Origin of the sequence: Parahaliea maris (genome assembly GCF_008064665.1) — a bacterium.
Taxonomy (GTDB): Bacteria; Pseudomonadota; Gammaproteobacteria; order Pseudomonadales; family Halieaceae; genus Parahaliea; species Parahaliea maris.
In genome coordinates this window covers 972,015-1,014,169 of the sequence record NZ_VRZA01000001.1, presented here as the reverse complement: position 1 = coordinate 1,014,169, position 42,155 = coordinate 972,015, and the positions used below count along the sequence as shown (strand labels likewise).

Annotated in this window: 29 protein-coding genes and 1 tRNA gene (1 of these 30 only partly in view); 22 read left to right on the top strand and 8 right to left on the bottom strand. The window is 64.1% G+C overall.

Features of this window, described 5'->3' with window-relative positions:
• Positions 1-248: 248 nt before the first annotated feature.
• A tRNA-Leu gene (locus tag FV139_RS04550) sits at positions 249-335 on the bottom strand.
• Between the two features lie 135 nt (positions 336-470).
• Here FV139_RS04550 and rnr point away from each other — a divergent pair.
• The 7 genes from rnr (at position 471) to dnaB (ending at position 7,841) form a co-directional block, all read left to right on the top strand.
• A complete protein-coding gene (gene rnr, locus FV139_RS04545; RefSeq protein WP_148067004.1) occupies positions 471-2,861 on the top strand; it encodes a ribonuclease R in 2,391 nt (796 codons plus the stop codon).
• A 19-nt stretch (positions 2,862-2,880) separates the two neighbouring features.
• The gene (gene rlmB / locus FV139_RS04540) at positions 2,881-3,627 is read left to right on the top strand and encodes a 23S rRNA (guanosine(2251)-2'-O)-methyltransferase RlmB (RefSeq protein ID WP_148067003.1); all 747 of its coding nucleotides are present in this window, start codon (positions 2,881-2,883) and stop codon (positions 3,625-3,627) included.
• Positions 3,628-4,031: 404 nt separating this feature from the next.
• Positions 4,032-4,457: a 30S ribosomal protein S6 gene (gene rpsF, locus FV139_RS04535; protein WP_148067002.1), complete on the top strand. Its 426-nt coding sequence runs from the start codon at positions 4,032-4,034 to the stop codon at positions 4,455-4,457.
• A 54-nt stretch (positions 4,458-4,511) separates the two neighbouring features.
• Complete coding sequence (rpsR, locus tag FV139_RS04530; protein WP_148067001.1) at positions 4,512-4,739, top strand: 30S ribosomal protein S18; 228 nt, start codon at positions 4,512-4,514, stop codon at positions 4,737-4,739.
• A gap of 60 nt (positions 4,740-4,799) precedes the next feature.
• Positions 4,800-5,681: a hypothetical protein gene (locus FV139_RS04525; RefSeq protein ID WP_148067000.1), complete on the top strand. Its 882-nt coding sequence runs from the start codon at positions 4,800-4,802 to the stop codon at positions 5,679-5,681.
• Positions 5,682-5,776: 95 nt separating this feature from the next.
• Positions 5,777-6,226, top strand: coding sequence for a 50S ribosomal protein L9 (gene rplI / locus FV139_RS04520; RefSeq protein WP_148066999.1), 450 nt, complete (start codon positions 5,777-5,779; stop codon positions 6,224-6,226).
• Between the two features lie 178 nt (positions 6,227-6,404).
• Positions 6,405-7,841, top strand: a complete 1,437-nt coding sequence (dnaB, locus tag FV139_RS04515; protein ID WP_456238452.1) for a replicative DNA helicase — start codon at positions 6,405-6,407, stop codon at positions 7,839-7,841.
• 488 nt (positions 7,842-8,329) lie between these two features.
• On the opposite strand, the gene FV139_RS21020 is transcribed toward dnaB, so the two are convergent.
• Together FV139_RS21020 and FV139_RS04505 are read right to left on the bottom strand one after the other, a co-directional pair.
• On the bottom strand, positions 8,330-8,881 hold the full coding sequence (locus tag FV139_RS21020) for a replication protein P (protein ID WP_235898522.1): 552 nt from the start codon (positions 8,879-8,881) through the stop codon (positions 8,330-8,332).
• A gap of 31 nt (positions 8,882-8,912) precedes the next feature.
• On the bottom strand, positions 8,913-10,088 hold the full coding sequence (locus tag FV139_RS04505) for a DnaT-like ssDNA-binding domain-containing protein (RefSeq protein ID WP_148066998.1): 1,176 nt from the start codon (positions 10,086-10,088) through the stop codon (positions 8,913-8,915).
• 229 nt (positions 10,089-10,317) lie between these two features.
• Between FV139_RS04505 and radA the strand changes: the two genes are divergently transcribed.
• Positions 10,318-11,697, top strand: coding sequence for a DNA repair protein RadA (radA, locus tag FV139_RS04500; RefSeq protein ID WP_148066997.1), 1,380 nt, complete (start codon positions 10,318-10,320; stop codon positions 11,695-11,697).
• A 97-nt stretch (positions 11,698-11,794) separates the two neighbouring features.
• Positions 11,795-13,333, top strand: a complete 1,539-nt coding sequence (locus tag FV139_RS04495) for a serine/threonine-protein kinase (RefSeq protein ID WP_148066996.1) — start codon at positions 11,795-11,797, stop codon at positions 13,331-13,333.
• A 2-nt stretch (positions 13,334-13,335) separates the two neighbouring features.
• On the opposite strand, the gene FV139_RS21015 is transcribed toward FV139_RS04495, so the two are convergent.
• Positions 13,336-14,154, bottom strand: coding sequence for an alpha/beta fold hydrolase (locus FV139_RS21015; protein WP_187276390.1), 819 nt, complete (start codon positions 14,152-14,154; stop codon positions 13,336-13,338).
• 151 nt (positions 14,155-14,305) lie between these two features.
• Here FV139_RS21015 and FV139_RS04485 point away from each other — a divergent pair, with 151 nt between their 5' ends.
• From FV139_RS04485 to FV139_RS04440, 10 genes are all read left to right on the top strand, one after another.
• Positions 14,306-15,853, top strand: a complete 1,548-nt coding sequence (locus FV139_RS04485) for a caspase family protein (protein ID WP_213004016.1) — start codon at positions 14,306-14,308, stop codon at positions 15,851-15,853.
• Positions 15,854-16,167: 314 nt separating this feature from the next.
• Positions 16,168-18,654 carry a cyclic nucleotide-binding domain-containing protein gene (locus FV139_RS04480; RefSeq protein ID WP_148066993.1) on the top strand — a complete coding sequence of 829 codons (2,487 nt, stop codon included), beginning with the start codon at positions 16,168-16,170 and terminating at the stop codon, positions 18,652-18,654.
• Positions 18,654-19,532 carry a hypothetical protein gene (locus FV139_RS04475; protein ID WP_148066992.1) on the top strand — a complete coding sequence of 293 codons (879 nt, stop codon included), beginning with the start codon at positions 18,654-18,656 and terminating at the stop codon, positions 19,530-19,532. Before FV139_RS04480 ends, FV139_RS04475 begins: the two co-directional genes overlap by 1 nt.
• Positions 19,533-19,537: 5 nt before the next feature.
• Complete coding sequence (locus FV139_RS04470; RefSeq protein ID WP_148066991.1) at positions 19,538-21,235, top strand: cytochrome c3 family protein; 1,698 nt, start codon at positions 19,538-19,540, stop codon at positions 21,233-21,235.
• 4 nt (positions 21,236-21,239) lie between these two features.
• Positions 21,240-23,252 carry a heme-binding protein gene (locus FV139_RS04465; protein WP_148066990.1) on the top strand — a complete coding sequence of 671 codons (2,013 nt, stop codon included), beginning with the start codon at positions 21,240-21,242 and terminating at the stop codon, positions 23,250-23,252.
• 4 nt (positions 23,253-23,256) lie between these two features.
• The gene (locus tag FV139_RS04460) at positions 23,257-25,161 is read left to right on the top strand and encodes a hypothetical protein (RefSeq protein ID WP_148066989.1); all 1,905 of its coding nucleotides are present in this window, start codon (positions 23,257-23,259) and stop codon (positions 25,159-25,161) included.
• Positions 25,162-25,170: 9 nt separating this feature from the next.
• A complete protein-coding gene (locus tag FV139_RS04455; RefSeq protein ID WP_148066988.1) occupies positions 25,171-28,947 on the top strand; it encodes an LVIVD repeat-containing protein in 3,777 nt (1,258 codons plus the stop codon).
• Positions 28,944-30,245 (top strand): multiheme c-type cytochrome, encoded by a 1,302-nt coding sequence (locus tag FV139_RS04450; RefSeq protein ID WP_148066987.1) that lies wholly within the window; start codon positions 28,944-28,946, stop codon positions 30,243-30,245. The genes FV139_RS04455 and FV139_RS04450 overlap by 4 nt, the downstream gene beginning before the upstream one ends.
• Positions 30,242-31,297 (top strand): protein phosphatase 2C domain-containing protein, encoded by a 1,056-nt coding sequence (locus tag FV139_RS04445; protein WP_187276389.1) that lies wholly within the window; start codon positions 30,242-30,244, stop codon positions 31,295-31,297. Before FV139_RS04450 ends, FV139_RS04445 begins: the two co-directional genes overlap by 4 nt.
• 17 nt (positions 31,298-31,314) lie before the next feature.
• Complete coding sequence (locus FV139_RS04440) at positions 31,315-32,376, top strand: FHA domain-containing protein (protein ID WP_148066985.1); 1,062 nt, start codon at positions 31,315-31,317, stop codon at positions 32,374-32,376.
• 98 nt (positions 32,377-32,474) lie between these two features.
• On the opposite strand, the gene FV139_RS04435 is transcribed toward FV139_RS04440, so the two are convergent.
• Both FV139_RS04435 and FV139_RS04430 read right to left on the bottom strand, forming a co-directional pair.
• Entirely contained in the window at positions 32,475-32,837 is a 363-nt protein-coding gene (locus FV139_RS04435) for a PilZ domain-containing protein (RefSeq protein ID WP_148066984.1), read from the bottom strand.
• A 31-nt stretch (positions 32,838-32,868) separates the two neighbouring features.
• Positions 32,869-33,777: an alpha/beta hydrolase gene (locus FV139_RS04430; RefSeq protein ID WP_148066983.1), complete on the bottom strand. Its 909-nt coding sequence runs from the start codon at positions 33,775-33,777 to the stop codon at positions 32,869-32,871.
• 90 nt (positions 33,778-33,867) lie between these two features.
• Between FV139_RS04430 and FV139_RS04425 the strand changes: the two genes are divergently transcribed.
• From FV139_RS04425 to FV139_RS04415, 3 genes are all read left to right on the top strand, one after another.
• On the top strand, positions 33,868-35,328 hold the full coding sequence (locus FV139_RS04425) for an autotransporter outer membrane beta-barrel domain-containing protein (RefSeq protein WP_187276388.1): 1,461 nt from the start codon (positions 33,868-33,870) through the stop codon (positions 35,326-35,328).
• Positions 35,329-35,407: 79 nt separating this feature from the next.
• Positions 35,408-36,946: a serine/threonine-protein kinase gene (locus tag FV139_RS04420; protein ID WP_148066981.1), complete on the top strand. Its 1,539-nt coding sequence runs from the start codon at positions 35,408-35,410 to the stop codon at positions 36,944-36,946.
• A 66-nt stretch (positions 36,947-37,012) separates the two neighbouring features.
• Positions 37,013-39,388, top strand: coding sequence for a caspase family protein (locus FV139_RS04415; protein WP_148066980.1), 2,376 nt, complete (start codon positions 37,013-37,015; stop codon positions 39,386-39,388).
• Between the two features lie 2 nt (positions 39,389-39,390).
• On the opposite strand, the gene ettA is transcribed toward FV139_RS04415, so the two are convergent.
• Positions 39,391-41,055, bottom strand: a complete 1,665-nt coding sequence (gene ettA, locus FV139_RS04410; RefSeq protein WP_148066979.1) for an energy-dependent translational throttle protein EttA — start codon at positions 41,053-41,055, stop codon at positions 39,391-39,393.
• Positions 41,056-41,212: 157 nt separating this feature from the next.
• Positions 41,213-42,155: the 3' portion of a succinylglutamate desuccinylase/aspartoacylase family protein gene (locus tag FV139_RS04405; RefSeq protein WP_235898520.1), read on the bottom strand. The gene runs 116 nt beyond the window's last position; only the last 943 of its 1,059 coding nucleotides appear in the window; the start codon falls outside the window, past its right edge; its stop codon occupies positions 41,213-41,215.

Sequence of the window (42,155 nt, the reverse complement as noted above, 5' to 3'; positions counted from 1 at the left end):
ATCGTTATTACAGCCCCATTAAACAAAAGCCCCGGTCTTACGACCAGGGCTTTTGAAGGTACTTTGTCAGCAGTCTGGCCAGTCGAATGACTGGCCTTCATTGAATTGGTGCCCAGGAGAGGGCGGTTCCACACGCCTTCAAAGCGCAGCTTTGAGTGTGGGTTCGTGCCGTGCAGCTGTGCTGCGCGGCCGGGAGTCCGACCTGGCGAAACAAAAAAGGCCAGTCAATCGACTGGCCTTCATTGAATTGGTGCCCAGGAGAGGACTTGAACCTCCACGCCCTTGCGAGCACTAGCACCTGAAGCTAGCGTGTCTACCAATTTCACCACCTGGGCAAAAGGTGATGTACACTGCTCATCACCTGAGGGCGCGCACTTTACTTTTCCCGCGCGCGGCTGTCAATACTCGCGTATACTGTTCGCAGCAAAAAATTCACGAAACGGAAATTCAACAAGGAAGGCCCCTTTTCTATGGCCAAAAAAGGCAAGATTGCCGACCCCCATGCCGAGCGCGAGGCCCGGCAATACGAAAACCCCATTCCCAGCCGCGAAGTCATCCTCCAGCTTCTCTCCGACGTAGACCAGCCACTGAACCGCGAACAGCTCGGCGACCGCCTGGGTCTGCACGATGAACGCGACCTGGACGCCCTGCGCAAGCGCCTGCGCGCCATGGAGCGCGACGGCCAGTTGATGATCAACCGCCGCGGCGCCTACGCCCCGATCGACAAGCTGCACCTGATTCACTGCCGGGTGCAGGGGCACCGGGACGGCTACGGCTTCGCCATGCCCCTCGGTGACGAAGACGACATCTACCTCAGCGCCCGCCAGATGCAGTTTGTGTTTGATGGCGACGAGGTGCTGGTGCTCATTACCGGTACCGACAACCGCGGCCGCGCTGAGGGCAAGGTGGTGGAAGTGCTGGACCGGGGCAACCGGACCATCGTCGGCCGCTACCAGGAGGAGAGCGGCATCGGCAGCGTGATTCCCGACAACGCCCGTATCCAGAACCACATCCTGATTCCGCCGGCGGAGAAGGGCGGTGCGAAGTCCGGGCAGATCGTCACCGCCCGCATCACCGACTACCCGACCCGCAAGCTCAATGCCAAGGGCACCATTGTCGAGGTGCTGGGGGACCACATGGACCCCGGCCTGGAAATCGATATCGCCATCCGCTCCCACGGCATTCCCTATGAATGGCCTGACGCCGTGTTGCGGGAGGCCGGTTCGCTGGAGGCGGAGCCCCTGGAGGCCGACAAGCAGCTCCGTGTCGACCTGCGCAAAAAAGCCTTTGTCACTATCGATGGCGAGGACGCCAAAGATTTCGACGACGCGGTCTACTGCGAGAAGCGGATCGGCGGCTGGCGCCTGTGGGTGGCCATTGCCGATGTGTCCCACTACGTGCGCCCGGGGATGGCCCTGGACGAGGAGGCCGCCAATCGCGGCAACTCCGTCTACTTCCCCGAGAGGGTCGTGCCCATGTTGCCCGAGGCCCTGTCCAACGGCCTGTGCTCCCTGAAACCCCGGGTGGACCGGCTGGCCATGGTCTGCGAGATGGAGCTCAGCCGCTCCGGCAACCTCAAGCGCTTCCGCTTCTTTGAGGCGGTGATCCACTCCCATGCCCGCCTCACCTATAACCAGGTGGGCGAAGTACTGGAGGAGGGCTGGCACCCGGATGTGGACGGCAAGGTGGTGCCCGACCTGCTGCGTCTGCACAGCCTGTATAAGGTGCTGCGGGCGGCCCGCGACGAGCGCGGCGCCATCGACTTTGAAACGGTTGAGACCCGGATCATCTTCGACGAGCAGCGCAAGATCGACGCCATCGTGCCGGTTCAGCGCAACGACGCTCACAAGTTGATCGAGGAGTGCATGCTGTGCGCCAACGTCGCGGCCGCGCGCTTTTTCGAGGAGTCCGACCTGCCCATGCTGTACCGGGTGCACCAGGGGCCGACGGCGGAAAAGCTGGAGAACCTGCGTGCTTTCCTGGGCGAGTTGGGCCTGGAACTGCGCGGGGGCGACAAGCCCACCCCGGAGCACTACCAGGACTTGCTGAGTCAGGTGGCAGAACGGGACGACGCCAACGTCATCCAGACCATGATGCTGCGCTCCCTGAGCCAGGCGGTTTACCAGCCGGAGAACGAGGGTCACTTCGGCCTGCACTACCCGGCTTACACCCACTTTACCTCGCCCATTCGCCGCTACGCTGACCTGCTGGTGCACCGGGGCATCCGTCACATCGTGCGCTCCAAGGTCAAAACCAAGTTGGTAGAACGGGTGAAAGGGGCCGAGCCCATCCCCGCGAAAAAGATCTTCCCCTACGACGAGCACATCATGGCAGTGCATGGCGAGCACATCTCCATGACCGAGCGCCGCGCCGATGACGCCACCCGTGACGTCCAGGCCTGGCTCAAGTGCGAGTACCTGCAGGAGCACGTGGGCGATACCTTCGAGGGCGCAGTGGCCGCCGTCACCAGTTTCGGCCTGTTCGTCGAGCTGGATGACCTCTACATCGAGGGCCTGGTCCACGTGACCGCCCTGCCCGGGGACTACTACCAGTACGACAACGCCAAGCAGCGCCTGGTGGGTGAGCGCAGTGGCCGGGTGTACAAACTCGGCAGCCGGGTGGAGGTGCGGGTGGCCCGGGTCGACCTCGACGACAAGAAAATCGACCTCGAACTCATCGACAACAAGCCGCCGAAGAACAAGGCGCCCAAACCCAAGCCGGTGCGCAAGGCCTCGGGCAAACGCAAGGGTGGCGATGGTGCGAATGGCGGCCGGCAGGGTAAGGCCCCCGGCAAGCGCCAGAACAAGAGTAAAAACCAGGGCGGCCGCAAGAGCAAAACCGGCCTGCGCCGGCACCACTAGTTAGAGCCAGAACAACATCATGCAACATATATATGGCATTCACGCCGTCGACGCCCTCCTGCGCCGCCGCGCCGGCAGCGTCCAGCGCCTGCTGGTGCAGCAGGGCCGGGAAGACAAGCGCGTCAAAGCGCTCCTCGAGCTGGCCCGCAACCAGGGCGTCAACATCCAGCGCGTCCCGCGCAAAGCCCTCGACGAGCTCGTCTCCGGCCGCCACCAGGGCGTCGTCGCCGAGGCCCTGCCCGCTGCGGGAGAGGACGCCAACCTGTGGCAGGAGGCCGACCTCCTGCGCCACGTCGACGAAGCCGACACCCCGGCCTTCATCCTCGTCCTCGACGGCGTCACCGACCCCCACAACCTCGGCGCCTGCCTGCGCAGCGCCGACGCCGCCGGCGTCGACGCCGTCGTCGTGCCCAAGGACAAATCCGCCGACCTCAGCCCCACCGCCCGCAAAGTCGCCTGCGGCGCCGCGGAAGTCGTGCCCTTCGTGCGGGTCACCAATATCGCCCGCACCCTCGAAGCCCTGAAAGAACGCGGCGTCTGGCTCTACGGCGCTGCCGGCGAGGCAGACCAGTCCCTCTATGAAGCCGACCTCAAGGGGCCCATCGCCCTGATCATGGGCGCCGAAGGGGAGGGTATGCGCCGCCTGACCCGTGAAGCCTGCGATCACCTGGTGCACCTGCCCATGGCAGGCTCCGTGAGCAGCCTGAATGTGTCGGTGGCGACCGGTATCTGTCTGTTTGAGGCGAGAAGGCAGCGGCTGGGCTGAAAGTTGAGTCGCTACTCGCCCCGTCGCGCCCGGTATCGGATAGGGGCAATATCCAGCTGAAAGGTATGAGGGTTCGCTCCAGGAAGCTCGCCCCGTATCAGGTGCGGTGACGGGAGGCGGCCAGAGAGACCGTCAACGGCATGGATGCCGTTGTCGAGCCCCCACGGACGGGTTCACGGCGTGTCTCGGAGGCCGCCTGCCGTCGCCGGACCGTCCTACGGAGTGCTCATCCAGGACCGATCGGCATCCCCGGACACTGATGGCCTGAAAGGTGTTGCACCCACCAAATAAAGCCAGTAGAATCCGCGCCTCGAATTTTACCCGGTGGGTCTGACCCGCCGATCTCCTTGCCACACCGCTTCCTTCGGGATTGACGGGTGGCATTAACCCGTAAGGAGCAAATAATGCGTCATTACGAAATCGTGTTTATGGTCCACCCGGACCAGTCCGAACAAGTGCCCGGCATGATCGAGCGCTACTCCAACACCATCCAGAAAGACGGTGGCAGCGTACACCGCCTGGAAGACTGGGGCCGCCGCCAGCTGGCTTACCCCATCAACAAAATCCACAAAGCACACTACGTGCTGATGAACGTGGAAGCGTCCAATGACGCCATGGAAGAGCTCACCACCACCTTCCGTTACAACGACGCCGTGATCCGTAACCTGGTCATTCGTCGCGACGAAGCCGTGACTGACGAGTCCTTCATCATGAAGGCCGAGAAAGAAAGTCGCGAGCGCAAGACCCGCTACGAAGAACGCCAGGCGGCCGACAAGGCCCGCGAGGAATCATCCGCCGAGGAGAAGACCGAGGAAGCCGCAGCCGAGTAAGGCAGTGCCCTCATCTTCTTCTGTAACGACCGAGCTTAGAAAGGAGTATTTACCATGGCACGTTTTTTCCGTCGCCGTAAGTTTTGCCGCTTCACCGCCGAAGGCGTTAAAGAGATCGATTACAAGGATCTCGACACCCTGAAGGCCTACATTTCCGAAACCGGCAAGATCGTACCGAGCCGCATCACTGGCACCAAGGCCAAGTACCAGCGTCAGCTGGCTACCGCTGTGAAGCGTGCGCGCTTCCTGGCCCTGCTGCCCTACACGGACTCACACCAGTAAGCAGTAGCTTATCTTCCGCGCCGTACTGAGCCCCTCAATGGGCCTTCGGACGGGCTTGCAGTGAAAGCCCTCGCCGAATTCGTCATGCGCGGACGCTTCCAGGCGCTGCTGGTAGCAGTGGCCAGCGCCGGAAGCCTGATGCTTTGCTGGATCAGCGCCGCGGTTGTCGCGCTGGTCACCCTGCGCAAGGGCGCAGGACAGGGTGCCTGGCTGTTGCTGTGGGCCCTGCTGCCGGCGGGTACGTTGATGTTCGTCTTTGGCGACAGCGGCCCACTGGCCCTGCTGGTATCCACCGCGGTACTGGCACTGGTGCTGCGCACCACGGTGAGTCTGCCGGTGACGGTACTCGCCGCTGTCCCCCTGGGGGCGGTGACCGGCCTCGGCCTGATCGCTTTCGGTCAGGACCTGCTGGCCCAGATGGTGGGGTTCTTTGACCAGTTCCTCACCACCCTGGAGCAGCAGTTGGCCACGCAGGACCAGCAGGCGGCGGTTGAACTGGTAAGGCCGACCGCCGCGCAGATCGCCGGCATGATGGGCGCGGCGACCAGCCTGCTGTCCATTGCCTGTTTGCTGCTGGCGCGCTGGTGGCAGGCAGTGCTGTACAACCCGGGTGGTTTCGCTACCGAGTTCCGGGCCCTGTACTACCCGCCCGCGGTAACGCTGGCACTGACCCTCGCGGCCCTGGCCCTGGCCAGCCTCGGGGTGGAATACAGAACCTGGGCGGTGATCTGCTTGATCCCGCTCAACTTCGCCGGCCTCGCGCTGGTTCACGCCCGGGTGGCGTGGCGCGGGCAGGGCAGTGGATGGCTCATAGTGTTTTACCTGCTGTGGCTGTTCCTGGACCCGGTGAAGCTGGCCGTTGTGGCCGCGGCAATTGCCGACAGCTGGCTGCGCTTTCGCCAGCGCTGGGTGGCGAAGTCCAATGGCGATAGCCAGGACTGAGCAACACGACGGCCGGCACTCTTAATGAGTGCAGAACGAAACAGACGAATTTGATAACCGCGGGAGCTCGCTCCCCGTAGACAGAGGAAAGTAAGATGGAAGTCATTTTGCTGGAAAACATCGTTAACCTGGGTGGCCTGGGCGACAAGGTTGACGTCAAAGCAGGCTACGGCCGCAACTTCCTGGTACCCCAGGGCAAAGCGGTTCCGGCCACCGAAGCCAACATTGCCGAGTTCGAAGCGCGTCGCGCTGATCTCGAAGCCGCTGCCGCAGAAGCCCTAGCTGCTGCCGAGAAACGCGCCGAGGCCCTGAGTGCACTGGAAGGCGTGTCCATTGGCGCCAACGCCGGTGAAGAAGGCAAACTGTTCGGTTCCATCGGTACCCGCGACATCGCCGAGGCCCTGACTGCTGCTGGCGCTGAGGTCGACAAATCTGAAGTTCGCCTGCCCGAAGGCGCCCTGCGTGAGCTGGGCGAGTTCGAAGTGGACATCCAGGTTCACGGCGACGTTACCGCGACCGTCACCATCGCGGTTGTAGCCGAGTAAGCTACGCCCCTGATTTGCCGGACTGCCCCGTGATATCCGCGGGCGGGCCGGTGGCTCCCTCTACACCGGCTTCGAGCCGGTGTAGTCGTTTTTGTAAGGTGCACAGGTTCGCTTGTCGCTTCATTCAGCGGGCTGAATTGTTTACTCTGTGCAGCCGGCCACCCGAACCGTCGCGACCATGAACGAACCCGACTATCCCGTCGACCTGCCCACTGACCTCGTCGAAGCGCCCCCGCCGATGGATTACGACCGCGGTGACCGCGAGGTCGCCCGGATCAAGATGCAGCCCCACTCCATTGAGGCAGAGCAGTCGGTACTGGGCGGGCTTCTGCTGGCGGGCGATGTCTGGGATTCCGTGGCCGAGGCGGTTACCGCCTCCGATTTCTACCGCCCCGATCACCGGCTGATTTTCCGCCATATCGCCTCCCTCGCCGAAGCGGTGGAGCCGGTGGATGTGATCACCGTGGCCGACAAGCTCACCGCCGCCGGCGAGCTGGAAGCGGCGGGTGGCGTGGCCTACCTGGCCGAATTGGCCAGCAGCACTCCCAGTGCCTCCAATATCCGGGCCTACGCCAAGGTGGTGCGCGAACGGGCCGCCCTGCGCAAGCTGATCGACGCCGCCCAGGAAATCGCCGAGAGCGGTTTCAATCCCGAGGGGCGCAGTTCCGACGAACTCCTCGATGAGGCCGAACGCCTCATCATGCAGATTTCCGAGCACGGCCCCAAGGCCGGTGGTCCGCGGGACGTCAACCCGCTGTTGCAGGCAGCCATCGAGCGCATCGAGGAGCTGTTTACCTCCGGCGGTGACATCACCGGCCTGTCCAGCGGCTTCACCGACCTCGACGGCATGACCTCCGGTCTGCAGCCCTCCGACCTGGTCATCGTCGCCGGCCGCCCCTCCATGGGTAAAACCAGTTTTGCCATGAACCTGGTAGAGAACGCCGTGCTGGGCCAGAAAAAGCCCATCCTGGTGTTCTCCATGGAGATGCCCGCGGAGCAGCTGGTGATTCGTATGCTGTCGTCCATCGGCAAGATCGACCAGACCCGCATCCGTAACGGCAAGCTGGAACAGGAAGACTGGCCCAAGCTCAGCGCCGCCGTGGCCAAGCTCAAGGACGCCCCCCTGTTCATCGACGATACCCCGGCCCTGACTCCCACGGAAATGCGCAGCCGGGTGCGCCGTATCGCCCGCGAACACGGTGAGATCGGCATGGTGATGGTGGACTACCTGCAGCTGATGCAGGTGGCAGGCTCTTCTGAGGGGCGGACGGCGGAGATCTCGGAGATCTCCCGTAACCTGAAGGCCATCGCCAAGGAGTTCACCTGCCCGATGGTGGCCCTGTCACAGCTCAACCGCTCACTGGAGCAGCGCCCCAACAAGCGCCCGGTGAACTCAGATCTGCGGGAATCGGGCGCGATCGAGCAGGATGCGGACGTGATCATGTTCATCTACCGGGACGAGGTCTACAACGAGGACTCGCCGGACAAGGGCGTCGCCGAAATTATCATCGGCAAGCAGCGGAACGGGCCCATCGGGACGTGCCGGCTGGCGTTTGTGGGGCAGTTTACGCGCTTTGAGAATCTGGCGCGGGGGTCTTACGACGGGTACGAGTAGGGCGGCTTGTTCCAGATTCGCTTCGTTCTCGGGTGGTGCCACCCTTTTCGCAGTGGCTGTCTGGGTGAGCCTTCCCGGACACGCTGCAAGTACATCCATGTACGCTTCTGCTCGACATCCATGTCTCACAGAGTCCGTCCAGGCTCACCCAGACAGCCACTGCTTGATTGCGCACTTTGATACTCGTCATGTCGAACGCATTCCTTTGCGGAATCCCGAATTGCACAATTCGTAATAAAAGCCAGGGCGGTTTCCGTGCAAGGGCTTTATTCGTGCGGGCGTGTGACGCAGTGATGCAGACGTGACCGAATTAACTTACGTAGTACCGAAAGAGCGGTGAGCGTCCGGTAGCGTTTTTCCGGACTCTATGAGGCATGGATGCCGATTAGAAGCGTACATGGATGTACTTGCAGCGTGTCCGGAAAAACGCTACCGGATGATCTCCGCGGCGGAACTCGCGATTCAGGCCATCTAGAGCCAGAAAACAGCTAAATCCCCGTCTCCTCCCGCAACTTCTTCAACTGCGCCAACTGCTCCTCCACAGGAAGGGGAGCCGCCTCATGATGCTCCAGCGCCTGCTCCGGCGGAATCGTCAGCTGCTCCCCCCGCATCACCCGCGCACAGTACTCCCGGTAATGCCGCTCAAATACCGGCAGTGCTTTCTGCTCCGTATTGTTGGCCAGGAAAAACCACTCACTGTCCCGCCCCGCCAGGTAGACCGCCGGATGTGACCAGCGCTGGGCCGCCTTCGGGGAGGGCGCATTGCAGGCCTCCCGGTAAGCGTCGCGGGTCGAGGGCAGGCCGAATTCGGCGAGACCCGCCTGACAGCACTCGTGCATCCTGTTGAGAGTGGGTAAGTATTCACTGTGCTCGATCGCGTGGCGGGCGCCGCGCAGGATCTGTTCCACCGGGTAGTCGCGCAGGGAGTCCAGCCATAGCTTCTTGATCTGCTTCAGCTGTTCCGCGTCCGGGAAGGCCGCGTAGTACTGGTTGTGGTAGTTCAGGCGGAACAGCGCGAAGACCTGGTTAATGGCCTCCACCTGCTCCGCCGCGGCCGGCGGGCGCTCGGCCTCAGTTGGCCCAGGAGGTGTCGCTGAGGTCGTCCGCGAGGCTGCGATCCCTTGTGCGACCTGTTGAATGAGGTCCCGGCTGTTGTCGGTCATGGCTGTGTCCCGCCTGTTGCATCTGGTGCTGTCTGGCCCAGTGGTATTTTACATGTTGCAGGAACTTGCTGTTCCAGGAGGTGTGGGCCTGGCCGCTGTCGCGCCAGTAGACGATGAATTCCGGTATCAGCGAGCGGGCGAACTGCTCGTCGATGTGTGACAGGCGCAGGATGTCGTAGACGTCCCGGTCCGGCTGCCAGTCGCTGCGGATGGGGGTGGGCTCGCCGCCCTGGGCCACGTTGTTGTAGCGGGCCCACTGCAGGCGGATGTGCTGGATGAACTTGGTGTTCAGTTCCTTCGGCGGCTCCCCGCGCTCCCGCCAGTAGAGAATGAACTCGGGGATGGCTTCCTCGATGAAGTCCGGGTCCACCCCGCCGCGAGTCATGATCTCCAGGGCGTCCTCGCTGGGGCGCCAGTCCCGGTCGAGGGGGCGGTTGTCAGGCGCGCGGGCGGCCTCGGCCTGGTGCTGCTGGTGACGGCGCCAGGCGCCGGTCACGTGCTGGCGGAATTTGTTCTCCCAGGCGTGGTGGCTCTCACCGCGCTCGCGCCAGTAGAAGATGAAATCCTCCAGTTGGTCGATAGCGAACTGCCGGGGTATGTTGTGGTTCAGGGCCAGCAGTTGCAGCAGGTCCTCGCTGGGCGCCCAGTTTTCCGACAGGGTGGCGGCACTGCGCCGCTGCGGGGTTCCGGGCGCGGTCGTGGTTGCGCCACCGAACGCTGGTCCAGGCCCAGCGGCCTCAGTCCGGTTGGCGCCCGGTTGGGCCGCGCTGCGGGTTGGTTCGTTAAGGGCGAACAGCAACCGCTCGGCGGAGTGTATGGGGGGTGAGCCGACCAGCAGCACCCCCTTGTCCACCAGGCTGCGCAGGATGCGATGCAGCTGGGGGGGCTCCCAGAAGGGCAACAGCCGCATCAGGTAGCCGCGCTCCACCTCCAGCCAGGCGTAACCCTCCCGGTGGCTGGGCTGGCGGTGCTGGAACAGGGCGTGCAGTTGTTGCAGCAGGATGGCCTCTTCCAGCCCGATGGTCGCCGCCAGGCCGGGGGAAAACACCAGCTGCTGTTCGGGGACGAGGGAGGAATCGGACATGGTGGCTCGCTTGTGGTCGCGGCGCCAGGGCGCTCGCGGCAGGAATCGGGTGGTTATTGTACGCTGTCGCGCCGCAACCTGTGCCTTCAGGCGACAGGTATTTGCAATCAGCAGGCGGTGGTCGCCGGGGGTTGCCGGGACCACCGGGAAAGTCTGGTAGCATACCGAGCTTGCCGGCAAGCCCACAACCGGTCCGCGATAAAATCAGTGCAAGGAAACGTCCCCGCCCATGGCCAAGAACAAAACCGCCTACGTCTGTAACGATTGCGGCTCGGACTACGCCAAGTGGCAGGGCCAGTGCAGCGACTGCGGGGCCTGGAACACCCTCAGCGAAGTGCGCCTGGGCCCCGCCCGCCCCGGCGGGAGCGCGCGCGCCGCCAACGACCGCCGGGCCGGGTTTGCCGGTGCCCTGGCGGAAGCCCGGGTGCTGGCGGACATCGACCTGGAGGAGCTGCCCCGGTTCAGCAGCGGCGCCGAGGAATTCGACCGGGTGCTCGGCGGCGGGCTGGTGCCGGGTTCGGCCATCCTGGTGGGGGGCAACCCCGGGGCCGGCAAGAGCACCCTGCTGCTGCAGACCATGTGCCACCTCGCCACCGGCATGGAGGCGCTCTATATCACCGGTGAGGAATCCCTGCAGCAGGTGGCCATGCGCGCCCGCCGTCTCGGGCTGCCCACTGACAGCCTGCGGCTGATGTCCGAAACCAGCGTCGAGGCCATTCTCGCCGCGGCGGAAAAATACCAGCCCAAGGTGCTGGTGGTGGACTCCATCCAGGTAGTGCATTCGGAGGGGATCAGCTCCGCTCCCGGCAGCGTGTCCCAGGTGCGCGAGTGTGCGGCTTACCTCACCCGCTTCGCCAAGCAGACCGGTACGGTGTTGTTCCTGGTGGGGCATGTCACCAAGGACGGCTCCCTGGCGGGGCCCAAGGTGCTGGAACACATGATCGACTGCTCCATCCTGCTGGAGGGCAGCCAGGACTCCCGCTTCCGCACCCTGCGCGGGCAGAAGAACCGCTTTGGTGCGGTCAACGAGCTCGGGGTGTTCGCCATGACCGAGCAGGGCATGCGCGAGGTTAAAAATCCCTCCGCCATTTTCCTCGACCGCAGCACCGAGCCCGCCTCGGGCAGTGCGGTGATGGTGGTGTGGGAGGGTACCCGCCCCCTGCTGGTGGAAATCCAGGCCCTGGTCGACGACAGCCAGCTCGGTAACCCCCGGCGGGTCGCCGTGGGCCTGGAGCAGAATCGCCTGGCCATGCTGCTGGCGGTACTGCACCGGCACGGCGGGCTGCAGGTGGGAGACCAGGACGTGTTCGCCAACGTGGTGGGCGGGGTCAAGGTGCTGGAGACCAGCGCCGATCTGGCCCTGCTGCTGGCCATTGTCTCCAGTTACCGCGACCGCCAGCTGCCGCGGGACATGGTGATCTTCGGGGAGGTGGGCCTGTCCGGTGAGATCCGCCCGGTCCCCAGCGGCCAGGAGCGCCTGGCGGAGGCGGCCAAGCACGGATTCCGCCGCGCCATTGTGCCCAAGGGCAACGCGCCGCGGGGCGCCCTCAAGGGGGTGGAAGTGATCGCGGTAACCCGGCTCGAGGAAGCGCTGGCCGCCATCGACTAGGGCTGCCGATGGGTCGGGGCGCGGTGCACTTGCGGTAATCGCCCTTTTAGTAGATTTTGTCTATACATCCACTGGCCATTCACCTATACAAGTGCCTATGTCTGACCATCCTGACAAGAAAAACATCGCCTCCCTCGACGTGGACAAAACGGTCCTGTTGGAAGACGAGGCCGCCGAGCAGGAGCGCGAGGAGGCGGCGATTGCGCCGACGGTCTACGCCCGGCCGGACCGCAATGCCAACCCCGAGGTAGAGACCGACCTGCCCGCCACCGAACTGCTCAGCGCCGCCGAGCAGGCCGCCGCCGAGGCGGCAACGGTGCTGCTGGACGACGACGCCACCGTGGTGGATGCCGGTGCCGCGGCGGAGGTCGCTACCGATCCCCACGACCAGATGATCATCAAGGATCGCTTCGTGCTGGAGGCGCGTCTGGGCAAGGGCGGCATGGGGCATGTCTACAAGGCCCTCGACCTGCGCAAGCAGGAAGCCCAGGACGACGAACCCTACGTCGCGATCAAGTTCCTGTCGGCAGAATTCAGCCGCCACCCCAAGGCCCTGATCAGCCTGCAGCGGGAGGCCAAGAAGTCCCAGCAGCTGGCTCACCCCAACGTGGTCACCGTGTACGACTTCGACCGCGACGGCGACCAGGTCTACATGACCATGGAGTACCTCCAGGGTGCGCCCCTCTCGGGCTGGACCTCGCTGCAGTTTGAAGAGGGCAAGAAGCCCAGCGTCGCCAAGCTGATCACCGAGATGGCCGCGGGCCTTGCCTATGCCCGCCGCCAGGGCATGGTGCACTCGGACTTCAAGCCCGACAACGTGTTCGTCACCATCGACGGCCGGGTCAAGGTACTGGACTTCGGTATCGCCCGGATCGTGGATACCGAGATCCACAAGGACAGCTTCGACGCCGGTGAGCTCGGCGCACTCACGCCACGCTATGCATCACTGGAAATGCTGCAGGGCCAGCCGCCCCACCCGGCGGATGACGTCTACGCCCTGGGCCTGGTGGCCTACCAGCTGTTTGCCGGCGTGCACCCCTACGGCGGAGCCACGGCGCTGGAGGCCTTCCAGCAGGGCCTGACTGCCCAGCCGATCAAGAAGATAAAACGCCACGAGTGGCACGCTATCGCCAACGCCATCAAGCTGCCGCGCGACAAACGCACGCCTTCGGCGGATGTCTTCCTGCGGGAGTTTTCCGGCACCAGTCGCCGCAACCGGGTGTTGCTGGCGATGGTGGTGGTGCTCGCGCTCACCTCCGCGGGGCTGGCCTGGAAAGCCAGCCAGGGCGAGGGGCCGGCGGTACCCTTCGACGAGTTGCCGGTCAGTGTGCAGGCGCAGTTCCTCAAGGACCTGGACCTGGGCCACAAGTCTGCGGCCATCGGAGACTGGGATGGCGCTTCCCGTTACTTCCTTGAAGCCTATGACCTGCACCCGCGCAATGCCGATGCGGAGGAGGGCCTGGACGAACTGATCGGCCATCTGGTGGCGCTGGAGCCAACCCTGACTTCGGTTCGCCAGCGCGAGTACCTGCTGAGTATGTTGCAGGCCTACGACACCAACGAATACCTGGCCAACCACGAGACGCTGGCGACCTTGCGCCAGCAGCTGGAGCAGGAACTCGCCTCGGGCGAGTAAGCTCAGCTGGCGCCTTGCAGCGCCTGCTGCAGCAACTGCGGCCACTGCTGCGCCCAGCAGCAGCGGTGGTCGAAGGCTTCCACAGTGACCGATCTCGCCTGCGGGTGGCGCTGGAAATAGGCGGCACTGGTAGCAGGTGGGACCACGGTGTCTTCCGCTCCCTGGAAGTGCATCTCCTGCAAGCCACTGGCCTGTTGTTCCGCCGGGTTGAGGGAATCCTGCAGGGGCAGTACCCGATGGTGTGCGCTCCACGCTACCGTATCCAGGTTGGCGGCAATGGTGACCACCGATACCGGGACACTGCCTGCCAGACGGGGGGCCAGCAAAACGGCGAGGTTGCCGCCGCCGCTGTAACCGATAAGCACGATTTCCCTGATCGAGGGGTTGGCGTCCAGCTGTTTGGCCAGGGCGTCGGCCATGCTGTTGATCACGGTTTCCGAGTAGCGGCCGGAGGTCCACAGGGTGGGAGTACAGTTGGCAGGCATAGAATCCTGGTGGTAGCAGGGGCGGGCCAGGTAAAGCGCTGGTGCGGGGTCGCGCTGCAGCAGTTCCAGGGCCAGCAGGTGCCGCCCGGTCGGGTCCGGCGCCGCGCGGTCGCGCAGCCAGGGGCGTCCGTCGCCCTCCAGGTAGACATGCAGGCGCGGTCCCTCGGTCCAGCCCGCTCGGGCGAGGCTGAGCAGGTCAAATTCCGCCCCTGCGACCCAGCTGGCCTGTAGCTGGTAGCGATCAGCCAGTTGCGCCGGGGACGGCAGGTGCCCGCAGGCGACGAGAAAAATCACCGGAAGTGTGATGAATAACGGTTTCAGCAGTTGTCGTGCCACGTGACTTGGACTACTTTCTGTAGTCAGGAAATGGAATGTTCGGACGAAGTGCATGCAGGGAATTATAGCCACAACATACCTGTCACAATCCGCAGGACGCGGGCCGCAAGCGACAGGGCGCCAAAAGCCACGCCGCGCCAAAGCGCTGGCAGTGTCTGCCTGTCTGTCTGCCCTGCTGTCAGCCTGTGCCGGGCAGCAGTCCGCCAGCATTCCCGACATTCCCGAAGGCGCCGAGGTCAAGGACCTCTACATCGTCGATTGCCTCCTGCCTGGCCAGGTGCGCCAGCTGGGTAATACGACCTATATGACCCCCCGGCGGCCGGTACAGACCACGGCCCAGGACTGCCGTATCCGCGGCGGTGAGTATGTCGCCTACGACCGCTCCAACTACAAGACAGCCCTCAAGGTCTGGTTGCCCGCCGCCGAGGAGGGTGACGCCGAGGCCCAGAATACGGTGGGCGAAATCTTCGAGCAGGGCCTCGGGACCGAGCCCAACTACGAAGTCGCCGCCCTCTGGTACAAGCGTGCCGCCGAGCAGGGCCACAAGGGCGCCCAGTTCAACCTGGGTACCCTCTACGAAACCGGCCAGGGTGTGCCCCGGGACAAACAGGCGGCGCTCAACTGGTACCGCGCCGCCTGGGGCATCAGCGATGACGCCCTGGTCTACAAGTCGGACGCACAGAAGGCCTTGATTGCCCAGGCCGAGATGTACACCGAGAAGCAGGAGGCCGCGGTCGCCGCGGTCACGGCCTCCGCGACAGCCGCCGCCGTGGCGGCAGCCGAGGAACAGGCCCGCCTCGAGCGCGAACTCGAGAAGGCCCAGAGCAGTCCCACCCGGTCTGTGTCCGGTGCCGTCGCTGCTACCTCCACTGCGGCCAGTTCTCAGGTCGGTGCCCAGGCCCCCGCGGTGCGGGAAAATCTCGCCACGCCCGAGCCGGTGAACATGCAGGGCAAGAATTTTGGCCGTTACTATGCGCTGGTGATCGGCAACGGCGACTACACTTACCTCGACAAGCTGTCCACCTCGGTATCCGACGCCCAGCGGGTCAGCCAGGTGCTCAAGCAGCGTTACGGTTTCCAGGTGAAAGTGGTGACCAACGGCGACGACGCCTCCCTGTTGCGCGCCCTCAATCACATGAACAGCGAATTGACCCCGGAAGACAACCTGCTTATCTACTACACTGGATGGGGTAACCGGCGAGAGAGTGGTAACTATGAAGTGGGCTACTGGCTGCCCGTCAACTCCGAGCCGCCACCGGACGATACTTACTGGGTGCCAACGTCCCAGATCAGTTCGCACCTGGCGCGGCTGCCGGCCAAACGTATCATGGTCGTGGCGGACTCATCCTTTGCAGGCCTGCTGGCTGATAATCCGGCCTTCCTGCTTGCCAGCAGCGCGGCCCAGCTCAACAGTGAGGCCTATGTCAGCCTGCGCTTCCCCAACAAGGCGCGCCTGCTGATGACCTCCGGCAAGGATTGCCCGTTGCCCGCCAGCAACGATGCACGCAATTCGGTGTTTGCCGACGCCTTTATCGAGGTGCTGGAAAGCAACGATTCGGTACTGACCGCGCCGGCCCTGTACCTGGACATGATAGAGAAGCTGGAGGACCGCCAGCCTGAACTGGCGCCCGAGTTCAAGGCCATCAAACGGGCCGGTGATGAAGTGGGAGACTTTTTCTTTGTAGCACGCCAGTCCTGAGGGCTGGCCGGCCGCTGCCGCGACGTCCCGTCGCGCGGCAGGGCCTGAGGTAGGGAGCGGCAGGCGCCAGGCGCCGCCGCGATAATAACCAGCGCGAAAGCTGGTAAGAAAGAAGCAGTGAGCAGTACGCTGTGATATGCAGTATGCTGTGGCAAGCAGCAAGCTTGTCATACGCAGCAGAGCATACACAGCATAGAAAGCATAAAGAATTGGGCCCGCGCTCGATGAAAGCGTAGTCGTCGCGGGGCAAGGGACTTGATCAAGGGAGGCAGGATGCCACCCGTAACAACGCAAATAGCTGCCGGGGAAGAGCCGTGTCCAAGCGGTATCATATAGCCATAGTTGGTGCTGGGCCTGCTGGCCTGTCCGCTGCTGGCCGCGCTGCGCATTATGATGCGGAGTCCGGTGCTGCAGAGCCCACCTATATTCTGCTCGAAGGTTTCAACACCTTCGCCAAGACCATCCAGAAATACCAGAAAGGCAAGCACGTCATGGACGAGCCTGGCTTCCTGAATCTGCGCAGTGAAGTGGGCTTTACCGCCGGCAAGCGCGAGGAGATTCTCGGGGTCTGGGACGAAGCCCTGGCAGCGGGAATCAACATTCGCTACGACAGCGAAGTAGTCGCGATCGACGGCGAAAAGGGCGGCTTCAACCTGAAACTGGGCTCCGGCGACGCGGTCGAGGCAGAGCACATCGTGTTCTCCATTGGCACCCAGGGTAACCCCCGCACGCTGGGTGTCCCGGGGGATGCCGAGTCGGATTTTGTCCGCTACACCCTCGACGACCCGGAAGACTTCAAAGAGGAGACCATCGTGGTGGTCGGTGCCGGTGACGCGGCCATCGAGAACGCCATCGCCCTGTCGGATTACAACAAGGTCTTCATCATCAACCGGCGCAATGAATTCAGCCGGGCCAAGGACGGCAACTTGAACGCCGTGCTGGCGGCCATCAACGACAAGAATCGCCCCTTCTACTGTGTCTACGAGGCCAATGTGGCGGGGCTCGAACTACCCTCCGCTCCCGGGGCCAAGGGCGCGATTGTGCTGAGTACGCCCTCGGGTGAAGAGCGTATCGAATGCCACCGCATCATCGCCCGGCTCGGTACCATCCCGCCGCGCAAGTTTGTCGAATCCTGCGGTATCGTCATTACCAGCGATAACCCGGAGGCGGTGCCCGACGTCGACCGCCACTACCAGAGCAACGTGCCCGGCCTCTATATTATCGGCGCCCTGGGTGGCTACCCGCTGATCAAACAGGCGATGAACCAGGGCTACGACGTGGTGGAGTTCATCAACGGCAAGGACACCAAGCCCGCGGATTACCCGCTGCTGCAGGACCAGTTCTCCGGCCTGCCCTACGTGATGGACGCGGAAGACGTGCTGGACCTCTACCAGCAGCGGGTGCCGATGTTCCGGCACATGAATCCGCTGGCCTTCCGCGAGCTGATTATCGAGAGTCGCATTATTGTCAGCCTGCCGCCGGCGGAACTGGCCAGGGCGCCCCAGGGCGGCGAGCGTTCCACCGCATTTGTCGCCGCGGGAGAACCGCTGTACCGCAACGGCGAATTCAGCACCACTTTCTACACCCTCGTTGAGGGTGAGGTGCAATTGCAGCTGGAAAAGGACGGCCCCTGGCACACCATCAAGCCGGGCCAGTTCTTCGGCGAGATGAGCCTGATTTCCGGTCGCCCCCGGCAGGGCGACGCGGTGGTCTCCGAGGACGCCATCCTCATCGAGACCCCGCGCCGGATCATGGTCAAGCTGATGAACTCCAACAAGGAGGTCAGCAGCGGGATCGACCGGATCTTTGTCATGCGGGCGCTGCAGGCGGCGTTCCGGCCCCAGCTGACCCTGGAGGAGCTGGGCAACATTGCCGGGCAGGTCGAAACCCGCCAGTACAAGGCTGGCGAGGTGCTGTTTACCGAGGGTGAGGAGGGAGACTGCCTGCACCTGATCCGCAGCGGCACCGTGATGCTGACTCGCGGCGGTGCCAACCTGGTGGTCAACCAGAATCACTCGGGGGAACTGGCCGGCCAGATGGCCTTGATGGGAGCGCCCAGGCGCCGCGACACCGCCACCGCCGCGGTGCGCACAGAGACCATTGTGATCCGCCAGGCGGAATTTCTGGCACTGGTGGGGAGCCAGCCGGAACATGTCGCCACCCTGCAGGGGCGGCTCAGCGAGGTGCTGCGCAAATCCAACAGCATGGCGTCTCAGCCACAGGCCGCTGGAGCGATCGGTTTCCTGATGGGGCAGGGGCTCGGCGAGGCCACCAACGCCCTGGTGATCGACGAGACACTGTGCGTGGGCTGCGACAACTGCGAGCGCGCCTGTGCCGAGACCCACAACGGCATCTCCCGCCTGGACCGGGAATCCGGCGCCTCGCTGGCGGGGCTGCACGTGCCCATTTCCTGCCGCCACTGCGAATTACCGCACTGCATGAAGGACTGCCCGCCGGACGCCATTCGCCGATCCGCCAATGGCGAGGTGTTCATCAGTGACAGCTGTATCGGCTGCGGCAACTGCGAGACCAACTGCCCCTACGATGCGATCAAGCTGAGCTATGCAGCGCCGAAGAAACCCGGCCTGCTGTCGTGGTTGCTGCTGGGCCGCGGTCCGGGCCCTGGGGAGCCGGAGAGCTTTACCCCCAGTGCGGCCGCCAAGGACGCCGGCAAGAAAGCGGTGAAATGCGATGCCTGTATGGGCCGCCCCGGAGGACCGGCCTGCGTTCGCGCCTGCCCCACCGGCGCCGCGGTCCGGGTGTCTCCCGAACAATTCAGTGAGCTGGTGGAGGGGCACTGATGCACACCTCGTTACTGGCGTGGCGTAATTTTCGCTATGGCAAGTGGGCCCTGTTGCTGGGTGTCATCGGCATCGGCCTCTACCTCAGTCAGGGGGGCAATGCCGCCCAGCCGCCCAACGGCGGCACCTGGCAGGGTTACGTACTGGGCACTGTGGGAGCCCTGCTGATTGTGTGGCTCAGTGTGCTCGGCGTGCGCAAGCGACGCTACAGCTCCGCGGCGGGCACGGTACAGGGCTGGACCTCCGCCCACGTTTACCTCGGCGCGGTGCTGTTGCTCATCGGCACCCTGCACAGCGCAGCCCAGGTGGGCTGGAACGTGCACACCCTGGCGTATGCGCTGATGTGCCTGGTGATTTTTTCGGGTTTCTACGGGCTCTATGTCTACATCCACCTGCCCGGCCATCTGGCCACCAACAATGCCGGCAAGGATCGCGACGCCTGGCTGGAGGAACTGGCGGACCTCGACAGCAACATCCGCGACACGGTGGAGAGTTGTGATGCCGAACTCCAGGCCATGGCGTTGAGCGCTCTGGACCTGACCCAGCTCGGTGGCTCCACCTGGCAGCAACTGACGGCCAGGGACGGATCGCGGATTGTGTTGCCGGGCCAGAGCAAGGCGGTGAGCAATGCGGAGCAGGGCATTATCGTCAACGCCCTGTCGGAGCGTATCCCGGATGCCCGCAAGCAGTCGCAGGCGGAGGTGCTTAATGAACTGCTGGCCCTGTTCGGCCGCCGGCGGGTCATTCTTCACCTTCTGCGGCAGGATGTTCGCCTGAAAGGTCTGCTCAAGGTCTGGCTGTTTGTGCATATCCCGTTGACGATAGCGCTGCTGGTAGCGCTGTCGATCCACATCTTCTCCGTCTTCATTTACTGGTAGCGGCCGTGTATTTCCTGGTTAGACGACAAACCGGCCGCGGCAGCGGCGAAGCCCTGGAAAACGAGTACCAGGGCAATGAACTGACTCTCGGCAGCAGCGACGCCATGGTGCTCCTGCCGGGTCTGGCGGGTAGCCTCCAGCTCAAGCCTTCCAAAGGTGGGGTCCAGGTGGTTGCCAAGGGTATGGAGTTCCAGCTGGGTGATAAAACCCAGCGCAAAGGGACCCTGCCGCCCGGGGAAACCCTTTCGGTTGGCGGTTACGAGCTGAGCCTGTTCGAGGCCCCCTCCGGTTTCGAGCTCGGTCTGCTGGTGCGTCGCACCGGGCCGGTGAAGGCCAGTTTTGGCGGTGCCATGGAACTGGCGTTCAGCAGTCGGCGTCTCAGCTGGGCGCTGGCGCTGGTGGTGCTCGCCATCTTCCTGATCCTGCCTCTTGCGGGTGTCTTCCAGCCCGACGTGGCCCAGGCCCTGCGCAGCTCTCCTCTGCCGGATGACGGCCTCTGGTCCAGTGGCCCGCTGGTGGCGGCCCACGATACCAGCGGGGTGTCGGAGGATTGCCAGGCCTGTCATACCACACCTTTCGTGATGGTGGAGGATGCCGCCTGCCTGGAGTGTCACCGCGGGATGACCGAACACGTGGACATCGCCCTGCACCCGGCTGAGGCGTTCGCCGGCGAGCGCTGCGCTACCTGTCACCGTGAACACAACGAGCCCGAGCAGCTGGTGCGCCTGGATAACGGCCTGTGTGTGGATTGTCACGCCACGCCCGCCGACTGGCCGGGAGCAGAGGGCATGGAGGCGGTGAGCGCCTTTACGACCGCCGCCCACCCGGAGTTCCGCCTCGGCCTGCTGACGCCCCAGGGCCCCGGTGGCGCCCACGGCTGGAAACTGGAGCGGGTGCGCGCCGATCAGCCGGACCTGCAGGAGCGCTCCAACCTGAAGTTCACCCATGCGGTGCACCTCGACGTCGAGAAAGTACAGGATGAGGCCAGCGGCGAGGCACTGGTCTGCGCCTCCTGCCACGTACCCAAGGACGATGGCGAGCACTTCGAAGAAATCTCCATGGATGCGCATTGCCGCAGTTGCCACGGTCTGAGCTTTGACGTTTTCGACCCTGAACTGGAGTTGCCCCACGGCGACCTGCGCGCGGCCATCACGGCGATGGAAGCGCACTTTATCCGCGAGTTTACCGACCCGGACCTGCGCGCCGAACGCGCCGGCCAGAAACCCCGTCGGGTGCCCGGCAAGCGCTATGCCGCCGCCAGCTGTGAGGGCACGGGCCTGGATTGCGGCCGCGCCGAAGCGCTCAAAGAGGCCGAGTACCAGTTCGAGCAGACTGGCTGTATCACCTGCCACGAAGTGATGGACACTGGCGCGGCGGATATTTTTGACCGCTGGTATGTGCAGCCCATCCGGATAACCGCTGACTGGTATCCGAAGGGCGTGTTTGACCATACCAGTCACCTGAGCTTAGCTTGGGATGAGACGACAGAAGTCTGCGAGGCCTGTCACGCAGCCAGTGCTTCAGACGATGCTCGCGATATTCTGATTCCCGGTGAGGACAATTGCCTCTCCTGTCACGCTGAGGACAAGGGTCTGACCGCGGTGGGTTGCGTGGGCTGCCACGCCTTCCACCAGCGCGATGGCAGCCTCTCGCTACAGGCGCGGAGCTCGCCACATGCCAAGCTGGAACAGCAGGGAGAGTAGATCCATGAGTTGGCGGATTCTGATACTTGGTGCGGCACTGGTGCTGACGGCCTGTGGTGGTGGGAGCAGCAGCGGCAGTGGCGCGGGTGCCTCGGTGGATACCGACGAGGACAACACGCCCTGTACCGGCCAGTGTGCCGGGGACGAAAACTGGCTGACGGTGAGCGACGTCAAGCGGGTGCTGGCCCAGGGCATCGCCCAGGCCCGGGCCCAGGGCGCCGAAGCCACCATCGCGGTGGTGGACAGGGTGGGTAATGTCCTCGCCGTGCACCGGATGGCGGCGGAGGCGCCGGCCATTACCATCAGTACGACCTTCCCGACGACCATCAGCACCGGGCTGGAAGGTGTGGTGCTGCCGGCGGGCCTGGACGGTGACGCCCTGGCGGCCATCACCAAGGCCATCACCGGGGCCTACCTGTCCAGTGAGGGCAATGCCTTCTCCTCCCGCACCGCCAACCAGATTGTGCAGGAACACTTCAACCCGGGCGAGGAGAACCAGCCCTCCGGCCCGCTGTTCGGGGTGCAGTTCAGCCAGTTGGCCTGTTCCGATTTCACCCTGGCCGCCACTGGCCCACAGGTGACCAACCCTCCCGCCAACCTGCCGATCACCGCCACGGTTGGCCCGCAGCGTTCACCGCTGGGGCTGTCGGCGGATCCCGGTGGCTTCCCCCTGTACAAAAACGGGACCAACGTTGGCGGCGTTGGCGTGATCGCTGACGGCCAGTACAGCATCGACAAGAACATTCTCGATGTGGATCGCGACCTCGACGAGCAGATCGCCTTTGCCGCGACCTTCGGCTACGCCGGCCCGGTGGACCGCCGCGCCGACCGCATCACGGTCGAGGGCAAGACCTTCCGCTTCAGTGACGTCGGCTTTGGCGACCTGCCGGAGGACCCGGAGCAGGCCCCCGACTACGACACTCTCACCGGCGCGGGCAGCCTGGTGGCGGTGCGCGGTTACAGCCGCAACCAGGTCATTGCCGGTACCGCCTTCGGCCGGCCGGGTTCCGGCATCCGGCCCGCGGCCGGGTTCGATGGCCTCGATGCCTTCGTCTTCGTCGACCAGAACAACAACAACCGTTATCCGCCACGCGCGGGAACCGACGCCACCCAGATCGGCGACGCGTCTCTGACCGCTGCGGAAGTGCGCCAGTTACTGACATCCGCCATTACCGTGGCCAACCGCGCCCGTGCCCAGATCCGGCGACCGGTAGGTAGCCAGGCCCGGGTCACCGTGTCCATCGTGGATAGCCAGGGCCAGATACTCGGCATGCTCCGCACCCGCGACGCGCCGGTATTCGGCGCCGATGTGTCCCTGCAGAAGGCGCGGACAGCGGCGATTTTCTCCTCGCCCGACGCAGCGGAATTCTTCCGCGGCATTACGACACCGACGAATTACGTGGATGAAAATCTCGAGCTCAAGGCCCAGGTCTTTATCCCGGACTATGTGGATGCCGTACAGACCTTCGTCGGCCCGCAGGCGCTGACTGACGGTACCGCCTTCTCTGACCGTGCCGGTGGCAACCTGTCGCGGCCCTTTTACCCGGACGGTATCCGCGGTAACCCGAATGGCCCCCTGAGCAAGTCCTTCGCCAACAATGAGTGGAGCGTGTTTTCCACCGGGATGCAGCTCGACCTGTCGCTCAACAATATTCTCGGTCACGTGTTGTTTGCCGTGGGGGCTGCGCCTACTGACGTTGGGCCCAACTGCGCCCAATCCGCCGTGCCCCGCATCGCCAACGGCACCCAGATTTTCCCGGGCAGCGTGCCGATCTACCGCGGTGACACCCTGGTGGGCGGCATTGGCGTATCCGGCGACGGTATCGACCAGGACGACATGATTTCCTTCCTCGGCTTGCACGAGGCGGGGCAGGCCCTGGGCGGCGCCATCAATAACGCACCGAAAGAGATGCGGGCCGATCGCCTGACGCCCCGCGGTGACCGTCTGCGCTACATCCAGTGCCCGCAGACGCCTTATATCGACAGCGATGAACAGCAAGTGTGTTCAGGGAAGTGATGCCATGGATGCCAATCGCGTGAACCGAACCCGCTCATCCTCCGCCACTACCCTGTGGCGCTGGTTGCCGCCGGTGGTGCTCGCCGCCAGTTCCAGCCTGGTCCTCACCACTACGGCCCAGGCGCAAACCGAGGAAGAAGCGGCCCTGGTGGTCTGCGACGACAAGGACGCCCGTGATCGCGGGCGCAGTACCCGGCGCCGTGCCGGGGGCTCCAACCGCGATTGTGAGTACCGCGAAATCGTGGTCGATGAAGAAACCGGCGAGGTGCTGCGGGAGCGGCCCGTTGCCATCCAGCGCGACGTGGTGCCGCGCCGCTACTCCGACATACCCCGGCCCACCGCGGAGGATTACGTCGCCCTGGTGCCGATCCCCGACCGCTGGCGGATCGTCGACTCACTGGGCTACCCGAACAACAAGTGGGACCCGTATAACCAGAATGTGATCAAGGGCGACAAGCCCATCCACGGCGACTGGTTCTTCAACGTGACCGCCATTTCCGACACAGTGGTCGAATTCCGCGAGGTACCGACGCCGGTGGGTGTGCAGTCTACCGACCGCTCCGGCGAACTGGATGTACTGGGGAGCACCGAACAGGCCCTGTTCAACGAGAACCTGGCGGTGGAACTGGTGTACTACCAGGGTGACACCGTATTCCGGCCCCCGGATTGGGAGTTCCGTTTTACCCCGGTGTTCAACTACAACTACACCGAACTGGAAGAGATCACCGGGGTCAACGCCGATCCGGGCGACGGGGTCGACCGCCACGACAACCACGTGGGTATCCAGGCGGCCTTTGTTGACAAGCACCTGCGCAACGTAGGCGACCGCTATGACTTCGACAGCCTGCGGGTAGGCATCCAGCCCTTCTCCAGCGATTTCCGCGGCTTCCTGTTCCAGGATTCGCAGTTCGGTGCGCGCCTGTTCGGCATCCGGCACAACAACCGCTTCCAGTACAACCTGGCCTGGTTCCGCCTGCTGGAGAAAGACACCAACTCCGGCCTCAATGACGTCAGCGAGGACCTGCGCGATAACGACGTGTTCATCGCCAATGTGTACTGGCAGGACATGCCCAAGCTGGGCTTCTTCTCCCAGGCCACGGTGGCCTACAACCGCAGCCGCGAAGATGATTTCTTCTACGACACCAACGACTTTATCCAGCGCCCGGCCTCCCTCGGCCAGGAGCGGATGCGTGACTACGACGTCTACTATATCGGCTACAACGGCGACGGACACTTCGGCCGCCTGAACCTCACCGTGTCTGCCTACGCCGCTTTCGGCGAGGAAGACGGCGGGGTGTTCACCGGGGAAGACTCGGATATCGAAGCCTTCTTCTTCGCCGCCGAGCCGGGCCTCGACCTGGACTGGATTCGCCTGCGCGGCTCCTTCCTCTTCGCCAGCGGCGACGACGACCCCTTCGATGACAAGAGCCAGGGCTACGCCGCCATCTTTGAGAACCCGCAGTTTGCCGGCGCCGACACCAGCTACTGGATTCGCCAGGGCGTACCGCTGATCGGTGGTGGCCGGGTGGCCCTGTCCCAGCGCAACGCGGTCCTGCCAGACCTGCGCTCCTCCAAGGAGCACGGCCTGTCCAACTTCACCAACCCGGGCCTGTGGCTGGCGGGTGGCGGTGTCGACCTGGACCTGCTGCCGGAGTTGCGCCTGTCGTTCAATGCCAATTACCTGGCCTTCGCCGAGACCGAAGTGCTGGAGGTGGCACGCCAACAGTCCAACGTGGACGAGGAGATTGGTCTCGATCTCTCCGCCGCGCTGATCTGGCGGCCGTTCATGAGCCAGAACGTGGTGGCTCGACTGTCCTACGCCCAGTTGCTGGGGGGCGATGGCTTTAAAGATCTGTACGGGGATGAGGATCCTTACTCCCTGTTACTGAACGTGATTCTGACTTTCTGAGGGGCCGACATGGAACGCAATTACAGCCCGAGAAGGCCCACCCTGTTCCAGTGCTGGGCACTGGCATTAGGTGCCGTGCTGCTGGCACTACCGGTGAGCTACACCCTGAGTGCCGGCGGGGAACACCCGGTGGAACGCAACCATGTCACCGCGCCCTCGGCGCCGGCCAGCCAGACTGCCGCCGAGGTGGCGGCCAAGACGGATGGCTGCGTGACCTGTCACACCGCGACAGACCAGAAAACCATGCACGCCAATTCGGCGGTGAAACTGGGGTGTACCGACTGCCACGGCGGTGACGCCGGCGTCAGCAAGCCCGGCGGCACCAATTCCCTGGCCGATACCAGCTATCGCACGGCCATGGAGGCGGCACACGTGCTGCCCCTGTACCCGGAAACCTGGCACTACCCCTCCAGCGCCAACCCGGAGCGCACCTATACCCTGCTCAACAAGGAGAGCCCGGAATTTGTTCGCTTTGTGAACCCCTCCGACTACCGCATTGCGGAAGAGGCCTGTGGTGCCTGTCACCTGCCGATCATCGAGGCCGCCAAGCGCAGCCTGATGGCGACCTCCGCCATGCTGTGGGGCGGTGCCGCCTACAACAACGGTATCCTGCCCTTCAAACGTTACATTCTCGGTGAGGGCTATACCCGCGAGGGTGTCGGTGCGGCCATTCCCGGTCCGGTCAAGCCGACCGAGCAGATGACCATGATGAGCATCCTGCCGGAGCTGTACCCCCTGCCGGCCTGGGAGACCATCAAGCCCGGTGACATCTTCCGCGTGTTCGAGCGCGGCGGGCGTAACATTTCCAACCTGTTCCCGGAAACCGGCCTGCCCAACGCCCTCGGCCAGCTGCAGCGCCTGGAGGAGCCCGGTCGCCCGGACTTCCGCCAGTCCAACCGGGGCCCGGGTACCGGGGCGCGGATCTCGGTGCCGGTGATCAACATCACCAAGACCCGTCTGAATGACCCTCACACCTGGTTCATGGGCACCAACGACCAGCCCGGGGACTACCGCTCCTCCGGTTGTGCCTCCTGCCACGTGGTGTACGCCAACGACCGGGACCCCAAGCACTCGGGCCAGTACGCCGCCGCCGGTCACACTGGCGAGACCCAGACTGCCGACCCCACCATTCCCAAGGGGGAGAGCGGGCACCCGCTGAAACACGAATTCACCCGGGCTATTCCCACCAGCCAGTGCATGGTCTGTCACATGCACCAGCCCAACATGTTCATCAATACCTACATGGGTTACACCATGTGGGACTACGAATCCGACGCGCCCTTCATGTGGCCCGAGGAGCAGGTCTACCCGACGGACGAAGAGCGGCACGAAGTGCTGGAACGCAACCCTGAGGGGGCCTCTCCCCGCGGCAAGTGGGCCGATGTCGAGTTCCTCAAGGCCGTTTCGGAGATGAATCCGAAGCTGAAGGACACCCAGTTCGCCGACTACCACGGCCACGGCTGGAACTTCCGCGCCATCTTCAAGCGCGACCGGACCGGTAACCTGCTCGACGCCGAAGGCAATATCGTCGCCGATAACGACCCCGAGAAATTCGACAAGGCGGTGCACATGGCCTCCATCCACATGGATGTCGGCATGCACTGTGTGGACTGTCACTACGCCCAGGACAACCACGGTAACGGCCATATCTACGGCGAGGTGGCCGCGGCGGTGGAGATCGACTGCAAGGACTGCCACGGCACCTCCCAGGCCTATCCCAACCTGTTCACGTCCGGCCCCGCGGCCCTGGAAGGGGGTACCGACCTCGGCGCCATCCGTAACCCGGACGGCCAGAAGCGCTTCGAATGGATTGGCAACAAGCTCATCCAGCGTTCGGTGCTCGACCCTGAACTCGAGTGGGAGGTCAGCCTGGTCAAGGACGCGGTTACGCCTGGCAACGAGCACTACAACGAGAAAGCCGCTCGCGCCAAGTTGATGAGCAAGAACACGGCGACCCAGGAATGGGGCACCGAGGTGGCGTCTGATGAACTGGCCCACTCCTACGACGAGATGGAGTGCTACACCTGCCACACCTCCTGGACCACCAGTTGTGGCGGCTGTCACCTGCCCATCGAGGCCAACAACAAGACTGAACGCCATCACTACGAAGGCGGGGAGAGCCGGAACTACGCCACCTACAACCCGCAGGTGGCGCGGGACCAGACCTTCCACATCGGCAAGCGTGAGACCGCCAAGGGTGGCAAGTATGCGCCGGTGAGGTCGACCTCGGCCCTGGTGCTGTCGTCCACCAACTCCAACCGCGAGCGGATCTACATCCAGCAACCGCCGATCGCGGCCAGTGGCTACAGCTCGCAGGCCTTCAACCCGCACTTCCCGCACACCGTACGCAAGACCGAGACCAAGGAGTGCGAGGACTGCCACCTGTCCAAGGCCAATGACAATAACGCCATCATGGCCACGCTGATGATGTACGGCGCGGACTTTATCGACCTGATGGGACACTTCGCCTACGTCGGTAGCGAGGAACACGTGACCGGCGTCGAGGTGACGGAATGGGAGGAGCCCCAGGCCGTGCGCGGCAGTTACCTGCACAAGTACGCCTACCCGGACTTCTACCAGCAGCACCTGGATAACGGTGGCGTATTGAAATCCGAGACGGCCCATCCCCACAGCACCGGTCCGGTCAACTGCGTGCAGATGCGCGGCGAGTACCTGTACGTGGCCGAGGGCGACAAGGGCATGCAGGTTTATGACATTGCCAGCATCTCCAACAAGGGCATTTCCCAGCGGATCATTACCGCACCCTTCAGCCCCCTGGGTCACGACACCCAGGTCGAGAGCGCCAATGCGACCTGCGTTGTGCTGCCCACCACCCAGCCGGTGCAACCTTCGCGCAACGAGGGTGAGCTGATGCGCGACATCAACCTGGAGCAGCCCTTCCACCCGATCTACCGGTACGCCTTCATTACCGACGCTGAGGAAGGCCTGATCCTGGTGGACATCGATACCCTCCACGACGGCGAACCCCGCAATAACTTCCTCGAGCGGGCCCTGACCTGGAACGAGGGCGGTGTGCTCACCGGTGCGCGGCACATGACCGTTGGCGGCAAGTACGCCTACATCATCGCCGATCGCGGCCTGGTGGTGCTGAATGTCGATACACCGCTGCAACCGAAAGTGGAGGCAGTGGTCCCGCTCAACAACGGGCACTCGGTGGCGCAGCAGTTCCGCTACCTGTTTGTGACCGATGCCGATGGCCTGAAGGTCATCGACATTACCAGTCCGACCCAACCGCAGCTGATGCAGGGCAACATGATCCCGCTGACCCAGGCCCACCGCCTGCACCTGGCGCGGACCTACGCCTACGTGGCGGCCGGTAGCGAGGGTCTGGTGATCGTCGACATCACCCAGCCCGAGAAGATGCGCCTGCTAACCAAGTTCACGGCCGGCGTGGTGGATGCCCGGGACGTGACGGTGGCTAGTACCAACGCCTCGCTGTTTGCCTATGTGGCCGATGGTGTCGGCGGCCTCAAGGTCCTGCAGCTGACCTCGCCGGAGATCCAGCCCAAGTTCTACGGCTTCAGCCCGGAACCGCGGCCGCACCTGATCGCCAGCTACCCGACGCCCTCTCCGGCCCTGTCCCTGAGCCGTCCGCTGGAGCGTGATCGCGGAGTGGACGAAACCGGGGGCCAGGTGGCGGTATTCGGACGGGTCGGTGCGCGACCGCTGAACTACGACGAGATGCGCAGGATGTACCTGGATGAGAATGGCAAGCCCTGGTTTGTCGAGAACGAGCCGGCGAAAGAGGAGGCCGAGCGTCAATGAGGGAGCTGTTCAATCACCGGCAACAGCGGGGCTGGCTGGCCCTGCTGGCCGGGTTGTGTATGCCCGCCCTGGTGGCTGCCGCGCCCCTGCCGGAAACCGGTGCCAACCCCCACGAGGGGGTTGCGAGCTGCGCTACCAGCGTGTGCCACGGCAAGGTCAGCGAGGACGAGAATTCCACCGTCTGGCTGAATGAGTACCGGATCTGGTTGCGCAATGACTATCACTCCCGGGCCTATCGCACCCTGCAGACGGAGCAGAGCCAGGCGATAGCACGCAAGATGGGGCTGCCCAGCGCCGCCGGCGCCAAAATCTGCCTCGACTGCCACGCCGACAACGTCGCCACCGAGGCGCGGGGCCGGCGTTTCCAGATCTCTGACGGGGTGGGTTGTGAAGCCTGCCACGGCGGGTCAGGTCAATGGCTGGAGTCCCATGCGGAAGCCGGTACCAGCCACGCCGACAACCTGGCCAAGGGAATGTATCCAACAGAGCAGCCGCTGGAGCGCGCGCGTCTGTGCCTGTCCTGCCACCTCGGCACCAAGGACAAGTTTGCTACCCATGAGATTATGGGGGCCGGGCACCCACGCCTGGCCTTCGAACTGGAGACGTTCACGGTCAACCAGCCAAAGCACTATGACGTGGACGCCGACTATCGCGATCGCAAGCCCGCGATCTCCTCGGTGAACATGTGGCTGGCGGGCCTCGCCGTGAGCGGCCAGGCGACGCTGGAGCTATTACAGGAAGACTGGTTTACCAAGCAGAGCCTGATGCCGGAGCTGTCGTTCTACCAGTGTCATGCCTGTCACCACCCGATGAGCGACCTGCGCTGGTCGCCGGAAGGCACCCCGCCCGGCACCGTACGCCTGAACGATGCCAGCCTGCTGGTGCTCGCCGAGGTGCTGGATATCCTCGGGGAAGGCGATGGCGCCACGCTGCGCAGCGGCCTCAAGCAGTTGCACCAGGCCTCGCTGCAGAATCGCGGTGCGGTGGTCGCCCAGGCCAAATCCCTGGCGGGCAAGGTCGACCCGATCGCGCGCCAGGTGAGTTCGGCCAGCTATGGCACCGACAGCATGCGCAGCTTGCGTCAGGGCTTGTTGCAGCGTGCCGTCTCCGGGCGTTTCCGTCACTTCACTGCTGCCGAACAGGTTTTCCTTGCCGTTGAAACCCTCTCCATCTCCCTCGGGGATTCAGACCGTCTGGAATCTTTACTGGACGCGTGGTTCAAGTCCGTGGAAGATGAGAACACCTTCGTACCGCAGCAATTTGCGGTGCGGGCAAACCAGGTTTTGGGGGGCTTGTGAGCGCATTGGAGGTGGTAGCAGAGGGAAGCGGTGCCTCGCACGTAGGGCAGCGCAAACATAATGAGGACGCCTACCTGCTGGACGCACCGCAATCGCTGGCCGTAGTGGCCGATGGCGTTGGCGGGCACCAGGCGGGTGAGGTGGCCAGTGCGATTACCTGCGAGGTCATTCAGCGTGAGGTAAACGCGGGACGTTCGATAGAAGACGGGATTCGCGCCGCCAACCGCGAGGTGATGGCGGCGGTCGCCCAGGGCCGGGGCAAGGCCGGCATGGCTTCTACCGTGGTTGTGGCCCGTTTCTCCGACAGCGACTTCGAGCTGGCCTGGGTGGGAGACAGCCGCGCCTATCTCTGGGACGGCCAGTTGAAACTGCTGACCCGGGACCATTCCTATGTGCAGGCCCTGCTGGCCAAGGGGCAGATCACCCTGGCCCAGGCGCGCAATCACCCGCGCAAGAACGTGATCGTGCAGGCGATTGGCCTGCAGGAAGACGACAAGCTCGAAGTGGGCATCAACTGCGGTCGACTTTCGCCGGGTCAGGTATTGCTCCTGTGTAGCGACGGTTTGTCGGACGTCCTCGACAGTTCGGTGATGAGCGAGATCCTGGGGTCCGACAGGCCCCTCCGGGACCGTTGCGAAACCCTGGTGGAAACGGCCGTGCGGGCCGGCGGACGGGACAACATCACCGTGATCGTCCTGCCCGGTGTGGCTGCGCACTCCGAGGCGGGCCTGCTGGAGCCTGAGGTACTGTGGACTTTCGATCCGGCCACCGGTGAGTACAGTGGCCTGCCAGAACTGGAAGCGGTAGACGAAAACGCCACACCGATACCGATTCCAGCGGTGCGCCGGGTGGTGGCGCGCAAGGGCGGAGCCGAAGCTCCCACCCAGCCCGAATCCACCCAGATGATGTCAGCCACAGAAATTGCGGCGGCCCGGGAGGCCATGCAGCGAGAGAAAGACTCGCGCCGTAATCGGACTATATTCTGGATAGTGGCGGCGGTATTGGTAGCGGGAAGTGTGGTATACAGCCTCGGCATTATTGCCTCGGGCTGAGGAAGGAAAATAGGACGATGTCAGAATTTAGTGCGGAACTGGTGGCAGCTGACGGCAGCCGGATCTCCCTCGAGGGAGAGCAGAGGGTAGGCCGCTCCGCCGACTGCGAAATCACCATCGACGACCCCCGGGTCTCCCGCGGCCACGCCGTGTTGCGGACGAAAGGGGATACACTCACCGTCGAGGACCTGGGCTCAGCCAACGGGACCCAGGTAAACGGCAAGACCATTGGCGGGGAGACCACCCTGCGCGATGGCGATACGCTCGGTTTCGAGAAGCACTCCTTCGTGGTGGTGCTGAGCGGTGGCGCAGCCGATATGGATGCCACCGTGGTAGGTGGCGGTATGGACGACGGCGATGCGACAGTGGTGTCCCTGCCGGACGAGCCTGCACCTGCTGCAGCCGAACCCGCAGCCGCGGCCGAACCGCCGCCTGCTCCGGAACCGCCTCCGGCTCCCAAGCCGGCCCCGGCCCCGCCGCCCAATCCGGCGGACCTGCCCGGTAGCTGGATCGACTCCGGCACCAGTGACAGCACTCGTGTACTGGGGCTCGACGCCCTGGCCGAATCGGAAACTGCGCCCATCCAGATGGAGCGCGCCTCGGACCTGCCGCACCTGATCGTGGTGTCGGTGACCGGTGAGGGCGGGGAAGCCCTGGAACTGGAGCCCGGCGATGGCAGCGAGCCGGACGTCTGGGAAATCGGCCGTGATCCCAACTGTGAGGTGTCCATTGCCGAGCCCAGCGTGTCTGCGCGGCACGCCCAGTTGATCCATCAGGACGGGCGCTGGCGCCTGGTTAACCTGGTGTCGGCCAACGGTATCTTTGTGAACGGTGAGAAGCGGCTGACCGCCTACCTCGCCGACGGTGACGAAATCCGCCTTGGGGTTGCGACCCTGATCTTCCGCACGGCGGCCGGCGGTGCGGCGGCTGCGGCCGCGCCTAAACCGGCGGCCACTGGCGCAACCGCCAGCGTCGCAGGCGGCGCTGGCGGTTCATCGTCGAAAATGGGGCTGATTATTGGTGGCGTTGTCGTGCTGGTGGCTATTGCCGCCGCTGCCGCTTGGTTCCTGCTCGGTTGATTCCTGTTCGGGGCGGGTGTTCCCCGTCCCGGCATTGCTCTCTGGCATTAGCTGTCTGGCGCAGGTTGTCTGTGCCGTGAATCACACTGCCCCGAGTTCTACTCGAGTTGGCCCAGTTCCTCGGCAATGATGGCTGGATCTTCCACGTGGGCTTCCAGCAGGCGTTGCAGGGGTTGGATATTCTCCCGGTCGACGTGCTGTACGGAAAAGCCCAGGCGCCCGGCCTCCACGTGTTGCAGGTAGGCGTGCAGTTCAAGCTTGCCGCCGTCGTCGAGATGGATCATCAGGGTGAAGGGCTCGTTGTACTGGGCGTCCCAGAGGTCTGGCTGGTCCGTGGCAACGCCCACCAGTGACAGGTCGATCAGGCGCTGGTGCCAGACGCTGCCGCCCTGATGGACGTCTACCGGAAGGTCGATGGCAACGCGGCTGAAGGCGCGCCGCTCTCTGGCTGTCTCACTCATGCATGCTTCCGTTAACCGCGATACGTGCACACTATAGCGCTGCTACCGGGGCAATGCGAGGTGCCTGTCTGGAGCGTGTCAGGCCATTGCGAGTGTCGCCCTCTGCTCCGTGTCGGGCGAGTATTTCGGGCCAGTTCCGCAGCCAGCAGCAGTGATGGTCATAATCCGGCAGGGTGCGAAATACCGCGCTGGGGTCGAGGCTCTGCATCCGTCTGCGGTAGCCCGCCTGCAACTCGGGAGGCACGTTGTCGTCGCTGGCACCGGACAGGTGCAGCTGGCGTATTGTACCGGGCCAGCTCGCCATCCCGGCCGGATTCTGCCCCGGCGCCAGGGGCGTATAGCCGTGATGGGCCGTCCAGGCGCCGGTGTCCAGTGGTGCGGCGAGGGTGATGACGGCGACTGCCTCGGGAAGGTGCTGGGCCAGCCGGACTGCGATGACCCCGCCGCCGCTATAACCCACCAGTTGTAACGGCATGCCGGCATGCTCGGCGGCAAGGCGGTGGATGACCTGCGCGAGGGAGGCGACAACTTCGTCACTGTAACGTTCACTGGTCCACAGGCGGGGCTCGCAGCCGGGCTCCGTTGCGGTGCCGTAATAGCATGGGCGCGCGACAAACACTGCGGGCCCGGGGTCGGCGAGCATCAACTTGAGGGTGAGGTGCTCTGCCGGAGTGGGATCCGGGGCGACGACCTGCCGCTGCAGGAATGCGCGGCCGTCCCCGCCGAGATAGACGCGCAGCACCGGGCCTGTGCCGGCCTTTTCATAGACCCGGTGGCGATGCTTGCCGCTACTGACCCAGCTGGCGCTGGCTCCCACGGCCTCGGCCAGCGCATCCGCGCGCTGGCGGTAGCCTGCTGTACAGCCCGTTACCACCGCGAGTAGCAGTGCGATAACACACCCTGTGAGGAGAGCGTACTGTGAGCTGCTGGCAGATGGCACGCCGAATAATCTCCCGCTTGGACTTTCGCCAAGATTCCGGACCTGTACTACTATAATTCAGGCGGCCCGTTGTCGCGCATGGGGGAATGTATGAAGAATCACTTTCGGTCTCTGGTGGCCATTCTGGCCGCCGCCTATGTCGGCGCGGCAGCGTCCCAGAGCACCAATCTCGGGCAGGTGGTATCGGGCGCCTCAAACAGTACGTCCTTGCAGGTCACCGCTGGCGACGCGGTGCAGAACACCTGCCTGCAACTGGTACCCAAATACCCGGGATCCTCGGATTTTACCGGCCCGGCGAGAACGTCGGAACAGGACCTCTACTTTCGCTGTAGCGAGGTCGTACTGACTGCCGTGTCACTGCAGCCCGGCGGTCAGGCTGACAACGTGCTCGGCTGGGTGCCGGGACAGCTCGCCGAGACCATGCAACAGCTGAGCGGTGAGGAGCAGGTGTCCAAGGGACGCCTCGCCACCGAGAGCTCCAACGGCCAGTTTGCCAATATCGGTATGCGCCTCGAAGCGATCCGCAATGGCGCTCGCGCTACGGCGGGAGGGCTGAGCCTTGCGATGAACGGCGTGCCGGTGGTGGGCGGCAATGCGGGGGAAGACGAGTCCCGCTGGAGCTGGTTTGCCAACGGTGTATACGGCACTGGCGACCGTGACGCCACCCAGCTTGAAGACCAGTATGACTTTGATTCCAGCGGCGCGACCCTGGGTGTCGACTACCTGTTTGATTCCGGCTTTGTCGCCGGTATCGCCTTCGGCTACGCCGATTACGAGGTGGATTTCAAGAATGTCTCCTCAGGGCTGGCGGGCAATATGTCTACCAGCACGGTCTCCGGCGGTGGCTTTTCCCTCGACGGCTACAGCCTGAGCGCCTACGGCATCGGTAACATCGGTCGTTTCTACGTGGACGGCCTGCTCAGCTATGGTTTCAACGATTACGAAACCGAGCGGATCGTGCTCTACTCCGGTGCGGCGGGGCTCAACAATGGCGGTACCATCAACCGTTCGATGACCGGGGAAACCGATAGCGACAGCCTGGCGGTGGGTGTTTCCACCGGCACTGTCTTCGACCTCGGGTTTCTCGACCTGGCGGTGGACCTCGGGCTCAGCTACCTGGATATTACGGTGGATGGCTACACCGAGAAGGACACGCCTATCGGTTCGGACATCGCCACCAGTGGCGGCCTGAACCTGGCCTATGAAGACCAGGATATCGAGTCCCTGCAATCCGCACTTGGTTTCCAGATCAGCAAGAACTTCAGCGTGGCGACGGGGGTGATCGTGCCCTATCTCGGCATCGAGTGGCGGCACGAATTCGATAACGATGCCCGGTTCGTGAAAGCGCGCTTTGCCGCCCAGGATGGCGGTCCGGTATTCCCGATCAATATGGGCTCCGATGATCCCGACGAGGATTTCTACGAACTGGGCCTCGGTATCTCCGCCGTCTTTGCCCAGAACCTGACAGGTTTCATCGACTACCGCACGACCCTGGACCTGGATAACATCTCTGCTGACCTCTACACGATTGGCATTCGGGGCAGTTTCTGAGGGTGAATCCCGCCCGGGACCTGCGGCCAGTCTGGTGGTAATCTGGGCGGTATCTGGAGTGGGATGACAGGCAAGCACCGTGTCGGCACGCGATAACGACGATACTCTGCACGCCACCCAGGTGCTTCCCCGGAGTGCGGCTGATACCGCGACCGGGGGGGCAACCGAGGTGGTGACCGAAGCGGCAACGCAGGCCGCTGCGGGCGATTCTTTGCAACCTGAAGCCGCCCCCTCGGACAGTGAGTTACGGGCCGGCGACCTTATTTCCGAACGCTACGAACTGGTGAAGTTGCTGGGGGAGGGCGGCATGGGCCGCGTCTTCCTTGCTACCGACCAGCTGTACGCCCGGGAGTTCGAGGACCGCCAGTCCCAGGTGGCCATCAAGTTCCTCGGCGCCCGTTTTGCCGCCCACAGTGTGGCGCGCATGGCCCTGCAGCGGGAGACCCGCAAGTCCCAGCAGCTGTCCCACCCCAACGTGGTACGGGTGCTGCACTTCGACCAGCACCAGGGGCTGCCCTACATGATCATGGAATTCATGCGCGGCCAGCCGCTGGACGAATTCCTGGAACGGGAGTGCCAGAACGGCCTCTCCCTGAAGCTCGCCCTGCCGTTGATCGAGGGCATGGCCAATGGCCTGGACTATATCCATGGCCAGGGGCTCATTCACTCGGATTTCAAGCCCAACAATGTCTTCGTCGGTGACGACGGCAGCGCCAAGATTCTCGACCTGGGGATTGCCCGGGCGCGGGAAGATGCCCTCGAGGGCCAGGAGCAGACCCGCTTCAATGCCAGTGACCTGGGGGCGATGACGCCATCCTACGCCAGTTGCGAAATGTTCGAGGGGCTGTCACCGGATCCCAGGGACGATGTCTACGCCCTGGCTTGCGTTACCTACGAACTGCTCAAGGGGCACCACCCTTTCAATCGCCAGCCGGCGATCCGGGCCCGCAGTGAGGGGCGCAAGCCCGAGCCGCCGCCGGGGCTCGACAAGCACCGCTGGCGCGCACTGCGGCGGGGGTTGGCGTTCGCGCGCAAGGACCGCACGCCCTCCGCCAGGGAGTTGCTCGCCGGTTTGCGCGGCGAGAGCCGGCGTCGGGAGAGGGTTGCGCTGGCGCTGGGCTCCACCGCCATCGTCGCGGGGGCCGTGGCCTGGATGGCGGGCAGTTATCTCAGCGGGCCGAGCCCTGACTCCGTTTTCCTCGACGGGTTGACCCCCTCGCCGCCACCCACGGTTACGCCGCAGGAGGCCCGCCAGCTCGAAGGCTGGCTGGACCAGGGCCGGACTTACCTCGATATCGCCCGACAGGAGTACGCCGGTGGTGACCTGGTGACCGCGCTGCACATCATGGACGGGGGTGCCGACAATGCCTACCGGGCCTTCAGTAGTGTGTTGAAAAAGCAGCGCTCGGAACCGGCTCGCCAGGGGGTGCTCGATATGCTGGCGACGTACGCGTCCTGGGCGGAGGATTCCGCCGCCAGCGGCCGGCTGGATTCCGCTCTGCTGATCACCTGCCATGGACTCAAGATTCATCCGAAGAGTCCTGAACTCCAGCGTCTCGAAGCAAACTACAGTGAAGACCTGCCGCCGGAGCGCGTGGCCCAGTTGATGGAATGCTGAATCCGGCCCGTTGTTTGCGGGCGGGATGAGCTATAGTCATTGGTGTCATCAGGGAGAGATCACGGGATGAGCCAGAGGCCATTCGTATTTGGGGTTGGGGTCGCGCTGGGCTTGCTGTTGCTGGCTCCGGCCACTTCGGGTAATGCCTCCCTCAGCAAGAATTACCAGGGCGTGGATGAAAACAAGCCCGTGCTCTGTCTGCTCCCCGGCCGCGTCCGCAAGGTCGGCAGCCTGATGACTTACCAGGAACGCCGTAAACCCCAGCAACTCACCGCCAGTGAATGTGAGATTCGCGGGGGCGAGTACACCCTCTACGATCGCGCCAACTATGAAACCGCTCTCGCCGTGTGGATGGACGCCGCCGAGGGGGGCGACGCCACCGCCCAGGTCAATGTGGGTGAGATCTACGAAAAAGGCTGGCTCGGCAGTCCCGACTACGCGGTGGCCGCCCACTGGTACGGCCTGGCCGCGGAACAGGGTGATCACCGCGCCGAGCGGCGCATGGCCTATTTCTACGAACAGGGGCTGGGGGTGGCGGCCGACAAGGCCCGGGCCCTGGCCCTCTGGCGCAGTGCTCTCGACCTCGGCGATGAACTGGTGCTGGCCTCTGAGGTGGAAGCGCGCAAGAGTGAGGACCAGCAGAAGCTGGACCGGCTGGTGGCGGCGCTGGAACAACAGAACCTCACCTCCGGGCGGCTGCAGCGGGAACTGTCAGCAGCCCAGACCACACTGGCGGAGCAGGGCCGCGCCCTGCAGGCGGAGCGTGCGGCGACCCGCAAGCTTCGCGACCAGCTGGCGGCGCCGGCACCGCAGGCATCAGGAGGCAAGGAAGTCGCGCAATTGCAGGAAGAGCTTGAAGCACGTGAAAACCGGCTGGAAGAACAGCAGCTGTCCATAGAGCTGCTCCAGGCCAATGTCGCTGCCCAGGAAGCCCAGTTGCAGGCCAGCCTGCGCCAGGCGGAGATCCGCGACCGCCAATTGAGCAAGGCCCAGGAAGAGCTCGAGCGCAACAAGGCAGAGAACCTCGACCTTGCCACCACTCTGGCGAGCAGCGACAAGCGCCTGCAACTGCTGGAGTCGCAGCTGCGGGAAAGCCGGCACGCGGTTGCCGAGGCGGGGGCGGAGGCACAGCAGTTGCGCACCGCCCTGGTCAATGCGCAAACCACCGGCGGCGCGGAGCAATCGGAACTGGCTTCGGAGCTGGCGCAACGCGAACAGGCGATCAGTGAACTCCAGCAGCAGCGCGACGAACTGCACGCCCGCTGGGAGAGCATGCAGTCCGAGCGGGAGGGCATGCGGGAAAACCTGGCCTCTGAAGCGGACCGGCGCAGCTGGCTGGAGGTGGAACTGGAATCCGCCCGTAGCAAGTTGGCCTCGGCGAAGGGCGAACTGCAGTCGCTGGAAATGGCGCTGGAAGAAGCCAGTTGGGAGAAGGACGAGTACCAGCAGGAAATTGTCCGCCTGGAACAGGACCTGCAACTGAGTCGGGCGCGGGGTGAGCAGGACCGGCGGCGGATGGAAGACGCCCTCAGCCGGGCGCGTATGCAACTGGCCGGGGTCGATGAAAACGTGTCGGGCCTGCAGCGCCAGAAAGCCCGGGTGGAGAGTGACATCGACCTGTACGGGGAGATCGGTGCAAGCCGGGTGCTGGCCATGCGCGGTGGTGAAGTGCCGGTAGAACGCCAGCCCGTGCCACTGCCCAACGGCCTTAGCGCCGGGCCCTACCAGGCGGTGATCATCGCCAATTACGACTACGACTTCATGCCGGACCTGAAGACGCCGCCCCATGACGCAAACGAACTCAAGCAGGTGCTGGAGCAGGAGTACGGCTTCAATGTCGACGTACAGATCAACCTCAACCGCGCCGAGATGTACGCCGTGCTCAACCGGGTGCGCAAGTTCCAGGAGCACCAGTTCGTGCTGCTGTATTACGCCGGCCACGGCAAGGTGGACGAGTTTGGCGACGGCTACTGGCTGCCCACCGACTACCGCATGGGTATGCCCCTGAGCGAGGCGGTGTCCAGCGCCGACCTCACCCAGACCCTGCAGCAGAGCGACGCCCGCCACGTATTGCTGGTGGCTGACTCCTGCTACTCGGGCGCCCTGGCGCGCAATGCCGCGCCGAAGATACGTAAAAGCGTGCCGGCGCTGATGAAGTACTGGCTGCAGAACAAGTCGCGCACCGTGCTGACCTCCGGCGGGGTAATGCCGGTGCTCGACGAGGGACCGGATGACAACTCCGTTTTCGCCAGTGCCCTGCTACAGGTACTGGAGCAGAATTCCGGTGCCATCAATGGCGAGATGATTTACGCCCAGGTCTACGACCTGGTGCAGGCGGGTGCGGCGCGGCTGGGCTACCTGGACCAGGTGCCGCAGTTTGCCGCGATTGAGGACGCCGGGCACGAAAACGGGCAGTTCGTCTTCGTGCGCGGCGGGAGCTGACTTTACTTCAGTTTGCGGTACTTCACCCGGTGGGGCTGGTCGGCCTCCTTGCCCAGACGCGCCTTGCGGTCTTCCTCGTAGTCGCTGAAGTTGCCCTCGTGGAACACCACGTTGCCGTCGTCCTCATAGGCGAGGATGTGGGTGGCGATACGGTCCAGGAACCAGCGGTCGTGCGAGATCACCAGCGCGCTGCCGGGGAAGGCCAGTACCGCTTCTTCCAGGGCGCGCAGGGTTTCCACGTCGAGGTCGTTGGTGGGCTCGTCCAGCAGCAGCACGTTGCCGCCCTGTTTGAGCAGCTTGGCCAGGTGCAGGCGGTTGCGTTCACCCCCGGACAGGTCCTTCACGAACTTCTGCTGGTCGGAACCCTTGAAGTTGAAGCGGCCGCAGTAGGAGCGTGAGGGCACCTCGTAGCTGCCGATGCGCATGATGTCCTGGCCGTCGGAAATCTCCTCCCACACGGTCTTGCTGCCATCCAGGTCGTCGCGGCTCTGGTCCACGTAGGACAGCTGCACGGTCTCGCCCACCTTCACTTCCCCGCCATCGGGCTGCTCGTGGCCCATGAGGATGCGGAACAGGGTGGACTTACCCATGCCGTTGGCGCCGATGATGCCGACAATGCTGCCTTTGGGCACGGTAAAGCTGACGTTGTCGAACAGCAGGCGGTCACCGAAGGTCTTCTTCAGGTTGCTGACCTCGATCACGTTGTCCCCCAGGCGCGGGCCCGGCGGGATGTAGATCTCGTTGGTCTCGTTGCGGCTCTGGAATTCCTGTGACTGCAGTTCCTCGAAGCGCTGCAGGCGAGCCTTGCTCTTGGCCTGGCGGCCTTTCGGGTTACTGCGCACCCACTCCAGTTCGGCCTTGATGGCCTTCTGGTGGGAGGCTTCCTGGCGCTTTTCCTGCTCCAGGCGCTTCTCTTTGGCGTCCAGCCAGTCGGAGTAGTTACCCTCGTAGGGAATGCCGCGGCCACGGTCCAGCTCCAGGATCCAGCCGGCGGCGTTGTCTAGGAAGTAGCGGTCGTGGGTAATGGCCACCACGGTGCCGGGGAAGTCGTGCAGGAAGCGCTCCAGCCAGCCGACGCTCTCGGCGTCCAGGTGGTTGGTGGGCTCATCCAGCAGCAGCATGTCGGGGGCTGACAGCAGCAGGCGGCACAGGGCCACCCGGCGGCGCTCACCGCCGGAGAGCTTGGTGACATCTGCATCCCACGGCGGCAGGCGCAGGGCGTCCGCCGCCACTTCCAGCTTGTGTTCGATATTGTGGGCGTCGGTGGCCTGGATGATGTCCTCCAGGCGGGCCTGTTCCTTGGCCAGGGCGTCGAAATCGGCATCGGGCTCGGCGTAGTCGGCGTAGACCTTCTCCAGTCCGGCCAGGGCGTCGATGGCGTCCTGCAGGCCCTCTTCCACGTTGCCGCGTACGTCCTTCTCCGGGTCCAGCTGGGGCTCCTGGGGCAGGTAGCCGATCTTGATACCCTGCTGGGGGCGGGCCTCACCGAGGATGTCGGTGTCGATGCCGGCCATGATCTTCAGCAGGGTCGACTTGCCGGCACCGTTCAGGCCCAGCACGCCGATCTTGGCGCCGGGGAAGAAGGACAGGGAGATGTCCTCGAGGATTTTTTTCTTGGGCGGCACGACTTTGCCGACCCGGTTCATGGTGTAGACGTACTGGGCCATGGTGGGGTGAAACTCTGTATTGAAATGAGGGCAGGGATTTTAGCAGGTATGGACGAAAAAGGGGTCAGAGCCCTTTTACTGAGGAGGTTCAGGGCGGAGAGATTGGCGGTTTAAAGGGCTCTGACCCCTCTTTCACTTGACCCCTTTTTCACTTTCACTAGTCGGCGATCGGCGCCGAACTCATATCCTCCGGGTCGTGGTCTTCCTCGCCCGGCAGGTGATCCTCGTGAAAAGCCTCCACCTCCCACTTGCGTCGGCGGTCGACCGAGGCGATGTGGAACAGGGCGTCGCCCTCGTAGACCAGGGGCAGGTTGGTGCGGCCGATCACGATGCCCGGGGCTTCCGCCACCACGTCCACCTCGCTGGTGCCGAGGGGGTCGGCAATGATGCCGATGGTTTGCCCCTCCTGCACTTCAGCCCCGAGGGGCACCAGCACGCGCAGAATGCCGCTTTCCGGCGCCCGCAACCAGAAGGTATTGCGGCTGATCAGGGGCTTTTTTACCTTGGCGCGGCTCTTGCGCAGCATGCCCAGGTGGCGCATCACGTTCAGCACCCCCTTCACCCCGGCGCGGATGTAGATTTCGTCGAAACGCAGGGCCTCGCAGGATTCGTACAGCAGCACCGGGACGCCGATGTCGCCGGCGGCGCCACGCAGGGAGCCGTCGCGGATCTTGGCGTCGATGGCCAGCGGCGCGCCGAAGGCTTCGGTCATCGCCAGGGTGGCCTCGTCCTCCAGGTTGGCGCGGATCTGGGGGAAGTTGCTGCGGTGGCGGGCGCCGGTGTGCAGGTCGATACCGTAGGTACAGTGGGCCACGATTTCCCGCATGAAGGTGTGGGCGATGCGCCCGGTCAGCGAACCGCGTGTGGAACCGGGGAAGGAGCGGTTCAGGTCGCGGCCGTCGGGCAGGTAGCGGGTGTGGTTGATAAAGCCATAGACGTTGACGATGGGAATCGCGATCAGGGTGCCCTTGAGGCGCTTGAGCTGCGGGTCCTTGAGCAGGCGGCGGATAATCTCCACGCCGTTGATTTCATCCCCGTGGATCGCGGCGCACACGAACATCACCGGCCCGGGCCGCTTGCCACTGACCACCTGCACGCTG

Coding starts and splice junctions, on each gene's coding strand:
- rnr (WP_148067004.1), top strand. CDS start 471: ATGGCCAAAAAAGGCAAGATTGCCGACCCCCATGCCGAGCGCGAGGCC.
- rlmB (WP_148067003.1), top strand. CDS start 2,881: ATGCAACATATATATGGCATTCACGCCGTCGACGCCCTCCTGCGCCGC.
- rpsF (WP_148067002.1), top strand. CDS start 4,032: ATGCGTCATTACGAAATCGTGTTTATGGTCCACCCGGACCAGTCCGAA.
- rpsR (WP_148067001.1), top strand. CDS start 4,512: ATGGCACGTTTTTTCCGTCGCCGTAAGTTTTGCCGCTTCACCGCCGAA.
- rplI (WP_148066999.1), top strand. CDS start 5,777: ATGGAAGTCATTTTGCTGGAAAACATCGTTAACCTGGGTGGCCTGGGC.
- dnaB (WP_456238452.1), top strand. CDS start 6,405: ATGAACGAACCCGACTATCCCGTCGACCTGCCCACTGACCTCGTCGAA.
- FV139_RS04505 (WP_148066998.1), bottom strand. CDS start 10,088: ATGTCCGATTCCTCCCTCGTCCCCGAACAGCAGCTGGTGTTTTCCCCC.
- radA (WP_148066997.1), top strand. CDS start 10,318: ATGGCCAAGAACAAAACCGCCTACGTCTGTAACGATTGCGGCTCGGAC.
- FV139_RS04495 (WP_148066996.1), top strand. CDS start 11,795: ATGTCTGACCATCCTGACAAGAAAAACATCGCCTCCCTCGACGTGGAC.
- FV139_RS04475 (WP_148066992.1), top strand. CDS start 18,654: ATGCACACCTCGTTACTGGCGTGGCGTAATTTTCGCTATGGCAAGTGG.
- FV139_RS04465 (WP_148066990.1), top strand. CDS start 21,240: ATGAGTTGGCGGATTCTGATACTTGGTGCGGCACTGGTGCTGACGGCC.
- FV139_RS04460 (WP_148066989.1), top strand. CDS start 23,257: ATGGATGCCAATCGCGTGAACCGAACCCGCTCATCCTCCGCCACTACC.
- FV139_RS04455 (WP_148066988.1), top strand. CDS start 25,171: ATGGAACGCAATTACAGCCCGAGAAGGCCCACCCTGTTCCAGTGCTGG.
- FV139_RS04450 (WP_148066987.1), top strand. CDS start 28,944: ATGAGGGAGCTGTTCAATCACCGGCAACAGCGGGGCTGGCTGGCCCTG.
- FV139_RS04440 (WP_148066985.1), top strand. CDS start 31,315: ATGTCAGAATTTAGTGCGGAACTGGTGGCAGCTGACGGCAGCCGGATC.
- FV139_RS04435 (WP_148066984.1), bottom strand. CDS start 32,837: ATGAGTGAGACAGCCAGAGAGCGGCGCGCCTTCAGCCGCGTTGCCATC.
- FV139_RS04425 (WP_187276388.1), top strand. CDS start 33,868: ATGAAGAATCACTTTCGGTCTCTGGTGGCCATTCTGGCCGCCGCCTAT.
- FV139_RS04415 (WP_148066980.1), top strand. CDS start 37,013: ATGAGCCAGAGGCCATTCGTATTTGGGGTTGGGGTCGCGCTGGGCTTG.
- ettA (WP_148066979.1), bottom strand. CDS start 41,055: ATGGCCCAGTACGTCTACACCATGAACCGGGTCGGCAAAGTCGTGCCG.